Below are 57,671 nucleotides of genomic sequence, written 5' to 3'. Positions count from 1 at the left end.
CGAGATAGCATATCGACAATGGCTAGAAATTAAACAGTAGAAAGTGGTGCTTTATGGATCAAAAAATACAAGACTTATTTGAGCTATCTCAAAATGGAACGAAAGAAGAACGCTACGACGCCCTTTTGGAACTGAATTCAACTTTAGAACAACCCGTTGATTGGTCTTATGACGTTTGGGATGATTTAATTGAATTATTAACGGATAAAGATGGACATCAAAGATCACGAGCTGCCCAATATTTATCACGCTTAGCTGCCTATAGTGACCCTGAAGACCGCATTTTAAAGGATTTTGATGCTTTATGGCAAGTCACTTTTGATGGAAAATTCGTCACTGCACGCCACACCATTCAAACTTTATGGCGGGTCGGTCTAGGAAGCGATGCAGCTAAAGAACTGTTCTTACAACACGTGACAGACCGCTTTAAAGATGGCGACAAAGAGAAAAATTATACACTCATTCGTAATGACTTCTTACAAGGCATGCGTAATTTATATGACGAAACGCATGACGAAGTCATTAAAACTCAAGCACTTGAACTTATCGACTCTGTCGATGACCCCAAGTATCAAAAGAAATACGCTAAAATTTGGAAATAAAAAAAGGAGGGTATGACTACTCTCCTTCTAATTCTTCAAAATAATTGATCCCTTTTAAGTTTTTGACACGCATTATAAAGTCTTGCTTCTGAATTCGGTTATATAAATCGATAGCTACAAAGTAAACAATTTCATTGGAGTCCGTTTCGTAGTCACTCTCAATGACATGCTCACTCTCAATCTGCATATCAATGATATTCACGCGTAAGTCCGCACAAAATTCTAAAAAGTGATTAAAGCTATCTAAAGAATCTGCAATAATATAACAATCAATCTTACTCGACTTCCCTTGGATGACTTTCTTTAAAGGTCTAAGTAAGGTCATAATCAGTAAAATCGCGATACCACCAGCAATCGCTCCTTCATAGAAGCCAATACCTATCGCAAGACCAATACAGGCAGCCGCCCATAAACCAGCAGCAGTTGTTAAGCCTTTCACTCGATTTCGATTGGTAACAAGAATGGTTCCAGCTCCTAAAAAGCCAATCCCACTTATTACTTGAGCACCTAAACGAGTTGGGTCTCCTCCACCGATATTCTCAGTAACGTATTGGTTTGTCATCATGACCATGGTAGAACCAAGACAGACGAGAATATAAGTTCGCAGTCCTGCCGTGTGGTTCTTCATCCCACGTTCCATACCAATTAATCCACCAATGAGAACAGCCAGTAATATTCGAACAAGAATCGTTATTGTATTTAATTCATATAAATCAAACGTTAGATTCATTACATTCCTCCTCTCAGTTTTTTTCAAGTCATCTATTATACATTCTTTGGAAAATCAGTCAATAATTTCTTTAACTCGACCTACAATGCCACTTTCTAACATCACTTTAATTCCGTGATGGTGGTTAGGTGAATTAGTTAAGAGACGTTTTACAACACCTTCAGTCAATTTTCCTGAGCGTTGATCTTGTTTTTGAACAACATTCACTTTTGCTCCGATTTGAATATCGGCACGTTTGGTTCCATCTTTCATTTGTATTCCTCCTTTAAGACATTTATAACGACCTTCTATTATAACACAATTTCTTCTTTAATTTGGTCCATGATTCGAGCCACATTTTCTGAATGCTTTAATGACATGATTGGGCTTTCTGTTTTGTGTTGTTGAATGCATTCAACAACATGGGCAATTTCACTGTAGAAATCATCATGATCATACGGCACTTCATGTAATTGTGCTTCATTGCTGTCAGCTAAAGTGAGTGTGTATGAGGCTGGACGGTGGAAGTTTGGAATGCGAATTTCTCCAATGGTTCCCGTAATAATTGCGACTGTCTCCTTTTCACGGTCAAAGGCTGATTCCACTCGTCCAATCACACCATTCGATTCTAATTTCGCATCGACATAGACTTCAACCCCATTATCTGTCACTTCATAATCTACGTCTTTCACTTGAACCGGTGATGTCATGAAATCTTCAATCAATGAAATATTATACACTCCCATATCCAGTAAACAGCCCCCTTGAACAGGCTCAAAGTGATAACTTGCATCCGCTTCAGTAAATACACGGCACAGAGACGTTGAAACACTTAACACTTCACCGATATCTCCTTTTTCGATGCGCTCTTTAATCTCACGATAAGCCGGGACAAAGCGACTTTTCATTGCTTCCATGAAGAATACATTCGTTTCTTTCACCGTCTCAGTAATCTCTTCCATTTCTTGAAGTGACAGCGTCGCTGGCTTTTCACATAGAACAGCCTTTCCAGTTCGCAATGCTTTCTTAACCCATTCTAGGTGAAATTGGTGTGGTAAAGCAATGTAGACCGCATCAATTTCTGAATCATCTAATAAAGTTTGATAATTATCATAACTGACATCACATGGATGTTCTGCTCTAAAAGCTTCTGCTTTCTCCATTGTACGTCGTGCTACGGCATATAAACGTGCACCTTTCACTTGTTCTAAACTCGCCGCAAAGCGATGTGCAATATTTCCCGCACCAATAATTCCCCATTTAATCATACGTTACCCCTTTTTGTTAAATGTATTTTTTATAAAAGTGTTTTCATTATGTAAATTGTACCTTATTTTTTTCTCGATTCATAATATCTTACGAATAGTTATCTCTATTAATTTTCTCGTTTTTAGCATATAGTTAATAATAACAATATAAAGGGAGGGTTTTCATGCTTACAATTGCATACATTGGCAATGGTAAAAGTACTAATCGCTACCATTTGCCTTTTTCAACCCAATTATCTGACAAAATAAAAATCAAAACCATTTATTCTCGCAGTGGAAAAAGTGACTGGACTCCGATTGAGGGAGTGCAGTATACAACGAATATCGACGATATTTATAATGACCCAGAAATCCAACTTGTAGTAGTAACTACACCAAGTTCAAGTCATTATCCGTTAGCTAAAGAAGGTTTACTGCGTGGGAAAAATATGTTGGTCGAGAAACCTTTCACTGAAACAGTCGAACAAGCTCAGGAATTATTTACCCTAGCTAAAGAAAAGAATCTCTTTGTTCAAAGTTATCAAAACAGACGGTACGATTCAGATTTCTTAACGGTTCAAAAAGTGATTGAATCAAATAAGTTAGGTGATTTATTAGAACTCGAGATGCATTTTGATTACTTCCGACCAGAAGTACCGGAGAATAGTACGTATTCTCGAATTGACAGCTTTTTGTATGGACATGCTTGCCATACTTTAGATCAAGTTATCTCATACTTTGGAGAGCCTGACGAGGTTTATTCAGACGTGCGACAATTATTAGGTAAAGGTCGAATGAACGATTACTTTGATTTAGATCTTTATTACGGCAAATTAAAAGTATCCGTAAAATCTAGTTACTTCCGTTTGACACCGCGTCCTAGCTTTATTCTATATGGTAAGAAAGGCTCGTTTGTTAAAGAGACAACAGACCGTCAAGAAGAGCATTTGAAACAATTTTACATGCCTACTGAAGCGGACTTTGGTGTTGATTTACCCCAACATTACGGCACTTTAACTTATATGGATGATGACAATAACTATCATCAAGAAAAAGTCATCTCTGAAGTGGGCGATTATAGTCGCTTCTATGAAGATGTCTATCAAACAATTATTAACAAACAGGATAAAGTCGTTAAAGACGACCAAACTTTACTACAAATTAAATTACTTGAAGAAGGAACAAAACACTTAAGTTAAACCTTTGAATGGAGGAAGATTTATGAATTTAGCAATCTTTGGCGCAGGTAAGATCGTTCAGGAATTCTTAGATATGGTAAAAGACATCCCAGAAATTAATTTAAAGGCCTTATTATCATCTGAGCGAAGTTTAGATAAAAATAAAGACTTAATTGCCACTTATAATATTGATGGGGTCTATACTGACGAGAATGAGATTCTGAAACTCACTGATGTGGATACCGTCTACGTTGCCCTACCGAATCATCTACATTATGAATTCAGTAAAAAAGCCCTTGAAGCAGGCAAACATGTGATTTGTGAGAAGCCATTCACCTTAACTTTAAAAGAATTAGAAGAATTGGAAGCCATCGCTTTAGAGAAAGATTTAATATTAATTGAAGCCATTACAAATCAATACTTTGCTAATTTTGCCCAGCTTAAAGAGGATTTAAATGCTGTGGGTGATTTAAAAATCATTGAATGTAATTATTCACAGTATTCTTCACGTTATGACGCTTTCAAAGAAGGAACTATTCTGCCGGCTTTTAACCCAAAAATGGGTGGCGGATCGCTGATGGATATTAATATTTATAATATTCACCTCGTTGTTGGCTTATTAGGCAAACCAAACCGGGTTGAATATTATGCTAATATCGAACGAGAGATTGATACATCCGGAATATTAGTCATGGAATATGATCAAACAAAAGTTGTCTGTATTGGATCTAAAGACACGAGTGCACCCATTAAAAGTACTATTCAAGGAACCGATGGCTCGCTCATTATTAATGGTCCGACGAATACATTAGAAAGTTATACAAAAATTATTGGAAAAGACACGGAAGAAGTCATTGATTTAAAAGTACACCCGCACCGTATGTATGAAGAATTTATCGCCTTCAACCGCATCATTAAAGAACATGATATGGATACTGTACGTGAGAAACTCACACATAGTAAAATCGTCATGGAAGTAGCAGAGAAAGCACTTGAAGATGCTGGTATCAAATTAGGATAACAATAACCCCCGAAAGAAATGTCACCGCATTTCTTTCGGGGGTTTCTCATTATAATAATTCTTTTCGTAAATCTGCAGCACTCTTAGGTGATAAATATTTTGGCGCAATATCAAAAACGGTCTCAGCTCCAGAAAGCCCTTCTTGATGCAATTTATAAGCGGCACGTGCATATGCTACATTGACTGCAGCCGTAAATTCAGGGTTACTGCCTAAGTTTAAACCAAATTCATAGACTTGTTGCATGTCAGATGAGGTTTCTCCTGAGCGAATCACTCGTCCACCGTGTGGTAAACCAGCATGATTTGCATGCAATTCTTCCTCAGTAATAAAAGTAACTTCGGTTTGATAACCTTCAAAGTAATCTGGCATCGTTACAATGTCATTTTTTACTTTTTCTGCATCTGCACCTTCTTCCAACACCACATACACATCACGATTATGAGCGGATTTAGATGTATATTCGACGGTTTCTCCTGCATGGATTTGATCAATTAATTCTGTATTTGGAATTGTATATTGAACGCCATCTTTAACCCCTTCAACGCGTCTGACCGCATCTCCGTGCCCTTGGCTCAACCCTTTACCCCAGAAAGTATATGTATCTCCTTTAGGTAAGATAGCCTCTCCAATTAAACGATTTAAAGAAAACAATCCTGGATCCCAACCCGTCGCAATAATTGACACATATTTATGTGCTTTTGCCACACTGTCCATACTTTCAAGATAGTTCGGAATCTGGCTATGATTGTCATAGCTATCTACAGTGTTAAAATGTTCTGCTAAAGCGGGTCCTTGTTCCGGAATATCCGAACGCGACCCACCACATAAGATTAATACATCAATCTCATCTTTAAAATTTAAGATATCATCTATATGATACGCCGTTGCTTCTGTATCTAAAGTATCTGGATTACGGCGAGAGAAAATCCCCACTAAGTTCATATCTGGCGCATTCTTTAAATTAGCCTCTACACCGCGCCCTAAGTTACCGTAACCTACAATTCCAATATTTATCATAATTAAATCCTCCTTACAGGATAGTTAAAAACTAATTATATTTTGCTTCTTTTTACTTAATTTGTCAATTAATTTACTATAATATTATTTCCTTTTTTTGAATTTAGAATATTATTGGTAAGTGTTACACAAGCGATAATACAGCTAAAAGTGACTATTTATAGTATTCTGTACTTAATGTAAAAATATCTGGAGGTAAATATGAAAAACTTAGAAGAACAATTAATCGGAACCACTTGGTCACTTAAATCATTCGAATCAGTCGATCAAAATGACCAAGTTTTTTATCCTTTAGGTGAAGATGCTACAGGATATATAGTCTTTGATCACACGGGCTTATTCTCTGTTCAAATAATGGCAAAAGAAGCTTTATCTAAAGATGCCGTCACTCACTATAGAACGGATGTTGAGAAAGCCATGGGAATGCATGGGTATCATGCATATTCAGGACATTTTAGTTTGGATGAAGAAAAAGCTGTGATGACTACTTCTGTGGAATTAAGCCTTATCCCTGCATATCGAGGATCAAAACAAAAACGTTCAGTTAACATTGAAGGAGACCGCTTATACTTATCAAATATTGAACACCCCGAGCGTAAACTAGTCTGGCAGAAAAAAAGTTAAGCAATCTTACCGCTTACACAATCAAATGCTTATTGTAACGATGGGTGTATATGCTATACTAACACTACGAAATAAAGGAGGCTATTATGCTAGAAATCGAATTTTTCCACGATGTTATCTGTTCTTTTTGCTTTCCGATGTCAAATCGCTTGCGAAAAGTCATGGATAAATATCAAAATTTAGATATACAACACCGCTCATTTGCCCTTGGTTGGGAAGTAGAACACTTTGAGCAAATGTTCGGAAGTCATGAAGCAGTTAAACCAGAAGTATTAAACCATTGGGAAGCCGCAAATCAAAATGATGATGAGCACCGCTTTAATATCGATGGCATGAAACAGACGGACTTCAACTTCCCTCATTCGCAACCCGGTCTAATTGCAGCTAAAGCTGCTGGTTTAATTGGTGGCGATTCAATGTACTGGGAAGTCTTTGATAAACTTCAAGAAGGCTTGTTCGTACGTAATTTAAATATTGCAGATCAACAAGTCATTGATGACTTAGTAAAAGAGACGTCCATCGACTTTGATTCATGGAAGAACCAAGCAAATAATGATGAAACTAAACAGGCTGTCTTAAATGACTTAGCCCTGGTTAACGCTTATGGTATCCAAGGAGCTCCAGCTTTAGTCATTGATAAAAAATACTTAATTAGTGGTGCCCAACCTCAAGAGCTTATTGAACAAGCTTTAGAGCAAGCAGCACAAGAAGCAAATATTAATATCACTAAACCTACGACACCTCAGTTTCAAGTATTAGGTGATAATACTGGCGCATCGTGTCGCGTTGAAAATGGAACTTGGATCTGCGACTAGCTTCAAAAGATAAACAAATAAAAACGTAATGAAGAGGGGAAGCAAATCCACTTTCATTACGTTTTTTTCTTGTTAAAAATAATTATTCAACTTAGTTTGAATCGTCTTAATTTAAACGATGCGTCTCGTTAGTCGTCCCAATCGTCATCATCCCAGTCATCGTCGTCCCAGTCATCGTCATCCCAGTCATCATCGTCCCAGTCGTCATCATCCCAGTCATCATCGTCCCAGTCATCATCGTCCCAGTCATCATCGTCCCAGTCATCATCGTCCCAGTCATCGTCGTCCCAGTCATCATCATAACGGTCATCATCATCCCAATCATCGTCGTCCCAGTCATCGTCATAACGGTCGTCGTCATCCCAATCATCGTCATCGTAACGATTATCATCACGTCCATAGTAATAATTATTATCATAAACTGTTGGGCGGCTTCCACTATAATCATTATAGAATTGACGGTAGTAATGGCGATCATCATCGTCGTTATCGTCATCATTTACATCGTCATTAATGTCATCTCTACCATCATCTTGGTCAAGAATATCCCCTGTTAAGGCATCAATCTCGACTTCGATTTCCCGATTACCATCAATGAGTGTAATCTCCCACTCTAGTTTATCGTCATCACTGATATCATCATCGTCATCACTATCTAAACTCCAATTAACGATATTATTATTTTGAGTGTGATCCATGACTGATTGAGTGATTTCTTCGATGGAAGCCAGCTCATCAACATTTATAGCTAAATTATCATCGTCATCATCTCTAGATTTACTTGCAAAAAAGTTTTCCCCGTTATATCTAATTAATTGATATGCTTCTGTCTCACCACGGCCAAGAACTCTTGTAATAAACTGCCCTGTTTCTTGATGCATGTGAATATCAATATCTGTTAGTTCGGCATTTGGATAGTATGATTGATAAAGTGAAACTGCCTCATCAAAAGCATTTTGTAACTCACTTGTTTGTTCTTGAGAAATCGCAACAGTACCAACATCATTATTTTGCGCATTAATACTTACTACAGGCGTGATGCCACTTAGAGCAAGCATTGATGCACTGAGTAGAAGGAATTTTTTCATCTTCATTTTCTATCTCTCCCTTATTTTTTTACCGTTTGCTCGGCTTATTAAATAATACGAATGTCGATTTGTTTTTAGGTACCTTTTTCAAAAATTAATCATCATCATCGTCTAAATCATCATCCCAGTCATTGTCGTCCCAGTCATCGTCATCAAAATCATCGTCGTCCCAGTCATTGTCGTCCCAGTCATCGTCGTCCCAGTCATCATCCCAATCATCGTCATCCCAGTCATCGTCGTCTTCTATATAAGTATTCACTGAACTATTTACACTGTCATTAGTATTATAAGAATCTTCATCATAAAACGATTCGAACCAATCATCCTCTGAATTAAATTCACTATTATCTGTTGGTTTTGGTGTAACTAATCCTTGGAAGAAGCTTTGTAGTTCTTGAACTTCTGAGCGATTATAAATACTGTCTAACAATTCTCTAAAACGTTCACTACTTTGGTTTAAATTATAATACTCCGCGTTTCCTGATAAGCGGTCACGTTTTTCTTTAGCTGATAATACGCGACTTTCTTCATCTGTCCACAATGAAATATTTGCATTAGCCAATTGATAATCACCAAGTAAGACTTCTTGTTGAGTCGCATTTTCGTAGTCTTCCATTGTTCCTTTAATAACAACAATATTATTGTTTGCCATTGCGTTCCTTAACTCATCTATTACTAGATCCTCAATCGCATTCGTATCATCCGCATTGGCGGCTGAGATAGCAATCAGAACATCTAAGGAATCTGATTCATCAATGAGGCTTACCAGTGAAGGTGTAATTTCGCTTAAGCTTTCCCCTTCAGTTATACTTTCATTCTCCATTTCACCCAGTCGATTAATAACTCTAACGACTTCATAATCATCATTCAGTTCAACTTGAACACCTTCTTGTGTTCCGATTGAAATGGCTGCATATGCAGGTTCTGAAGGACCAAAAATATTTTGAGAAAGATTAAAGAATAAGAACAACACTGCTGCAACCGCTACGAGACTTATTAGTGGCCTAAAATTCACATGTCGAACTTTTTCTTTCGCTTGGTATCGATCAGAATCAAAGTAAAAAATTTGATCGCCTACGGCTAAAGAATCTTTTCTTTTCAACCGATGAATTTCACCACTCGGGTCCATGACGATGACGTAATCTGCTTTGATTTCAATGACAATCGTTTCTTTTACATCATATTTACTCATCTTATCCCCTCTTTATCCAATCTATTAAGCTTGCTAACCCATTTTTAAATATAATAATTGTCGATGTGATAAACACTTTGTTTCCTTTTATAACCTTCACTGAGACATTATTATATGTTGCGGTTAGTTTTATAGGCAGACGCTTCTTTTCAAATAAGGGTATTGTTATCGGCTTATGTTTACTTGATTTCTCCGAGATATGAATCGCTCTTTCGCGACTATCTTTATGTTTTGGAGATTCTTCTATTAACTGCTCCAAACTAATATCAAAGTCTTCAATCGTACTTTTCCACTCTTCAATTTCAATCGCTAATACATTTTCGCTTTGTCTCGATTCGTCTTGAAATTGTACGCCTGATTCTTCCATCGAATCTAAGGATGCCATCTCTTCATTCTTTTTTTCTTTCCTTAGATAATCGATCACACGACTTCGAATAACCACTTTTACAAAATTCAATAAGGATCCTTTTGACTCGTCATATTTTTCAACGGCTTCCTTAAAAGCTAACAAAGCAATTGAAAAAGCATCATCATTTTGAACATTAACATATCGATTGGTAGTCTCACTAACTACTTTTATTATGAAGCCGTAATGTTCTTCAATTAGTTGCTCAATTTGTTTTTCGATTTGAAATGCCTCCTATCTGCTCAATATATAATACGTAACTTTTTAACAATTTAGGGACCTTTTTCTGTAGTTGGTTAAATCATAGCACAAATATTTATTGATTTAATCTAATTATCCTCCAAAAAGGTCCCTAAAATTAATATAGCTTTCGTATTATGTATCGACTGGCAAAGCAAAGTCAAAAATAAGAAAGAAGGTACGAAAATGCGAAACAAGAAATATCTATTAAGAAGAAAAGGTTTTAGTGTTAAAAAGGCTCTATTATCAATTGGTGTTGTTGCTTCCATTGGATTAGCTTTTAGTCATTCGACTGATATCTTAGAAAGTGCTTTAGCTAATTCCGCAACTGAAAATGTAGAAAAAACTCAAACAAATAATGTATTAAGCCATCCGGTAGTGCAAAATGAACAAAATGCTGCTTTAGATGCATTGATTAATCGTTGGCAAGAAAAATCTCCTGAAGAAATAAAAGAGGAATTACTTCGTCAAGAAGAAGCAGGTTCGATTGCTTATGTTGTTCAGTGGGGAGACACTCTTCCAAATATTGCTTCCGCTGCAGGTTTGACCGTTGAGCAATTATTAGACTTGAATGGTCTGAGCGAAGATTATCATATGAATACTGCAGATGTCTTAATCGGACTCATTGATAACCAAGATATCCACGTCGCTGGTGCATATGACGATGACTGGGATGATGATGACTGGGATGACGATGATTGGGATGACGATGACTGGGATGACGATGATTGGGATGACGATGACTGGGACGACGATGACTGGGACGACGATGACTGGGATGACGACGATTGGGACGACGATGACTGGGATGATGACGACTGGGATGATGATGACCGTTATGATGACGACTGGGATGATGACGATTATTGGTTAGAAAGATTCTATAACGACCCAAATAACATTCCAGGACACACTCCGAAAACCGAAGGGGATATCCCTACAACGATTGCCCAGGAGAGTGAAGTAGAAACAACACAATCGCCTGATCAAACAGGAGATAGTCAAGTAGCAGATACAACTTTAGATGAATTACCACCCGTTGATACGACTGTAACTGATACAAATAATGTCAATCTTGATGCCGTTACTCAAGAATTCCATAATTTAGTCAATCAAGAACGTCAAATAATGGGCAGAGCCAGTTGAATTATGGTAATCATTTACAAAATGCTGCCGTAAGTCGAACAGCAGAAATTACAGAACATTTTTCACATACAAGACCGAATGGATTATCTTTCTACACAGCACCCGGCTTTGATCAAGGTGGAACGATTGTCGGAGAGAACCTGCAACAAACATATATCTCACGCAATGCGGCACCAGAAGAAATCGCTCAAAAATTATTTGATAATTGGAAGAAGAGTCCAGGACACTATGAAAACATGATGGATGGTTCGTATTTAGATCATGCAATTCAACTTGATACATACGAAAATGGAGACAACATCATTATCTATTCAACACAAGTATTCAGTAACTAAAGTAAAATAAAAGATACCGAATTTACTGCCATAAATTCGATATCTGATAGGATTTCAATTCTAGTTCACAAAACATTATTAATATTAGGAAGCAAGGACAGTTTACTATTGTTCTTGCTTCTTTTTCTATAAAAATAACAGTTAATGACGTCTGGTCTATAATTATTCTGAAATAAACTACTTGGTCCACGTATTTTATAGCTGAAATAGGATTTGTTCACGATATAAATGAGCATATGCCTGGTTGTCCACGTTCATAGGACCAGTATAATGATTGATTAGCCGGAAACGAGCACTCGAATTTTAATCGAATGACTGATTAGCCGGAAACGAGCACTCGAATTTTAATTGAATGCTTGTTTCTCAATCCTCCTCATAAACAAAAAGAAGGAACTGTACAAAAATGAACAGTTCCTTCTTTTTAATTACATTTATTCCACATTTACTTCTTGAGCATTGACAATTTCCCCGTTTTCTAGGGTAACCATCACGGCTGGTTTCACAGGGTTATGTTCTTCATTAATTGAGAATGTACCAGTCACTCCTTCGAAGTCGACAGTTTCAGCTAAAGCTTGGTTAACTGCGTCAGCCTCTGTTGATCCAGCTCTTTCGATACCGTCAACTAAGAAAGCAATCGCATCATAACCTAAAGCAGCGAATGTATCTGGGGCTTTACCAAATTTTTCTTCATAGTCTGCGACAAAGTTATTAGATTTTTCGTTTTCTAAAGATGTGTCATAGTGAGTTGTATAGTGAACGTCATTTGTGTTTTCAGGTCCAGCTAATTCTACGAATGTATCACTCGCAAATCCATCTGCTCCAACCACTGGTGCTGTTACGCCAACTTCACGGAGTGCTTTGACTAATAAGCCTGTTTCTGTATAGTAACCAGGTACATAAATGGCATCGAATTCATGTCCTAAAACTGCTGTAGACAGTGATGAAAAGTCTGTATCACCTGAAGTATAAGCTTCAGTTGCAACAACAGTTCCTCCTTTAGCTTCATAATCTTCAACGAAAGCGTCCGCTAGACCTAAAGAATAATCTAATGCGTTATCTACGATAAGAAGCGTGTTCTCAGCGCCAAGTGTATTATAAACATATTCAGCTCCGGCACGTCCTTGATATGAATCTTCATAGGCAACTCTAAATAAGTTCTCTACGGCTTCGCCGTTACTATCTAATGTCAGGCCATCTCCTGTCGTCGCTGGAAGGACATTTGGTTTATTATTTTCTTCGATTACAGGTTTTGCTGCATTAACAACTGCAGAAGCGTTTGGTCCAAAGACAGCAACAACGTCTTCATCATTCGCTAAACGTGTTTGTAAAGAAACTCCTTCGGTTGTATCTGTCTTATTATCTAAGACTACAAGTTCTAATGGGCGTCCATCTAATACTCCGCCTTCAGCATTCTTTTGTTCAACAAACAATTCAAAGGCTTCGACAGCGGGTACACTGTATGGCGCTGCGGGTCCTGTCAGTTCTAAGTTTACTCCTAGAACAACTGGTTCACCTGTTGCTTCTTGAGCACTCACACTGTTAGAGAATGGCATCGCTAAGGCACCGACTAAAGTTAAACCTGATAATAATAACTTACTTAATTTATTTAATTTCATTTTATTTTCCTCCGATTTTTATGGTTTGACAGTTAATTGAACGTCACCGACATTTTCATATTCAACGCGATAATTTCCGGCTTCTAATCTCTCTGGGAGCATAAATGTTCCTGATGAGACAAATCGACCAGCAGTTAATTTTTCCCCACGCTCTTCTAAGGCTTTGGCTAGCCATTTCACGGAATTAACTGGATGTCCTAATACTTCTTCAGAATTTCCTCGTTTGACTTCTTGATCGTTTAAATACAGAACTGCTTCGATATTTTTCACATCGTCATAACTGTATTGCTTGGCTTCTCCATAAACGACTGCCCCATTCACTGCACCATCTGCGATAACTTCATAGAAAGTTGTCTTAGGGAACCAGTCATCATAACGGCCATCGGGTACTTCAATCCCTGGGGCAACCAAACATTTTCTCATTACTTCCTCGTCTGTATCGTCGCCGTTAACATCTTCTTGAACTAAGAAGACTAACTCAGTTTCTAGAAGAGGTTCATTGTAATCAGTTAATGAAAGTGAAGCATCTTTTTTCACAGTGACATCGGTCATTTGTCCGAATAAAGGTGAGTCACTATTGAATAAATCTTGCGTTTCTTTACTCGTTAAACTGATTTTGTAACCTTGATGTTTTTCACCATTCTCTTCTTTCAGAGCAAGTACATCATCTTGTACTTGATAGGCTTCTTGAGTCGATTCGAAATTAAACTTCCCTTTTTCCAAAGGTGCGTTATCTCGGTAAGCTTTAAATAGTAATTCTGCTTTGTTTGTCATTTTTTATAATTCCTTTCTTTTAATCCAAGTCATCAACAATTAAAATTCAACTTTTTGAATCCAACCTTCGGGTCCTTCTTTTTCACCAAATTGGATTCCAGTTAATTCATCATAAAGGGCTCTAGTTAGTGGTCCGACTTCAGTTTCTGAATAGAAGACATGTTTCTTGTCGCCTTGAGTAATACTTCCAATCGGTGTAATCACTGCGGCTGTCCCCATAGCCCCTGCTTCTTTGTAGTGATCCAGTTGGTCAATAAAGACGTCACCTTCAAAAGTTTCTAAACCAAGCACATGTTCTGCTAAATGCAATAAAGAGTATTTTGTAATACTTGGTAAAATAGACGGTGATTTAGGTGTGACAAAGACATCATCTTCAGTAATAGCGAAAAAGTTCGCTGCCCCGACCTCTTCAATTTTTGTATGTGTTGCTGGGTCTAAGAAGATTGAATCCGCAAAGTTATGCACCTGAGCTTCTTTTCCTGCTTTAAAACTTGAGGCATAGTTTCCTCCCACTTTAGCTGATCCGGTTCCTCTTGGTGCAGCTCGGTCATATTCACTGACCATGAAAGGTGCGGGTTGTAAACCGCCTTTAAAGTATGCACCGACAGGTGTGACATATATTCCGAATAAGGCTTCTGATGCCGGAGATACGCCGACGATATCACCGACTCCGATTAAGAATGGTCGAATGTAAAGTGTTGCACCTGTTCCATAAGGAGGAATCCATTCTTCGTTTGCACGGACGATTTCTTTCACCGCTTCAACAAACGCTTCTTCTGGATACGGTGGCAACATCACTTGATCAGCTGAACGTGCCAGTCGTTTCGCATTTTCATCTACTCTGAACAAGTTAACTGAACCATCTTTAGTTCTGTAGGCTTTAAGTCCTTCAAAACATTGTTGACCTAGATGAACGGCTGGCGAAGCTTCACTAATTGTGATTGTATTGGCCTCTACTACTTGGCCTTCGCTCCATTTTCCATCTTTGTAGTAAGCTCTAAAACTCTTACCAGTATTAATGTATCCAAAACCTAAGGTTTCCCAATTTAAATCTTGTGGTTTAACTGACATTTCCATTATTAATCTTCATTCCCTTTCCTAAACAAATTTTTATTACAAAAAAAGCCTATTTAGATTAACTAATAATCTAAACAGGGTTTGACTGCTGTATATTAAGAAGCGAGATTTGAATCTGCCACTCGTTTAGATTATTAGTCTATACGAGCAACAAAAATCTTAGCACGCATAGATACAAACTTGAAAGTTTTTTCGTGTTTGTATCTATACTGCGGATACAAACACTATCTAATAATGCTAATAATTGTAGCTAATTTAAATGTGTGTGTGCTAAAAGTTTTCATGTTATCTCTCTCCAAATATCTTTAGTAAATACAATTTATCACCTTTAAATGAGATTGTCAACACTTTTTCTAATTTAAAACTAATAAAAAACACATCTTAGATTAGAAAATCTAAGATGCGCCTCATTAATTAATTAGAATAATTCTTTGTCACTACCAAACGTTTCTCCTAAAGCTTGTTGTGCAAGCACATTTAAGAAATTCCATGGTTTGTCATATTCTGGTTGGAAGAAGAAATCAGCTAAAGCTAATTGTTCTAATGTCCAGCCAGCTGAGATTGCTGTTGAAACTGTGTTAATCGCAAACATAACATCTTTTTTAGACATTAATTGCGCACCAACAATACGATTTGTATCTTTTTCAAAGTGAATTTTCATCTTAACTGTTGTATCGTCACCAATGAATTTAGGACGAAGCGTCTCTTCATAGAATTTGCTATCAACCGTATTTGAATCTGCGTCACAGTCTTTAACTCCTGTACAAGCAAAGTGGTAATCAAATAATGATAATGCAGATGTACCTGATACAGCTGGCATTTCGAATTTGTTATCTGAAAGCATATTTTTAGCTGCGATCACACCTTGGCGACGTGCGTTAGAAGCTAATGCAATGGCACGTTTTTCTCCAGTTGGTGCAAATGGAATTAAGGTTGCATCTCCAGCTACGTAAATATCTGGGTTCGATGTTGATTGCATATGTTCATTCACTTCAACAAAGCCACGTTCATTACGTGCTAAAATACCGTCTAACCATTGTGTGTTTGGACGTACACCAACAGCCATCACAACTGTATCTGCTTCGTATTCGCCTTTATCTGTTACAACTTTTGCAACAGAACCATTCTCACCAATGATTTCTTGAACTTTTTCACCGCCATGGAATTTCATTCCATGCTCAAGTGCGTTCTCTTGTAATACAGAAGTGAATTCTTTATCTAAATACGTTGGTAAGATAGTATTTAATGAATCAATGACCGTTGTATCAATTCCTGCTTTCGCATAAGCTTCTGCAACTTCAATTCCAATATATCCACTACCTACGACAACAGCTTTTTTAGCAGATGACATACGTTCTTTTACTTTATCTGCCCAATTGCGGCCACGTAAGTAATATAAGTTATCTAAATCAGTTCCTGGAATTGGAATTTCAATGGGTACAGCTCCTGGACTAAGGAATAATTTATCATAAGATTCTTCTGATTCTCCATCGGCAGTTTTAACCGTAATAGTTTTAGCTTCAGGATTCACAGATACTACGTCACTATTCATATGAACATTAACGCCTTGATCTTTATAACTTTCTTCATTCGCATAATGTAAACTATCTAATGAAGGTGAGATATCTTCTAAATAACTTTGAATCCCACAAGATAAGAATGATGCTGTTTCCCCGCGTTCATATAAATGAATCTCAGCATTTGAATCTTCTTTTAAGATAGTTTGCACTGCTTCATACCCAGCATGTGAAGTACCTACAACAATAATTTTCATGACAAAACCTCCAATTTTTTTAACAGATTAATTGTATCACATTTTAATACCATTTCAAATATTCAGAACTCAGTCATTTAAAATGCTTATTTAACAGCATTTAACAAGACACCTCATAACAATACCCATTTGAATATTAGTAATAAATTGTTTTTATTTTATATAAAAGTCAAAATTAATCCGGTATATATTACTTCAATATAATATATTGTTATTTAAAATTTAATATATATTGGATAGTTATTCACAAGTAAATTTACAACAAGAATCATTATTTTATTTACAGAATTCGCTATTTAATACTAAACGTGTTATACTAGTTAATACGCGAAAGATATTTTTTATGCAAGAATTTAATTTGTTTTGATGAAATTTAATCAAACTGGCGTAACTAAAGGGTTACAAGGGTATATTAGAGGTTATGGGAATATATCGTTTAAATGAGAAAGAATTAATTTTAAGTAATAGTTACAAGAAAGAACTTTAGAATAATAATATTGAATAGTTAGGTAGCCTTCTCTTTATTGAGAGGGCTATTGTCTATTTAACAGATTGTTTAGACAAAAAAAGCAAAGTGGCTAGTTAGCACACTTTGCTTTTTTTCTTATACTTTTCCTTGCAAAGATTGCAGGCGGTACATATCGTAATATGTTCCTTCTAATTTAATCAGTTCATCATGATGACCTTGTTCGATAACACGGCCTTTGTGCAGAACGTAGATTTTGTCAGCATCTTTGATTGTTGAAAGTCGGTGGGCAATGACAATTAATGTCGCTTGCTCTCGAATCTTTTCAAGACTTTGTTGTATATACTGCTCCGTCTCCGTATCAATATTGGCCGTAGCTTCGTCTAAGATTAAAATTCGCGGATTTCGAATAATCGTACGTGCAATATTAATTAACTGCTTCTGACCAGCTGATAGTGAAGTTCCCCCCTCACTGATGTGAGAACGATAACCATCTTCCATTGATTTAATAAAGTGATCTGCTCCTGTAAATTCTGCAGCTTCTCTCACTTCTTCATCTGAATAGTTTCCATGTAAACGAATATTGTCATAGAAATTACCATAGAACATGAACGCATCTTGTTGGACTAAGCCGATTTGAGAGCGAATACTTCGTTTGGTGTAACCACGAATATCTTCTTTATCAACGGAAATTAATCCTTGTTGGTATTCGTAGAATCGCATTAACAGATTAATGATTGTACTCTTTCCAGATCCGGTATGACCAACAATCGCAATCATTTCTCCCGGAGACACTTCTAAATCGATATCTTTCAATACATCATTTTTACCATCATACGAGAAATACAAATCATCAATGTTAATCTGACCATCAATCAATGAATCCACTGCATTCGCATTTGGTTGAGGTTCTGTATTCTCATTTGCTAGTAAAGCCATCCCGCGAGAGGCTGAAACTAGCCCATCTTGGTAAATACTCAAGCTGTCTAACATCCCTCCAATTGGATGGAAGAATGACTTAGAATAAGACGTAAAAGCGTAAATAATCCCAATATCAACGACTGAACCCGAAAGTAATTGCGCAGCAAAGATCCAGATGACAATGACCAACACAATTTGTTCAATAAGGTTAATGGCAGGCATTAATAGCACAGCATTCATCTTGAACATATTAGTTCTAGCCACTAAGTATTCCTGGTTTACTTCATCGAATTCTTCTTTCATTCGCTGGGTCTGATTGAATTGTTGAATGAGCCACATCCCCATTGTTGACTCACTTAAGCGCGCATTCACCTTACTTAACGCTTGGCGCATACGACGGTAGATGACAGTACTAATCTTTTGGTAGACGTATATCAAGATGAATATGACGGGGATAAAGGCCATGAAGACCCAAGACATCGATACACTAAGTGAAAACATCGCTACCGCAATCATCGTTGCATTAATAAAACCATCGAAAAATGTTAAAAACACATTCCAAAATTCTTTAATTGTCTCGGTATCATTCGTCACACGTGAGACAACTTCACCATTAGGTGTTTTGTTAAAGTAATCTAAACTTAATTTCCCTAATTTGTGGTACAAATTATTTCGCATATTCGCTACCGTATGCTCGGATGCTAATTTAAAAGTGTAATCTTTAACGTAGACAATGACCATTCTTAAAAGTAATAAAACAAGGTACGTTCCAGCTACTTGTAAAGTAATTTGGATTGTTGCTGAACTTGTCGATAAGTACTCATCAATATATTGTTGAATAATAATAGGTAAGTAAGCTGATAAAGCAGAAGCAATAACCATCATAACAATAGATAAGATAAACCATTTAGTTTCAGATTTCGCAAATGAGAATAAATAACGTAATATGTTCCATTGCTCTTTTAGTGAGAAGCTTGTTTTTCTTTGTTTCGTATTACTCATTGTCTTCCCCACTTTCTGAAATTTTCTGATCTAATTGTTGTTGACGGAACATATTGTCATACCAACCTTCTAACGAGAGTAACCGCTCATGAGTTCCTCGTTCGCTAATATGCCCATTATCTAAGACTAGGATCTCATCTGCACGCATAATTGAACTTAATCGATGAGTCGCTATGATTGTGATCCCTTTTTGACAGAATTCACGTAAGTTCGTTAATATCCTTTGTTCTGTCTTAGCATCCACAGCGGAAAGCGCATCATCCATAATTAATATTTCTGGATTCATCGCTAATGTTCGAGCGATTGAAATCCGTTGCTTCTGCCCACCAGATAAACTCACACCGCGTTCTCCAACCAAGGTATCGTAACCATCTGAGAAAGTTAGGATGTCTTCATGAACATCTGCAACCTTTGCATAATATTCGACTTCTTCTTGTGTCATATTTGGACGACCGAAGCGAATGTTCTCTCGGATTGTCGTTGAGAAAAGTAAGTTGTTCTGTGAAATATACCCAACTCGATCATTTAATTCTGTCATATCAATCTTATTCAGTGGTGTGTTATCAATAAGGATTTCTCCAGATTCAACATCAAAATTTCGCACTAATAAGTTAAACAAGGAACTCTTTCCAGACCCTGTTCGGCCAACAATGCCTAAAGTATCCCCTTCTTCCAGTTTAAAGTGAATATCACTTAAAATTTCTACTTCTGAATCTGGATAACTAAAGGTATTAATATTTACTTTTAAATCATTATATTCTAAGTTTTTAACAGGATTGGGATCATTGACGACACTTGCTTTTTCAGATAGCAAATCAGTTACTCGATCATAACTCGCATTCCCGCGCTCCATTGTATTCACTAATCTTCCAACAGCTAATAATGGCCAAGTCATATTTCCTAAATAACTTAGGTAAGCGATTAAGTCTCCTAAAGTAATACGACCATTTTGGATAAAGTATGTCCCAAAAAAGATCGTTAATACATAAGTTAAACCAGTAATCACATCGATGACAGGCGTATAAGCCGAATCAATTCGGAATACTTTCTTGTTCTTTTCAACGACATTGTCCGTTTCTTTAACAAAATCTAGGTAATCCTCTTCCTCTTCCTCTTCACCGAAAGCTTTAATCACTTTCATTCCGGAGACACTCTCTTGTACATGATCATTCATATCAGAGAAAGCTTTTAATGACCCTCTAAAATACTTATTAATTAATTTTCCTAAATATTGGGCAACAAAAATCAATAATGGGAAAGGTAAAATAGTAAACAAGGTCAATTGCCAGTCAATAATAAAAATCATTGAAAACAAAGTCACGACAGTGATTGATAAGGAATCAGTTAAAGTAATAATTCCCCCACCAGCAACAAAGCGTAAAGCAGCTAAGTCATTCGTCGCATGTGCCATTAAATCACCAGTACGATATTGCCCGTATAACTTCTGATCCATCTTAGTAAAATGATCAAACAAACGGTTACGCATAATCGCTTCTAACAATGTTGAATTCCCAAACAAATTACTGCGCCACATGTATCTTAATCCATACATAAGTAAGCCAATACCAAGGAGTAATCCAGTCTGTTGTATTAAGTGGTCCCAAGTAATAGTCCCGGTTGCCATTGAATCGACTAATCCTCCGATAATTAATGGGATAATCGCTGATAAGATGGCACAGGTAGTTAAGCCACCTATGGCAAGTGCATAGGTTTTCCATCTCAGTTTAAAGAACCATGCTAATTTTTTGAATATTGCAAACATATTAACCTCACTTCAATCTATGAAAATTCTTAAAAAGCAGTATATTAATTATAGTCAAAATAGTGTTTTAATGTCAATGATGGCTCCTTTTTTCATCAGATTTGTTCTTCCAATTATATATAGAAAACGCAATTCAAAAACTTGTATTTATTAAAATCTAGTGATAACATACTTATTGTTTATATTTTTTCAAAGGAGAGGATCAGTGACTAAAATTATTTTATCAGATATCAGATGGGATTATATTTTTAATCCCCAACTTGCGCTTGAAAGTATCCCTTTTGTACTCGAAGGGCTTAGTTATACGATTGCTATCTCACTGTTAAGTTTCATCCTGAGTCTTATCGGAGGAACAATCCTTGCCCTTATGCGAATCTCAAGATCAAGGCTACTTAGAATCCTCGCTCGGTTCTATGTTTCTTTCTTCAGAGGTGTGCCAGTACTCGTGACCTTATTCTTTTTATACTTTGGTCTCCCTTTAGCCAATCTTATGCTGACAGCTATTCAAGCTTCGGTCCTTGGCTTTGGACTAACAAGCAGTGCTTACAGTTCTGAGATTATTCGCTCAGCTATTGAAAGCATCGACAAGGGTCAGTGGGAAGCTGCTCAGTCTTTGGGATTGAATCGACGAAAAGTTTTGAGAAAAATTATTTTCCCTCAAGCCACTCGTATTGCGATTCCTGCCTTGAGTAACGTCTTATTGGACTTGGTAAAAGGAAGCTCACTGACAGCCATGATTACTGTTCCAGAAATCTTCCAAAAAGCTAAAATTGTCGGTGGAGCTAATAATGACTATATGACCATGTACTTTCTTATCGCAATTATTTATTGGATTATCTGTGTTATTTATGGTTTCTTACAAGATTACTTAGAGCGACTATATAAGCCAGATCAGATAACTCCCCCTAGCAAACGCATGTCTCCTTAGAATTAAAAATGATTGGAGTAAAAAATGTTCAAAAAATTCTTTAGTGCATTAGTTATCGTTTCACTTTTCTTCACACAATTCACGGCTGTCTCAGCTCAAGAAGATGATTCCTTAAGTCGCGTAGAAGAAAGAGGTCATCTCATCGCAGCCATATCAGGTACGCTCTACCCTAGTGGTTATTATAATGAGGACAACGAATTAGTTGGATATAATATTGATATAATTCGTGAGGTAGCTGATCGCCTAGGTCTTGAAGTTGAGTTCATGGAGATGGGTGTTGACGGAATGTTAACATCTGTGAAGTCAGGTCAAGTTGACTTGGTCGCTGAAGGAGTTCAACCCACTGCTGAACGTGAGAAAGATTTCTTAATCGGTGAACCTATTAAATACAGTTTCACTTCGATCGTTGTCCGTTTATCTGATAATTCAGGTATTGAATCGATTGAAGACTTTGCTGGTAAAAAAGCTGCTGGTGGAGCGACAACCAACTATATGCAAGTAGCCGCTCAATTAGGAGCTGAACTTGTGACTTATGACAACGCAACAAACGATCAATATTTCCTAGATGTTGCGAATGGACGTACTGACTTCATCCCTAATGACTACTACTTACAAAAGACTTCTATTGATTTCTTTAGCGACTTAGGTGTTAAACTTGGGAATGTATTCTACAACCCTTCATTCAGTGCCTTCGTCTATAATAATGAATCAAACGCGCTTCAAGAAGCTATTGATGCTGTCTTAGTTGAGATGAAAGAAGATGGCACTTTAGCAGAGATCTCCGCTCAATACTTTAATGGTGATGATGTGTCCGTTGAACAAGAAGAAATCAACGGCATCAAAATTAGTGACCTTCCAGTAATTGAGTTAGAAGACTAATCTACGAATGAAAACACCTGAGACAATGATGTTCTTAGGTGTTTTTCTTTCTAACTATCTTATAAAAATTTTGATATAATTAATCTATCAAGATGATAGGAGGATCACTATGAGCTCACTATGGAAGAAAACATTAGGTATCGCGGGTGTAGTAATTCCAACTTGGTTAGCAATCTATGCATGGCCACCTAAAGAAAAAACGACACCCTTTAATTATGAGAAACAAGACAGACCCTTAAATATAGCCCACCGCGGAGGTTGTGCCCTGGCACCTGAGGAAACCTTAGAAGCATTCGCTAGGTCTGCACAAGCCGGAGCAGACATGTTCGAGTATGATGTTCATATTACCAAAGATGGATATCTCATTGCCAGTCATGACCCTACTGTCGATAGAATTACAGATGGGAGTGGCTATATTAACCAACTCACTTTAACTGAGATTAAATCGTTCGATGCGGGTGTAACATTCCAAGATTTAGAAGGTAATTATCCTTATCAAGATCAAGGTGTTCAACTAGCAACTGTCGAAGAGATATTCTTATTATTCCCTCACACACCTGCTGTCATTGAATTAAAAGATACTAATGACCCAGCGCTTTACGAAGACTTAATTCAAGAGATGTGGCGTCTAATTCAAAAGTACCATATGGAAGATAAAGTCGTTATAGGCAGTTTCGACCATAAGATTAACAGACGCTTCAAAGAAGTATCTCAAGGTCAAGTAGCTATTGGTGCCGGTGTCAGTGAAGCAACCTCTTATTTAACAAAGATGATTTTAAGACTGAATGGGCTTGCACATACAGATGCGCAAGCTTTCCAACTACCAACGACCCAACATGGGTTAGACTTGACGCAGAAAAATATCATTAACGGCTCACGTCAACGCGGACTAGATGTTTATTACTGGACGATTAATGACGAAGGAACTATGCATGATTTGATTGCTAAAGGCGTTGATGGGATTATGACAGATAATCCTGAGTTGTTGGAGAAAGTGTTGAATGAGGGTTAGAATCACAAAAAATAGGCTGGATGACAAATTTCATGTCATCCAGCCTATTTCATTTAATATTTCTTATTCCCAGCAGTAAGGTCCTGACTTTTCCCGGCGTCTTCGACTTGGAAAAAGCCTAGTACTCTTTGCAGGTATAACACCAACATTTTCTCTTAAAGAAAATTGGTGTTACTCCCACTCAATTGTTGAAGGTGGTTTACCTGTCACATCATACACTACGCGGTTAACGTGAGGGATTTCATTGACAATTCGTTTACTAATTTCATGTAATACATCCCATGAAATGCGAGCGAACTCACTAGTCATTCCGTCAATCGACGTTACTGCACGAATTCCGACCATATGATCGTATGTACGGCCATCTCCCATAACCCCAACACTTCTTACGTTTGGTAAAGTCGTAAAGTATTGCCAGATATCACGGTCTAAACCATGTTTAGCAATTTCTTCACGTAAGATTGCGTCAGATTCACGAACGATTTCAACTTTTTCTTCAGTAATTTCACCTAACACACGAATTCCTAATCCTGGTCCAGGGAATGGTTGACGCCAAACGATTGAATCTGGCATACCTAAAGCCGTTCCTAATGCACGGACTTCATCTTTGAATAATGTGTTTAGCGGTTCAATTAATTCAAACTGCATATCTTCTGGTAAACCTCCCACATTGTGGTGAGATTTAATTGTTTGAGCCGTTTTCGTTCCAGATTCAATAATATCTGTATAAAGTGTTCCTTGAGCTAAGAAGTCAATTCCTTCTAACTTAGTCGCTTCATCATCGAAGACATAAATAAATTCATTCCCGATGATTTTACGTTTTTCTTCTGGATCGCTTACTCCTTCTAATTTAGAAAAGAATCTCTCTTTAGCATCAATACGGATAATGTTTAAGCCGAATTCTTCTAAAGCTGCCATCACGTGGTCACCTTCGTTTTTACGAAGTAATCCATGATCGACAAAGATACAGACTAATTGCTCGCCAATTGCTTTTTGTAAAAGCACACCAACGACACTTGAATCAACTCCACCTGATAAAGCTAATAATACTTTACGGTCGCCAACAAGTTCACGCACTTTCGCAATCTCAATATCAATAAAGTTCTCCATTGACCATTCTCCAGAAACGTTACAAATATTGAAGATGAAGTTACGTAACATGTCATTTCCATGAACACTTGCACGAACTTCTGGGTGGAATTGAACACCATAAATTTGACGTTCTGTATTCTCAAACGCAGCAATCGGTGTACTTTCATTACTTGCTGTAACAGTGAAGCCTTCGGGTACTTTTGTAATTAAATCCGAATGACTCATTAAAACTGTTTCAGTTTCTTCTAAATCTTCAAAGATTCCCGCTTCATTATTACTGATGTTAATTGGCATTTGGCCATATTCACGTTTGTTTGAACCTTCAACTTCTCCGCCAAATAATTTAGTTGTTAATTGCATTCCGTAACAAATTCCAAATACTGGAAGACCTAAATCATAAATAGCTGGATCAATATCAAATGAGCCTGGAGCATAGACACTATGAGGCCCTCCTGAAAGGATAATCCCTTTAACGCCAGTCATTTCTTTTATTTCTTCAGCCGTTGTGTCATTGGGTAATAATTCACTGAATACTCCAAATTCACGGATACGTCTTGTAATTAATTGATTGTATTGACTTCCGAAGTCTAATACAACGATTTTCTCAATATCTAATAAATTTGTTTCCATGCAATTCTCCTTTTTTAATCAATATTTACGTACGTAAACATTGTCAATCGAATGATTTTTTCCTTTATATAAGATTACATCAGCCCGACCTCTTGTTGGTTGAATATGTTGAACAAGGTTGGTTAAGTTAATTGTATACCAAATTTCATTCCCGTAGTCTTCCACTTTTTCAGATGGCCATTTGGTAATTTCATAGAAATAGTTCGTTGGATCATCTTTCGCTGATTCCATGTGCATCTTGAACCGGTCCATAAACCAGGTTTTAATATGAAGTGGATCGGCATCTATATAGATTGAAAAATCAAAAAACTCATTCATATACGTTTGTTGGTTTTCCGGTAGTTGAAAGGCATTAATTCCTTCAACAATTAAGATATCAGGTTTCTTCATAACTTGAACTTCTCCTGGTACTATATCATAGATTTCATGTGAATATGTCGGATATTCAACATCCTCTACCCCAATTTTTACCTTACTCATAAACTCTAGTAAACGAGGCATGTCATAACTTTCCGGGAATCCTTTCCGTTTCATTATTCCACGTCGTTCTAGTTCTTCATTTGGGTATAGAAATCCATCGGTTGTCACTAATTCAATCCGCTTCTCAGGATAGTATTTCTGAAGCAAGCGCTGAAGTACTCTCGCTGAAGTACTCTTTCCTACTGCGACACTTCCGGATACACCAATCATGAATGTATTATTCTCAAATGAACTTTTCTCACCGATAATATCAAAGAATTTATCACGTTCTACTTCATATTCATCTTTGTTCTTAAGCATTACATCAATATAATGAACTAGTGGGACGTAGACTTCTTTCACATCTTGTTGTGATAATCGGTCGTTTAAGGAAACCAATTCTTCCAATCCTACAATTGGTTTTAGGTTTCCTTTCATTTGGTTAAATCGTTCCCATTCTTTTCTAGAATAATGTGTAAATAATTCGCTAGTCAAATGACCACTCCTTAGACTTTACTTTAATTATAAGTATTTTAGCACTCTCCAGGAATAGTTTAAAGGCTTGAAAGAAACCATTTTCATAAATTTTACTAACAACGACTATAACTTCTAATTATCCACTCAAAAAAAGCGTGATGATTAAAGCTTCGGGACGATTTATTGCAAAAACTGTTGAATATTATATAATTAAACTATCAATTCGATTGAATTTCTTAGTGTATTAATTTTAGAATTTTACCACGGTTAAAAGTAATACACAATAAAACTCCGATAAATAAACTAGAAATTCGAGTGAATGTTCGGGTTTTAGCTTATCTCATTCGATATTTTTATAGATACATTTAATTAAAATATATAGAAATAGTCACTTTTTTTAACACTATTCCTTATGGAAATGCTTACTAAAGGTTGTATTCTAATAGTATTTATGTAAAATAATAATGTGATATAATAATAATATTTTATATAAATAAAAAAAGTGATGGGAGGTAGAAAATGGACATATCAAAGCGACATAATTATCAATCTAAATTAATGACTTCAAATGCGAAACAACTTATTGGTATAGGTAAGGCTCATAGTAAGATTATATTGATGGGAGAGCATGCGGTTGTCTACGACTACCCTGCGATTGCATTACCTTTTAATTCGGCCAATGTGACTGTGACGATCACTCCTTCTAAATCTAATCATACTTACATTCATAGTTCATATTATGATGGCATTATAGAAGATGCGCCGGAATCTTTAGATAACCTTAAGCAAGCTATTGAAGTGACTCTGAGTAGCTTTAAATTAGCGAATACGCCTATGGATATTACTATCGATAGTTCGATTCCTTCAGGGCGAGGTATGGGTTCGTCAGCTGCGGTTAGTGTCGCGCTAGTTCGTGCTTTGTGTGATTTTTACAAGCAAGAAATATCTAATTATCAGTTGAATTTCATTGTGAATCAAGCCGAGGTTATCGCCCATGAATCAACAAGTGGTTTAGATACTCTTTTAGCTAGTACAAATTCACCGGTTATTTATCGTAAAAGTCAAACAGCAAAAACGATTAAAATTAACCTAGATGCTTACTTAGTTGTAGCTGACAGTGATATGCCAGGTCAGACGAAGACAGCCGTGAGTAAGGTGAGACAATTAAAAGAATCGAAACCAGATTTTATTAGAACGGTGATGAGGGCCATTGGTGGCTTTGTCCAACAATCTGTTGATGCGATTCAAGGGAAAGATATCAATGAATTAGGTCGCTTGATGACATATAACCATTACTATCTCAATCAATTAGAGATTTCAAATGCCCATATTGACCGTATCGTTAACGCTGCTTGGATAGCCGGTGCTTTAGGTGCTAAACTTACAGGCGGAGGCTTCGGTGGCTGTGTAATCGCACTAGCTCAAACTAAAGTCGAAGCCGATTTGATTCAACAAGCAATGATGGATGCGGGCGCAACAAAAACTTGGTCATTAGATTTAAAAACAATATAAGGTGAGGTTTATAATGCAACATAAACAAATGGATACAACAACGTATCGTGCTTATACTAACATTGCTTTAATTAAGTATTGGGGAAAACGAAACAAAGAATTGTTCCTTCCCGTTACAAGTAGTCTTTCTTTGACGCTTGATCAATTTTATACAGAAACAACTTTAGAATGGAATTCTCAATCCAATGAGGATACCTTTACCTTAGATGGTCAAATACAAGACATTAACGCGATCGAGAAAGTATCGCGTTTTATTAATATGTTCAGAGATTTATCTGGTATACATCGACCAGTACACGTAAACAGTACCAATCATGTTCCAACTGCAGCCGGTCTTGCCTCTTCGGCATCGGCTTTTGCAGCTTTAGCTAGTGCCTGTAATGATTTATTTGAGACAAATCTATCGAATAAAGAACTGTCTACCTACGCTCGTCGTGGTTCTGGAAGTGCTACTCGTAGTTTATTTGGTGGCTTTACCGTTTGGCATAAAGGAATTGGGAACGAATCGGATTCAAGTTTTGCTGAGATGATTGATGAGGCTGATTGGGATATTGGTATGCTTGTTGTTATGATTAATAAAGAACAAAAGAAAATTAGTAGTCGTGTCGGAATGGAACATACTATCGAAACTTCTCCTTTCTACAAACTTTGGCCGGAAACAGTGGCTGAAGATTTGGAAGCAATCATTCCTGCCATTGAGAATAGAGATTTTCCGACGATTGGACAAATCGCAGAACATAATGCGATGAAGATGCATGCGACGATTATTGCTGCTGATCCAAGTATGACTTATTGGGAACCTGAATCTCTGACTGCAATGAACATCGTCAGAGAACTTCGTGAGGCTGGCATTCCTTGTTACTTTACAATGGATGCTGGACCAAACGTGAAAGTTCTTTGCCGTTTAAGCCAGGCCGAAGAAATTAAGAAAGCCTTTGAAAAACATTTTTCAAGTGATCGTCTAGTTATAACTGGACCTGGAAAAGGACCGCATAAGATTAGTTAGGAGTGTAGATATTGTCAACACAAACATCGATACAGGATCTTTTCAATCGAACGTCCTTCAATGAATCTAGTACCGTTAAAGTACCAGGGAAATTATTTATAACGGGTGAATATGCGATTTTATTCCCGAAACAACCGGCTATTATTATAGCGGTCGATCAATTCTTAACTGCTCGAGTTACTGCGAGTGAGCATACTGAAGGTGGAGTAATAACGACTAATTTGTCTGAATTAGGTCCTTTGAATTATGATCGAAAAGATAATCATTTCCAAGTTGCACCAAATACTGCAACTGGTTGGCACTATTGTATTAATGCGATTCGTGTCACTGAATCACTTTTACGAAGCTTAAATGTCTCTATTTTAAATTATAATATTCAATTTAATTCAGACTTAATTAATAAAGATGGGTTAAAATTCGGTTTAGGCTCAAGTGGTGCAATTGTCGTAGCGACGATTAAAGGGATATTAGCTTATCATGGAGTACAAGCATTAGACCATGTGACTATCTTTAAACTGGCTGCGATTGCGTTGGCTTTATCGAAATCAAATGGGAGTTTGGCTGATATCGCGACAATTACGACTGGTGGCTGGGTTTATTATCAATCTTTTGACCGTGAGTGGTTGAAAGAGATGGTTCATGCTAATACACCGTTGGCTTCATTGCTTCTAAAGAATTGGCCAGACCTTGTCATTGAATCACTGAATGTTCCTGAAGAATTGTCCTTACTTATTGGTTGGACTCAATCACCTGCTTCAACTGAGAACTTAGTCGGGCAATTACTTGAACGATCAAATCCATCAGATGACGTCTTCAAATCATTCTTAAAGAGCGCAATGACATCGGTTGAACGCATGCGTAGTGGCTTTCAAGCTAAGAACTTAGCAAGCATTCAAGATGAAATTCAAGTATATCGTCAATTATTATTAGAATTGAGCCGGACTTATCAACTAAACATTGAAACAAAAGAACTGACTCAATTTATTGAAACAGCCCTTCCACACTCTTACATTGCTAAATCCTCGGGAGCTGGCGGCGGAGATTGTGGCATTGCTATCGGCCATCAAGATATCGAAACAGAGACTTTAATTAAAGAATGGGAATCGGAAGATATTGTAGCTTTACCACTGCAAGTGACTCCACCCTTCTCTACGGAAACAACATAGTATCGGAGGCAATTATGACAAAAGAAAATCAACCTTCACTTGCTCAACAACGAAAAGATGATCATGTGAACTTGGCTTTAGAACAACAAAGTAAATTACAAACATCGGCGTTTGATGATATCCGCTTTATGCATCATTCATTCAGCGATGTGAAATTTGACCAAATAGATACGTCAACTCAATGGGCAAATACGACTCACCGTTTTCCTTTCTATATCAATGGGATGACAGGTGGTTCAACCTATACGAAACAATTCAATGATTCGCTATCAAAACTTGCGCATGAGACAGGCTTAGCGATGGCATCTGGTTCCGTCAGTGTTGCTTTGAAAGAACCTGAAGTCAGAGATTCGTTTACGATTATTAGAAAAAATAATCCAAACGGCTTCGTTATGGCAAACTTAGGTGCGCACCATGACTTAGAAAACGCTAAACGCGCCGTTGACCTGTTAGATGCTAATGCCTTACAAATTCACTTGAATACCCCCCAAGAAGTTGTGATGCCTGAAGGTGACCGTGATTTCTCAACCTGGAAAGAAAATATTCAACAAATTGTTGAAGGCTTAGATGTTTCAGTCATTGTTAAAGAAGTCGGTTTTGGTATGAGCAAAGAAACGATGGAAGAACTAATTTCACTAGGTGTTAAAAACATTGATGTCAGCGGACGAGGTGGGACAAACTTCGTTAATATCGAAAATGATCGTCGTGACACCATTGATTTCAGTTTACTTGGTGAATGGGGTCAAACAACTCCAGAATCATTGTTAGAATCACTTTCTTTACAAAAAGAAGTAAATATTCTAGCCAGTGGTGGAGTCAGAAGCTTTTACGATATCGTTAAAGCATTGGCTCTTGGTGCCAAAGCGACTGGCCTATCAGGTAAATTACTTCAGACAGTCCACTTAGAAGGCGTCGATGCTGCTACTCAAATCGTCCTAGATTGGGAGAAAGCTATCAAACATATGCTTCTATTACTAAACTGTCATAACATCCAAGAACTACAAGAAACTCAATTATTACTACGTGGTCCACTGCGTGAATACGCTGAATTACGTAAGATTGATTATAAATACCTTGCAAGACGTTAAAAAAATCCCATTGCCTCTTCAATGAGACAATGGGATTTTTAGTATTTTCTATGCATGGTTAATTGTATCAACAATTAATTGAATTGGTTCACTATGGTCACTAATCTTAAAGGCTTTTGTTAATTTATCTTTAACTTCAGAAATATCTTCTGTATTCGAGTGAATAACAACAATCGGATCGCCTTTTTTAACTGAATCTCCAACTTTCGCTTTAAGAACTACACCAACCGCTGGATCGATATCATCTGTATATTTCTCGCGACCTGCTCCAAGTAGACTACAAGCTACTCCGACTTCATGTGCTGTCCAATCACTAAGCACACCATCACGGTCTGCTTTAATTTCAGTTTGATATTTCGCTTGCGGCAGTAAACTTGGATCATCAACAACCGCTGGGTTACCACCTTGATGTTTAATAAATTGACGGAGTGTTTCTAATGCTTCTCCATTGTCGATTTTTTCTTGTAATAAGGCTTTACCTTCTTCTAAGCTTTCAACTTTATTCGCAGCCATTAACATTTGGCTTCCTAAGACTAGACATAACTCAGTTAAGTCGCTAGGTCCTTCGCCTCTTAAAGTATCAATTGCTTCTTGAATTTCTAAAGCATTCCCAACAGCAAAACCAAGAGGTTGACTCATATCAGAGATAACCGCTAAAGTCTTACGGTTCACTTGTTCACCGATTTGGACCATTGTTTTAGCTAATTGACGTGCATCATCAACAGTCTTCATGAACGCACCGTCACCCACTTTAACATCCAATACAATCGCATCGGCACCTGAGGCAATTTTCTTACTCATAATGGAACTCGCAATTAATGGAATCGATTGAACAGTACTTGTCACATCACGTAATGAGTACATCTTCTTATCTGCGGGTGCTAAGTTACCAGTTTGTCCAACAACCGCCACTTTATTCTTATTCACTAGTTCGATAAATTTCTCAATTGGTACTTCAATCTTAAAGCCTTCAATGGCTTCAAATTTATCTAAGGTTCCACCGGTATGGCCTAGACCCCGTCCACTCATCTTAGCAACGGGAACACCTGCACTCGCAACTAATGGCGCAAGGACAATCGTTGTTGTGTCTCCTACTCCACCCGTTGAATGCTTATCAACTTTAACGCCATCAATTCCAGATAAATCAATCTGATCTCCACTTTCAACCATAGCCATAGTTAAATGACTGGCTTCTTTTTCATTCATACCTTGGAAGTATATTGCCATCATCCAAGCACTCAATTGATAATCCGGGATAGACTCATAAGTCAAACCTTCCACCATAAAGCGAATTTCTGCTTCGCTTAACTCTTCACCCATTTGTTTTTTCTCAATGATATCAACAACTCTCATAACTTGCCTCCACTTCCAATATTATTTACTTCGTGTAATTTCTTGTACATTTCCTTCAGCATCACTTGATAAGATGACATCAGGATAATTTAAAAATAAACCATGTTCGACAACCCCAACCATATTACTTAGCTCAAATGCTAATTGATGAGGGTTTTGAATCACATCTAAATTTAAATCAATAATATAATTACCAGAATCTGTAATAAATAAAGTATCTTGGCCTGATTTTCTAAATGTTGGATTCATACCTGATTGATCGAAAGTACGGAATAATTTCCAACTTCCAAATTGAACAATTTCGACAGGAAGTGGGAATTTACCTAAAGTATCGACCAATTTATCTTCCGTCACAATCCAAATGATCCGACGGCTGTTTTGAGCAACGATTTTCTCGTATAATAAAGCGCCCCCGCCACCTTTAATACCGTTAAAATCATGGGTCGTCTCATCGGCCCCATCAACAAGTAAATCAATAAAGTTTACATCATCTAGCGAACGACTCTCAATGCCTAAAGACTGCATTTGCGTTAAAGTACGACGAGACGTCGCAACTCCAACAATATGTTTCAGTTCGCCAGCTTGTATTCTTTTTCCAACTTCATCTATAAAGAAATATGCAGTTGAGCCCGTACCAAAGCCAACTACCATCCCATCTTCAACATAATCTGCTGCTTTCCGTCCAACAGCTTCTTTCCCTAAAGACATTTGTCATCCACCTTATCTTCTCTCATATTTGAGCTCCATTCACTTTGGTAGCCCTATCAATTAAATTATAGCATACTCATGAATACTTGTTACCTTTGATATCGTATAAATTATCTATTTTTGTTATAATGAATGTATTGACTATATCAATAGAACAGCTTCTAGGAGGATTCAATGAAACAAGTAGTTAAAATTAAATGCCCTGTGTGTGAAACGCCCGCTTCACAAGAAGTAGAAACACGTGTAAATTCTAAATTTCAGCCAAACTTGAAAAAAGACTTATTAAATGGCCAACTACAATATTTTGAATGTAGTAATTGTGGTGCACGCAGACAAATCGAAACAGAATTCTTATATCATGATCCCATTAAAAAGTTTATGGTCTTTTTAGTACCAAACTTAAAAAACAAACAAAATCAATTGAGTACACTTTTAGAAAATGTGACTCGCGATGAGAAAGTGGATCTTTCTGATTACGAATTGCGTATTGTAACACACCATGCTGATTTAATTGAAAAAATTCAATTATTTGAACATCACTATAATGACCGCGAAGTCGAAATTGTTAAATTATTGACAGATGGGTTATTTGCTAAAGAAAGACCTAATGAAGAGGTTAAATCACGCTTCTTCTATATGAAAGATGGCGTACCAAAAATTATGTACATTACGGCTAATGAACAACTTTTAGTTGATTTTAGTGATAATTTACTTAAATTCGCCAAAGACAAATATAAGAAGATAGTGAATACAACAGAAACTGGCCAATTTCATTTAATCAATGCAGAATGGGCTGCACATGCTTTAAGTAGTAGCTAAATAAATACTAAAACCGTCTAAATCTCTACGCTATTTACGCTTGAGACTTAGACGGTTTTTATTATTTTTCAATTTCTTCGCGTGAATGAGCTTCTTTCACAATGTAGAGTGGGCGACGCTTTGTTTCGTTGAAGATTTTAGCGACGTACTTACCAACAATGCCTAAACAGAACAATTGCAGACCACCCATACCAACGATGAGAACCGCTAGACTAGGCCAACCTGGTGTTGTTGCTCCGAGAAGAACTGTCTTAACAATAATGTAGATCCCATAAATACTTGATAGAATAAAGATGATCAAACCAAGCATACTTGCAAAAGTTAATGGCGCATCTGAGAAACTGATGATGCCATCGAAGGCATATCGAATGAGTTGGGTAAAGGACCAAGAAGAATCTCCGGCACTTCGCTCAACGTTATAGTAATCTAAATACTTCACTTTATAACCGACCCAACTAAAGATTCCTTTAGAGAATCGATTTCTCTCAGGCAAGCTTAAAACAGCATCAACAACTTCGCGCTTCATTAAACGATAGTCTCGAACACCTTCTTCTAATTTGACATCAGAGATGACATTGTTCAACTTATAGTATAAATTGGCGAAGAATGACCTCACTGGTGGCTCACCTTCGCGGTTCACCCGCTTCGTTCCTACAACATCATAATCTTCTTCTGTAATTAATCGATGCATCTCAACGAGCATCTCAGGGGGATCTTGTAAGTCCGCATCCATTAAAGCAACCCACTCACCTTGAGCATACTCAAGCCCTGCCATAATTCCCGCTTCTTTACCAAAATTTCTTGAGAAAGAGATGTAGCTAACTCTATCTGGATATTTTGCAGCTAATTGCTTAATAACTGCAAGTGTATTGTCACGAGATCCATCATTTACAAATAATGTCTCAATAAAAACAGATGGCAATTTCTTTTGAGTTTCTAAAATCGCATCCATAAAAATTTCCAGCGTATCCTCTTCATTATAAGAAGGAACGACAATCGTCATAATATTACTTGTCAAAATGATTTGCCTCCTTAACAGCAACTTTTTCAGTTTGTACCGCATCGATTGATTCATCCGAACTCGAATCATCTAAAAGAATTTTTCGCGATACAAAGTTAAACACCATCACAAAACCTGTGACGAAAATCTTACTTATCATGACTGCCACACCAAACCATTCTACAAATACGAACATCAAAATCTGTGTCAAGATAAGTCCGACGATACTCAGTGATAAGAAGATTGTAATTTCTTTATAGCGTTGGTCTTTTCCAAACTTACTAACAAAAATAAATCGCATACTTGCCCAGTAATTAAATACGGTAGCAATAATGAACGCGATGGCTGTGCCGATTAAGTAATTCATGCCTAGTACTTCATAGCTAATATATAGCACAATAAAATCAATCAATGTTGAGATCCCACCGACAACAGCAAAGTTAAAAAACTGTTGTATCAAACGTTTCATTCATTATCCTTCTTTCTATACTTTATTAAATCATTCATAGATTGAGAGACAAAAAATGATTCTCTTTCTATTTATGCTTACAATCAAACTACTTTATATGTGTGTTTCATTATACACACTGATTATGTTCAAAATTACTACCTTTAATAGTAACGGATTTTAAGACAATATAAAAGCATTACATGCCGACCGTTGTTTTATTTTAAGTTTAAAAAATGAGGTTTGTTTCCAATCCTCATTCTACACTTTAGTTGTTATTTATTTATGAATATTTTTAGATTTTCATTATTTTAAGAATATTAATGACTTGTCACTTCAATCATGCATAAAGATTCAACGTCAGGCAACTCCTCATTATTGATTTCAAAAGCAATAATCCACTCACCCTCAGGAATTAACCCTGCCTTAGCTTCATTGCTTGTGTAGAGGTCCTGCTCGTGAATTTTAATGACACGCCTCTCGTGTATTTGAGTTGTTTCTGCTCTCAAATTATAATTGCTATCATACACTAGAATTAAGTTAATGTAATCATAGGCCATCTGGAATGACAACATAAGCCCATCCTGATTTTCCGGTACGACAAATCGTTCAATAATAAAGGATGAAGCTTTGGCGAATTTTTTCTGTGATATGTCAATAATTAGCTTTTCCAATAGCACCATTATCCATCCTCCTCTTTTGTTACTACTATCATACCAAGCTAATATAAATTTAATGAAAGTTTCTTGTAAATTTTATGTAAAGATTCTTCTTAAAGATTACAATTATATTAAATAACAGCAAAAGAGGATTGATTAAATGGAGAAGTCTATGAACTCACCATCTATCAATCCTCTGTTTTTTATTGGAAAACCGTTTAGTCTCTTGGTTCGATCTTCACTTCTAAGAATAAATCATTATATTCAATTAATTTCTCTTGCCCTAATCCGCGGTATACTTCCAATTTATCTAAAGCATCTTCACTTGGATAAAAGGCTTCATCGGAAATGACTTCTGGATCCATTAAAGCCATCGCCGCTTCATTCGGTGTTGAATAACCGACGTAATCAGCATTTTGCGCTGCTACTTCAGGTCGAAGTAAGAAATCAATTAAAGCATGTGCCCCTTCAACGTTTTGTGCATTATGAGGAATCACAATATTATCAAACCAAAGGTTTGATCCTTCTTCTGGTAAGACATATGCAAGTTCTGGATTTTCCCATATTGCCATGGACGCTTCCCCGGAGAACGTCACCCCAATCATCGCTTTTTCGTTACCAAGATGCATCTTCATCTCATCTGCAACAAGAGCTAATATATTTGGCATCAAAGTTTTCATCTTGTTCGTTGCTTCTCTTAATCTTGTACTATCTGTTTCATTTAATGAATATCCAAGTGATTGTAAACCAACGCCTAAGACTTCTCTCGCTCCATCGTAAATCATAATATTATTACGGAATTTCGGATTCCACAAATCATTCCATTGTTGAACTTCACTTTCATCAACATAATTTGTATTGTAGATAATACCTAATGTTCCCCAGAAATATGGAATAGAAAAACGATTATTCGAATCAAACTCTAAATCTAAGAATCGCGGATTAATGTTCTCTAAGTTAGGTAACAATGAATGATCAATCTCTTGTAACAAATCTGCTTCAATCATTTGTTCAATCATATACTCACTAGGAACTGCTACATCATAACGTGTCCCGCCTTGTTCAATCTTCGTCATCATCGCTTCATTCGAATCAAAGGTTTCATAGATAACTGAATACCCTGTCTCTTCCTCAAACTGAGTCAGTAATTCTGGATCAATGTAATCTCCCCAGTTATAAAAGACAATCGTATTACCATCTGTCAGTCCTAAACTACTTTCTAACTGATGTCTAAAACCAAATAACACAGCAACAATTAGTAAAATCCCTAATAACATGGTCATTAATTGTTTCATCGCAGACCACCTACTTTCTTATTAGCTTGTTTACGAATACGTCTTTGATCGCTCGTTTGGATTTGATAATAACCAAAGACTAAAGCTAAAGCGAGTACAAACATTAATGTACTTAAAGCATTAATTTCTAAACTAATACCTGTTCGCGCTCTTGAATACACTTCGATCGAAACAGTACTAAAGCCGTTCCCAGTAACGAAGAATGTTACCGCGAAATCATCGAGTGAATAGGTAAAAGCCATAAAGAAACCAGATACAATACCACGAACAATACTTGGTATAACGACACGTGATAATATTTGCCAATGCGTCGCCCCTAAATCTTGGGCCGCAGTAATCATGTTCGGATTCATCTCATATAAACGAGGTAAAATCATTAACACAACAATTGGAATACTAAAAGCTACGTGAGCCAAAAGGACACTCCAAAAACCTAAACGAAGTGGCAATATACTAGAGAATAATATTAAGAAACTTGCCCCCATCATAACATCTGGTGTGACCATCAAGACATTATTCGTATTCAATAAAAATTGCCGCTGACTATTCAAGCGCGCATAATAAATGGCAATCGCCCCAAAAGTTCCAATCGCTGTCGCAATCGTCGCTGACAGTAAGGCAATGATAAACGTATTCATGATAAATGATAATAACCGCTGATCAGCAAATAATGTCTGATAATGTTCTAAAGTAAAGCCTGTAAAATCAGACATATTCCCACCACTATTGAAAGAATACGCAATTAAATACCCAATTGGTAAGTACAAAATAATAAATACTAAGATAATATATAAGTTAGACCATTTAAACTTCCCTTTAGTCATTACTTGCACCCCCTTGATCGTTACGGCTACGAGTAAGGAACATAACTAATACCATTGAAACCATTAAGACAACACCAATCGTGGCACCCATTCCCCAGTTTTGGGTCACTAAGAAATGCTGTTCCACTGCTGTTCCTAAGGTAATGACTCGGTTCCCACCGATTAAACGCGTTAACATGAATAAAGATAGAGAAGGGATAAATACTGCTTGAACACCACTTCTCACTCCACGCATCGATAATGGCATCACTACTCGTCTCACTGTCACCCATTCACTTGATCCTAAGTCCGTACTTGCTTCAATCAGTGAATGTAGTATCTCATCAATCGAATTAAAGATTGGCAACAACATAAACGGTAATTCAATATAGGCCGCCACTAATAAAAAGGCAATATTCGTAAATAATAACTGTTGTGATTCAAAACCTAAATTCGTTAAAAATGAATTAATTGGTCCTGTTTGACTTAAAATCCCAATAAAGGCATAGATTTTAAGTAATAAGTTTATCCACGTAGGTAAGATAATCAACAATAGCCACAAATCTTTACGCTTTGTCTTTGTTAAAAAATACGCCATTGGATACGCAATAACCAGTGTGACCAATGTGACTAAAAAAGCATATAAAAATGAGCTAGCAGTCATAACCAAATAATTTCGATTCGTAAAATAATGAATATAATTATCAAAAGTAAACTGACCGGCGATATTAAAGAATGACCGATACAATAATAAAAGAATCGGTGCAATGACAAACAATATAATCCATAAGTAATACGGTATCGCTAATAAATGATGTTTTTTCGTATTCATTGCCCACCTCTAGTCTTCATACTGTTCTAAACGGGCATCAAAATCTTCTTCAGATTCGTTGAAACGCATCACATGAATATCGCTTGGACCGAATCGCAATCCGATTCGAGAACCAGTTTCAACTTTTTTAGTTGTATGAATCATCCATTCATTATGATCTTCGTCGTAAGCAATGACTTCGTTAAAGACACCACGGAATAATTGAGTATCTACTTTAGCAATCAATTGACCTGCTTCAGGTGACGTAATTTCAACGTCTTCGGGGCGAATAACAACCTCTACCGCTTCACCACTTGGTATCCCACCATCTTCACAGTCAAACGTATGACCGACAAATTCAACCCGATAATCTTCGATCATCTTCGCCGCTACAATATTACTCTCACCAATAAAGTCTGCGACATAACGGTTGATCGGCTCATCATAAATATCGACGGGCGTTCCTGATTGAACAATTTCACCGTTATTTAAGACATAAATCCAATCCGACATAGCTAAAGCTTCTTCTTGATCATGAGTAACAAAGACAAAAGTAATTCCTAAACGTCTTTGTAATTCACGCAATTCATATTGCATGTCTGTTCGAAGTTTTAAATCTAGCGCAGACAAAGGCTCATCTAATAAAAGAACATCCGGTTCATTGATTAATGCTCTCGCAATCGCTACACGTTGCTTTTGTCCACCGGACAACGCATCAATGTAACGCTCTTCGAACCCTTCTAAGCGCACTAAACGTAACATTTCCGAAACTTTCTCCTTAATCGTCGCTTTATCGACTCCTTTGACAGACAAGCCAAAAGCGATGTTATCAAAGATATTCATATGCGGGAAAAGTGCATAATCTTGAAAAACAGTGTTAACCTTCCGCTGATTTGCTGCAACTCTCGTAACTTCAGTACCATCGATTAAGACTTGGCCTGATGATGCTTTTGTAAACCCAGCAATAATACGTAGAATCGTTGTTTTACCACACCCTGACGGGCCTAATAAAGTATAAAATTTACCTTTCTCTAATTCCATATCAATGGATTTTAACACTTGTGTATCGTCGAAGGATTTTGTTACCCCATGCAACTCCACACTATAACCTTGTTTTACCATATGCACATTCTCCTCTGCATAAATTTTTGTCATTATTGACTCCTTTGAAACCGATTTGAAAGAAAATTAGTCTTTCGAGATGAAATTATAGCACACGGTGTTTAAGTAAGACACAATTATTTTTCCGAATATTCCACTTTTTTTAATTTGCTATAAAGCTTGATATATTAGCGTTTATTATCATTTACAAAAAAACTCAACAACTCTAGGTAAATGTTTACTAGAATTGTTGAGTTTCTCAGATGTTGTACATAATATGGTCCATTTTTTGGTCTGTTTACACATTTTTAACTGCCATACTAATTCCCATGCCGCCCCCGATACATAAAGATGCCAGTCCATATTCGGAATCATTGCGTTTCATTTCGTGAATCAAGGTGGCACTTATTCGAGCCCCTGAAGCTCCAATCGGATGTCCAATGGCAATCGCACCACCATTCGGATTTACTTTAGCCGCGAGCGCTTCATAAGTTAAGCTCGTATCTTTAGTCAATTCTCTCATGACACCGATCGATTGCGATGCAAAAGCTTCATTCAATTCAATAACATCAAATTGTTCTAAGCTTAAACCAGTTTTCTTCATGACGCTATTAATTGCTTTGACTGGTCCAATTCCCATAATTTTTGGATCAACCCCACTTTGGCCAAAGCCTAACACTTCAACTAATGGTTCTAAGTTGTGTTCTTTAACGAATGCATCTGAGACAACAAAAGCAAAAGCTGCCCCGTCATTGATTCCTGATGCGTTCCCTGCAGTGACTGAACCTTCATTATCAAAAGCCGGACGCAAGTTATTTAACTTTTCTAAATTTGTTGAATCATTGATGTATTCATCTTCTTCAAATACGACCGCTTGACGACGTTGTTGAACTGTTATTGGTACAATTTCATCTTTGAATTTCCCCTCTTTTTGTGCGAGTCTTGCTTTCTCTTGCGTATTCATGGCAAATTCATCTTGTTCTTCACGAGTGATTTTAAATTTACTTGCAATATTCTCAGCTGTTATTCCCATATGAATTCCTGAAAAGGCATCTGTTAACCCATCTGTTAACATTGTATCTTCTAAAGAAAATGCGCCCATTTTATTTCCTTTTCGAATGTTGCCTGTCGTTGCGAATTTAGCTTGGCTCATCGACTCCACTCCGCCAGCAATAATACAGTCCGCATCACCTAGTTTAACATGGTTATATGCTTCATTAATGGCTTTTAGACCACTCCCACATAACATATTCACCCCATAAGCAGGGACATTGATTGAAATGCCTGCGTTAACAGAAACTTGTCGCGCAATATTTTGGCCATGACCTGCACTTAAGACATTCCCGATAATCACTTCATCCACATTGTCTTTAACGATCGTGTATTCTTCTAACATCTTTTCTAATAATTTTGACCCAATCTCAGCGGGTGATAAGTCAGATAAACTCCCTAGAAAACTTCCTACTGCGGTTCTTTTAATTGATAATACATAAACTTTTCTCTCTTGCATAACGATTAACCCCCATCTATCTTTTTATATTATTTACAAAAAACCAACCTAAGCAATTCTTTTACAGAATGTGTTAGGTTGGTTTTAATATATCTCATTCAATTATTCTGCTTCCCGTCCAATAATTCGAACTTCGGTTTCAAGTCTAACTGAATTTAAATTCCAGATTGTCTCTTGGATGTATTCAATCATCTCAACATAATCTGTTGCTGTGGCTCCACCAACATTAATGATGAATCCAGCATGCTTACGAGATATCTCAGCACCACCAATTCGATGTCCTTGTAAACCAGCATCTTGAATTAACTTTCCTGTATAGTAACCTACGGGACGTTTAAATACACTTCCACATGATGGATACTCTAAAGGTTGCTTCGATTCACGTAATTCAGTTAAATGATCCATTTTTCCTTTGATAGCCTCTTGATCTCCGGGTTGAAGTTCAAAGGATACGCCTAAGATAATGTTATCATTCTCTTGAAAAATACTATGACGATAGGCAAATTCTGCATCTTCATTCGTATAAGTTAAAAATTGTCCTTCGCGATTGATTGCCTCAATCTTTACATTAATATCCGTTATCTCACCTTCGTAAGCACCCGCGTTCATAAATACCGCGCCTCCAACACTACCTGGAATTCCACAAGCGAATTCTAAGCCAGTTAATGAATGGCGATAGGCCTCACGACTTACTTCAATAATACCTGCGCCACTCTCTGCATAAATATAATGACCATCGACTGAGATTGCATTCATATCTGTTAAAATCATGACAATACCGCGTATGCCGCCGTCTTTAACGATTAAATTACTGAGGTTACCTAGAATTGTTAACGGGGCATCAAATTCCTTTGCCCAATCAATAATTTGTTTCACTTCATCTTTTGATTTCGGAAATGCAATAACATCCGCTTCGCCGCCAGTTTTAGTATAACTGTAATCTGACAGTGCGTGGTTAAATTTTATATTTAAATTAGGGTGAGCTTCTTTTAATAGCTTATAGTTCATAACTCGACCTTTCTTTCATAATCAATACTTATCTATTCTAAGTAATTATATAAAAAAAGTAAAGTAAATCTATGATGAGAAATTATTTGAATATTAATCAATCAACCGTTCCATGACATAAGTATCATAATAGTGAAAATCATTTCTTAAACGCTTCGATAGTGTTCCAACTATTTCAAAACCATATTTCTCATACAATTTGATTGCTCGGATATTTTTTGTTACAACTTCCAAGGTTAGCACTTTAATATCTGCGTAGCTTGCAAATTGAATCATTTCTTCAGTGAGAATTGAGCCTATGCCGTAGCCCCAATATTCTTTAATAATACTGACACCCACTTCAGCCACATGGCTTTGACGATTATTATCGATGACAGCAACTGTTGCCATACCAACTATCTGATCATCTGATTCTGCTACTAACATAATGTTATTATCTGATTCATTGTATCTCGTAATTAATTCTACTTGCTGATCCACGGTCATATTCGCCCCTTCAGGACCAACTGACAAATACGGGGTATCTTTCCCTACATGTCTTAATAAGCCTAGTATTGCCTTTGCATCGATTGGCTCTGCTACTCTAATGATTGTTTCGATTGGCTCGTCCTCTGCTTCATGTACGTATTTGTTGTAATTACTCACACAATCACAATCCTTTCCAGTTCTGAGTCCATTCTTTCCTTAATTGGTCGTAGTCATCACTTTGACCTACTGTTCGTACTTGAATTTTACGTTCATCATTGTCAACTGCCTCTAATTCAATCTCCAAATAAGTTTCTGGCATATAATCAATGACAAATTCTGCCCACTCTATTAATGTAATCGTATCATCGTTTATAAAACTTTCCAAGTCAATCGATTCAGCTCCACCCTCTTCGAGGCGATAGGCATCAATATGATTAAAAAGCTTCCCTTGTTCACCGAGTGGATAGTGCTTCACTATAGTATATGTTGGACTTTTCACCGCTCTTTTAATTCCTAAAGCTTTCGCAAATCCTTGAGAAAATGTAGTTTTACCACTTCCTAGATTTCCCTTTAAGCTAATGACTTTACCAGGTTCTATCAATTGCGCTAATTCTGCTGCGATTTGTTTCGTTTCCTCAGCAGAATGTGTAATTTTGTATGACATTATATATAATCTCCTTGTACTTCTAAAAAAATTCACGCTTTATTCTTAATAAGCCAATTATAAACAAAGTGTGTTGAAACTGCGAATCATTTGACTTTATGCCGTTTTACTGATAATTTATACCTATAACATATTAACGTAAGGAGGCAGTTTTATGAAAAAATTTATCAAATTAATTACTCTACCGACTTTAGCATTGCTACTAGTAGCTTGTCAAAGTTCGACTGAAGAACAGCCAGCAGAGAGTGCTCCAGCTGAGTCAACTGAACAAGTATCAACAGAATCTACAGAGTCAACTGAAAGTACTTCTGGAGACGCAGAAAGCGAAGCAACCGAGGAATCAGGCGCAGAACAAGGTTCTGAAGAATCAGACGCAGCAGCATCTGACAATGGTGAAGGTACAACTGAAGAAGGCGAATCTGCAACTGAAGATACAGAAGAAGCTAGCGAAACAGCAGCAACATTCGCATTCTATGTATCAGGTGAAGAAGCGCCAATCGCTGAATTCTCAGTTGAAGATGCTGAAGGTCTTAGCGTTTTAGAAGCTCTAGAATCAAACGAAGAATTAACATTTAACTTCAACGAAACTGAAGGTGTTGTTGATTCAATTGAAGGCTACGAAAATGACTATACTGTAGGTAATACATGGACTTACGTATACAATGGTGAATACGCACAACTAGGTGTTGTTTCTCAAACATTAGAAGCAGGAGATGAAATTGATTGGTACTACGGTACTATCGATGAAATCCCAATTAACGTAGTTCCTGAATAAGCAATACTTTACAATTTAAAAGAGCGTCTGACTTAAATCAGACGCTCTTTTTGTATACTACTCATTTATATTTACGCGTTTAATCCACTCGTGATTATTTCTCGTCAATAATCGATCCGCGCTACTTGGTCCAAAGGACGTCGCTTGATAATTTGGAAACGCAGGATCTGACATATCATCCCATGCCACTTTAATCGCATCAGTAATGCGCCACTGTTCTTGCACTTCTTCCCAAGAACTAAACAACGTATTATCCCCTTCTAATGCATCATGTAATAAATTTTCATAAGGCGTTGGAACGTACTCTTTCCCGAATGTATTTTGGTCTGGACCAATAAATGTCGTGATTGGTTCCATATTCGATTCAATATCTTTCTGGTTTAAAACCATTGCCAAACCTTTACCAGGTTCAATATAAAAAGTGAGCCTACTTGGTGTATCGTTTGAATCACCATTTCTCTCTTTCAATATAATATCAACCGAAGAAAATTGTTCAACTAACGCTTTTCCTGTACGAACGTAAATAGGAACACCCTCCCAACGCTCATTATCGACAGATAATTGAATCGCAATGTATGTTTCCGTACTACTATCTTCCGCTACATCTGGTTCATCGCGGTAATGGTTATACTCCCCTTCAGCATCTGCTGAGTATTGACCTCTAACAACAAACTCTTTCACTTCCTCTTTCGAATATGTTGGTATTTGACTTAAGGCTGCGTGCTTCTCACTATGTATCGCATCTTTTTCTAACTTCTCAGGCAAATCCATAATAATGAATGAAAGTATTTGCAGTATATGGTTTTGGAACATATCTAACAATGCACCATTCTCATCATAGAATGCACCACGGTCCCCTACTTTTAGACGTTCAGGTAAGTTAATTTGAATGTTCTCGATAAATTTATTATTCCAAATACCTTCAATAAAGGGATTGTAGAATCGAGTTGCCAATATATTTTGGACAAAATCCATCCCAGGAAAATGATCAATTAAAAAAATCTCTTCATCATTAAATGATTTTTTTAATATTTGATAATATTCTTTAGCTGATTCTAAACTATAGCCAAATGGCTTCTCAACAACGACACGATGCTCTCCAGTTAAACCAGTAATACCTGACTCTTTTAAATTTACTGTCGTCTCATCGTAAATACTTGGAGCGATAGAATAGTAATATAAAAATCGATCGGATGTATTATGCGTCGTTGAAACTTCTTTTATTTTCGTCATGAGTTTTTCAAAATCTTGTACTTTTGTATTGTCAGCTGGTTGGTAATAAATGTGTTCTAAAAATGATTCTTCGAACTCAGTAAAATTACTCCCTGCTTCAACAGCTTTTCTTACATGTTCCTTAAATTCATTCTCAGTGAATTGAGTGCGGGCCGCTCCGATAATCGCAAATTCCTCCGTTAACTGGCCACGTTGATATAGTTGGTGAAAAGCTGGGTACAATTGTCGCTCAGCTAAGTCACCCGTTGCCCCAAACAAGACAATTAGCCCACCTACTTCAACTTTAGACATAGTATCTCCTCCATTTATATATTCTGTTTAATGCGTGCCTCTATTAAATTCTATAACAAAATATTCATCTTTCACAATAATACAACTTAGAGTACATATACTTAAGCCATTGACAGCATTAGGAATAACATGAACGTCACGGAATTATGCAAAATTTAAGTTCAGCACCATAATCACATAAATATAGAAAACTCTGTTTAATACACAGCTATCGTTGCTTATTGAAGGGAGAATGGTGAGGTACCGTAGTACCAGGACGATTGGGCATACATGAAGCCGTAGGAGCGGTAGCGACGTAAGGATTTAGTAGCACAACGAGACGGAAGCTCAATCAGCTAGCAACGCTAGATGATTAGCTGAAGCCGGTCCACTACGGTCTACGGTCACCGAGCCGTTCTCCCTGAAATAAGCTCTACAGTTCCCCCTCCACAACAAAAAGAGCTAGAAACACTACCGTTCGGTAGTATTTCTAGCTCTCGCTTATTTATGAGTGAAAAGACTCAATTACATGATTGCTTGGTTAGCAGTAATAATTGAAACTTTATAAACATCTTCTTCGACACATCCACGAGATAAATCAGAAACAGGTTTGTTTAAACCTTGTAAGATTGGACCAACTGCTTGGTAGTTACCTAAACGTTGAGCAATCTTGTAACCAATGTTACCTGATTGGATTTCTGGGAATACGAATACGTTCGCTTTACCAGCAACTTCTGATTCAGGTGCTTTTTTATCAGCAACTGATTCAATATAAGCTGCGTCAAATTGTAATTCTCCATCGATAGCTAAGTCAGGAGCCAATTCTTTCGCAATACGAGTAGCTTCAGCGACTTTGTCAACTTCTGGTGAAGCTGCAGAACCTTTAGTTGAGAAACTTAATAAACCAACTTTAGGATCGATATCGAACATTTTAGCTGTTTGAGCACTTTCTACAGCAATTTCAGCTAATGATTGTGCATCTGGGTTAATGTTAATCGCACAGTCAGCAAAGATTAAACGTTCACCATCATTGTTAGGTGGAACCATAACAAACGCACCACTTGTTAATTTAACACCTGGGCGAGTTTTGATGATTTGTAGTGCTGGACGAACAGTATCACCTGTTGAGTATTGAGCTCCACACACTAATCCATCTGCTAAGTCCATGTAAACTAACATTGTTCCGAAGTAAGCATTGTCACGTAACATTTCACGTGCTTGCTCTTCAGTGTTTTTACCTTTACGACGTTCTACGAAAGATGCGATCATTGCATCGAATTCGTCATAGTTGTTAGGATCGATGATTGTTAAATCACCAGTGTTCCAGTTACGTTCTGTAGCAATTGCTTCAACTTCAGCAGGATTTCCTAATAAAATTGGTTCTACTAATTTATCTGAATGTAGACGAACAGCTGCTCCTAAAACACGTGGATCAGTAGCTTCAGGGTAAACAATTTTAACCTTTTTTCCTTCAATCTTCTGTGATAACGATTTAAACATATCCATTCTAGATATTCCTCCCATAATTTAACTTTATAATAAACGCTTACTACTTAATATTACACGTTTTTTACAATTTTTGAAACTGTTTTACTCAATCTTCTGTATTAAAGTTGTTCTTTTCTCTATTAGCCTCACTTATAGCTTTCTTTTTCCTCTTTGGTAAGACATCTTTAATTTTTCTAAACAATGGACGCAAGACATATCGTATGATTAATATTATGATAATAATCACGATGATGTAAGGGATTAAGAATATAATTGTTAAAATCCCCCATTGGAAAGCTTCAATTGAATTTTCCCAAGTATCGTTAAAGGCTGCGACAATTTGATCCCAGAAAGTCAATTGACTTTCACTTCCATCAGATAACTCAACAACTTCTTGTAAATTCAAGTGTATCGTTGCATTTTCAACTTCTGCGGAGACAGAAGATTGTTCTGCTAATAAACTATCCCGACTCGCAATTGCTTCTTCTAAAGCGCCTTGGATTTCAATTAAATCCGTAACGGACTCTGCTTGATCATTAAGTTCATTCAGTCGGTCAATTCTAGAATCAATCGCTTCGATACGAATTTCAATATCTTGAACTTGTTGGGTTACATCTTGAGAACCGCGTGATAGTTGAATAAGTTGAGCTTGGTCATTGTTTTCAAACTGTGTAAGCGTCTCTTCATAATTGTCTCGAGGAACTCTGATCGTCAAACTTAATGATGTGAGCGACTGAGAACTTTCTGCATAACTGTATTCATTCATTGATTCATCTTGATATTGAATATAAGCATTATTGGCCTCAATAATTTCTTCAATACTTTGCTTCGCTTCATCATAACGAATCGTTTGATAAATCACATTGGCCGTGTAGATAATATCTCGATCTTCATTTGTTTGTTGGCGACTGACATTTTCGTCAGTTTCTTGGGCCATTTCGGTTGTGTAGTTGGCGTCAGGATACGTAGTAGTTGACTGTTCTTGAGATTCACATGCATATAGGAAAAATACAGTTAGAAACAATATTCCCCATTTCCATTTCTTCACGCTATCACACCTCTCTTATACTTCATTATAAAGGGTTTTCATGCCTAAAACCACTAATTACATGTTGACTGGCTTTTTGAACATAAAAAACTCAATGAAGAATCACTTTTGTGATCCCTCATTGAGTTTATAAGTTTAATCTGTTGCTTTTGCTGACGCTTGAGCGTTTTTCGCTTCTTCACGGCGACGTTTCTTCTCTTGACGGTATTGCATACGTTGTTTGCGACGGTCATTAATTGCCCATTGCTTGTAGTCATTATCTTCCATAGCCTGAACTTCTCCAAGTAGGTAACCATTCCCAACTTGTGAGAAGAAGTCATGGTTACTTGTTCCTGTTGAGATACCATTCATAACAATCGGATTCACATCTTCAGCTGTATCAGGGAATAAAGGTTCGAAGCCCATATTTTGTAAAGCTTTATTCGCATTGTAGCGAACAAATGTGTTTACGTCTTCTGTCCAACCTAATTCATCATATAAATGAGACGTGTATTTTTCTTCATTTGAATATAATTCAAATAGTAAGTTAAAGACCCAGTTTTTTAATTCTTCTTGTTCTGCTTCGCCTAACTCATTGTAGCCTAATTGGAATTTATAACCAATATAAGTTCCGTGAACAGATTCATCACGTAGGATAAGTTTAATGATTTCAGCTACGTTAGGTATTTTGTTGTTTCCTAAATACCATAATGGTGCGTAGAAACCTGAATAGAATAAGAATGATTCAAGTAGGACACTTGCCGCTTTCTTTTGTAGCGGTGTACCATTTTGGTACGCATCATTAATTTTATCCGATTTGAATTGGATTAATTCGTTCGTATTCGTCCAATCAAAGATTGAGTCAATTTCTGAGTTTGTATTCAATGTAATAAAAATCGTTGAATACGATTTAGCATGTACTGCTTCCATAAAGTGGATATTACTTAAAACAGATTTTTCATGTGGTGTTCTTGCATCATCTAATAAGACAACAGCCCCTTCTTCAGATTGCAGTGTATCTAAAAGTGTTAACCCACCAAAGACTTTCCCTAACATATCTTGTTCTGCTTTTGAAAGACGACGCCAATCATCTAAATCATTCGATACTGGAATACGTGTATCTAACCAAAATTGCTCAGTCAGCTTTTCCCAAGTTAATTTATCAACGGTATCTTCGATATCATTCCAATTTATCGCTATGTAATTTGGTTCTACCATGCATTTATTCTCCTTTATAAAACTTATTAAATTGAACAGCTCTCGCAATAATTACTTCCAATTTCATCGCCATCATCCGTAAATGTACGAACATAGTAAATTGATTTAATGCCTTGGTTCCAAGCATAGTTACGTAGGATATTTAAATCTCTCGTGTTCATCTTTCTTTCACCAGGACGTTTCCAAGGATAAAGCCCTTCAGGTAATTCTGAACGCATGAACAACGTTAAAGACATTCCTTGATCGATATGTCTTTGAGCCGCTGCATACACATCGATGACTTTACGCATATCAATATCGTAAGCTGACTCATAGTAGTCAATCGTATCATTTGATAATTGTGGCGCTGGGTAATATGTTTTACCCGTTTTCTTCTCTTGACGCTCTTCAATTAGACGTGTAATTGGGTGTAAGCTCGCACTTGTCTCGTTTACATATGAGATACTTCCAGTTGGTGCAATCGCATGACGGTAAGCATGATATAGTCCATCTTTTTGAACCATATCTCTTAACGCTTCCCAATCTTCTGCAGTTGGAAGTGGCACATTTTTCATGATTTCTTTTACTTTTTCATCTTCAATAACAAATGGTTCTTCAATATAACGATCAAAGTATGAACCATTAGCATAATCAGAATTTTCAAAATTATAGAAAGTTTCACCACGTTCGCGTGCAATTTGATTACTTGATACTAATGACCAGTAGTTTAACGCATAGAAATATGCTTCTGTTAATTCTAATGACTCATCAGATCCGTAATAGATTTGATTAATTGCGAATAACGTATGAAGTCCCATGCCACCTAAACCGATGGTATGATTTAATTCATTCCCTCTACGCACACTTGGTACAGCATCGATACTGGTATGATCTGTAATGAATGTTAAACCACGGACAGCTGTATCCACTGATTTAGCAAAGTCAGGTGAATCGACCATATTCACAATATTTGTAGAACCTAAGTTACAACTAATATCAATTCCTTCATCTTCAAAGGTTTGGTCATCATTAATAATTGATGGTTGTTGAATTTGTAAAATTTCTGAACATAAGTTAGACATTACAATGCGCCCATCAATTGGGTTCGCATCATTGGCTGTATCAATATTAATAATATATGGATAGCCTGATTCTTGTTGTAATTTACTTATTTCGTTCTCTAATTCACGTGCTTTGACTTTGTATTTACGGATTTCTTTATTTTGAACCATGTTCTCATACTCTTCCGTAATATCCACATAAGCAAAAGGCTCGCCATAAACACGTTCAACATCATAAGGACTGAATAAGAACATATCAGCATCTTCTGCAACTAATTCATAAAATTTATCCGGAACCGTTACTCCAAGCGATAAAGTTTTCACACGGATTTTCTCATCCGCATTTTCTTTCTTAGTTGATAAGAAGCGGACAATGTCTGGATGGAAGATTGATAAATAAACCGCTCCAGCACCATTTCTTTGTCCTAATTGATTGGCGTAGCTGAATGAATCTTCAAATAATTTCATAACTGGTACAACACCTGAAGCCGCGTTTTCGATTTTCTTAATCGGTGCGCCTTCTTCACGTAAGTTTGATAAGTTTAGACCTACGCCTCCACCACGCTTACTTAATTGTAAGGCAGAGTTGATGCTACGTCCGATTGAGTTCATATCATCACTAATCTCAATTAAGAAACAAGATACCATCTCACCACGACGTTTACGTCCAGCATTTAAAAATGTTGGTGTTGCAGGTTGGAAGCGTTGAGCGATTAATTCATCACGTAAATTTGTTGCAAGAACTTCGTCCCCGTCCGCTAAGAATAAGGCATTAAACACAATACGATCTTCGAAACGTTCTAAGTATCTTTCCCCATCATTCGTCTTTAAAGCGTACTGGTTATAAAACTTATGTGCGCCCATAAATGATTTGAAACGGAATTTCTTCTCATAAGTTGTTTGCATTAATTTCTTAATGAATTCACGGTCATACTTATTTAAGAAACCTACTTCTAAGTAGTCATGTTCAATTAAATAATCTAATTTTTCATCTAATGTATAGAAAAACACAGTATTAGGGTTCACATGCTCTAAGAAGAATGCACGCACCGCCTCTTTATCTTTCTCTAATGGGATTTTATTGTCTACTGGAATATTTAATTCGTTATTTAATTTGAAATATGTAATTTCATTGGGTGCTTTAGACATAGTTGGTGTTTTCAATTTCAGTCACAATCTCCTTCACTTTTTTTACATCATTATCCGAGCCTTGAAACTCAAATCGATACAATAATGGAACATCATAATCGAGTGCAATATCTTCTGCTGTAAAGCAGTAAAGCTCATTAAAATTTCGGTTTCCTGCGCCGATGACGCCCTGACAATATGATAAATTATCGCCAGTCTCTAGGAAATCATTCAAAATATCAGTCATTTCAATTGCATATGTTGGTGCGATCATAATAAAGTTTTCGTCTATTTCAGAAAATGCATTCACTTCAGACAACTCCAAAGAGTCCATTTCTAACTTTTCAACAAAACGTCGTGTATTGCCTATGACAGACATATATATAATTTTCATCACTACACCGTCCTCTTTAATACTATATATTAGCATGGTTACCTTCAAAATTAAACCTTGAATAAAACTAAATATTGTGCTTCAAGATTCGACCCAATACTATATATTGTGTCTATGCGTTTTATAATCCATAGTTCTAGTATATTTAAATAAATTTAAAAAGCTTGTAATTTGCTCTTGCTTTATTCAGGTTACACGTGTAAACTGAAGTTAGGTTACAAATGCAACCCCGTGTTAGGAGGGAAATTATGACTGAACAATTAAGTATTCAAGATTTAAACATTTCCGATTCAGAATGGGAAGTGATGCGCGTGTTATGGGCAGATGCTCCTTTAACAAGTCGAGAAATCATTGACCGGGTGTTAGACATTCTCGATTGGAAAGAAGGAACGGTAAAATCACTCATAAACCGTTTAGTAAACAAAGAAAATATTCAAAAAATAAAAACCGATACGGTTTTAAAATACAAACCAGGTATTTCAGAACTCGAGGCCAATCGTTTAAAAGCCGATAAAGTCTTCGACTCGATATGTACGAAAGAACGCGGCAGCCTCATTAGTCACCTTGTTGACACAAATCAATTATCGCAAGATGAAATTCAGGAGCTAATATCAAAACTCCAAACAAAAGCACTCACAGCACCAGAAGAAGTAGCTTGTGAATGTGCTGTTGGACAATGCCACTGTCATTTACATTAATAAATAATAAATTAAATAAAAGGAGACATTAATATGAAAAAAGAACAATTTGAAGTCGCAGGTATGGGATGTATGAATTGCAGTAAAACAATCCAAAACACTTTATCAAATCTTGATGGTGTATCTGAAGCCACGGTCGATTTTGCCAATAAAACAGCAGATGTTACATATGATGATACTGTTGTTTCAAAAGTTGGCATGCAAACAGCTGTAACTGACGCTGGTTACCAATTACTTTAATTAAGAATAGGAGGTTTATTTATTGAAAACTTATGCCATTGAAGGCATGCACTGTGCTGCATGCGCGACTTCTGTTGAAAAAGCTGTGAATAAATTGGATGGTATCAATGAAGCCTCAGTGAATCAATTAACAGAAAAAGTAAGTGTCGACTTTGATGAGTCAAAACTATCACTCGATGATATTTCTAAAGCGGTATCCGACGCAGGCTATACGTTGGTTACTCAAACTGAACCTGCTCGTTCAGATGATACTTTTCAAAACTTTTCTGTGACTGGAATGACTTGTGCGAGCTGTGCACAAACTGTTGAAAAAGCAGTGGCGAAACTCCCACAAGTTCACTCTGCTTCCGTTAACTTAGCTACTGAAAAATTATCTGTAACTTGGGAAGAGACTGCAGACGCTCAATTAATCCAAGAAACCGTGGCTGATGCAGGTTATCAAGCTGAGCTAGCATTAACTGCCAAAGAGCAGTACGAAGTAGATCAAGCACGTAAAGAAACTAAGTTAAACTCGATGAAACAAACATTAATTAAGATGGCTATCTTTACCATCCCCCTTTTCATACTCACTATGGGTCCAATGGTTGGAATGCCTTTACCGCAAGTGATTGATCCAAGTATTCATCCGGGGGCCAATGCGGTATTACAATTAATATTAACGACTCCCGTCTTATATTTTGGTTTCGATATATTTAAACGGGGGTTCAAAACATTATTTAATGGACATCCAAATATGGATTCTTTAGTTGCTGTTGGTACGGGTGCGGCATACTTACAAGGAATCGTGATGACTGCTTTAATCCTTTTTGGACAAGTGAATACGCATGATCATTTAGAATTATACTTTGAATCGGCCGCAGTCATCTTAACTTTAATGACCTTAGGTAAATATATGGAAGAACTGGCTAAAGGACGAACATCCTCAGCGATTAAAAGCTTAATGGAATTAGCTCCCGATACAGCTCGTGTCGTACGTGAGAACGGAGAAGTTGAGACGATTCCTGTTGAAATGTTGAATATTGGAGATATTATCCAAGTTCGACCTGGTGAAAGCTTACCTGTCGATGGTGAAATGGTTGAAGGTCATTCGAGCATTGATGAGTCCATGTTAACAGGTGAAAGTCTACCTGTTGAAAAAACAGTTGGTGACTTAGTCACTGGCGCAAGTATCAATAAGATGGGAGCTTTTAAATATAAAGCTACTCGTATTGGACAAGATACGATGATTTCTCAAATCGTTCGTATGGTTCAAGATGCTCAAGGTTCTAAAGCACCAATTGCGAAATTAGCCGATGTTATCTCAGGATACTTTGTACCTATCGTTATTATTATTGCGATTCTATCTGGTTTATTCTGGTTCTTTGTGATGGGTGAACCACTGAATTTCGCTTTAAATATCTTTATTAGTGTTTTAATTATTGCTTGTCCTTGCGCCCTAGGTTTAGCGACTCCCACAGCCATCATGGTTGGGACTGGAAATGGCGCGAGCCAAGGTATCTTAATTAAAAACGGACAAACGCTTGAGAACATACATAACGCAACGACTGTTCTATTAGATAAGACCGGAACGATTACAGAAGGTGAACCAACTGTTACAGATTTCATCATTAACGAAGGCTTTGATAAAGATGACATCTTACAACTGGTTGCTTCAGCAGAATCGGTTTCTGAACATCCACTAGGATCAGCCATTGTGAAGTATAGTGAAGAGAAAGAAATTAACTTACTGCCAACCGATCACTTTGAAAGCATAACTGCACGCGGAATTAAAGCAGACATAGCAGGCAGAGAAATTGCGATTGGGAATAAAAAATTAATGGACTCTCTAAGTGAAGTACCTAGTTCATTAGAGGCACAAGTCAAACAATTAGCCAATGAAGCTAAAACACCGATGTATATTGCTTTAGATAATGAAGTGATTGGAATTGTTGCTGTTATGGACCCTATTAAGGAAACATCGAGCCAAGCAATTAAAGAGATGAAAAACTTAGGTCTTGAAGTTATTATGGCCTCTGGTGACAACCAATACACAGCCAATATTGTTGGGGAAGAACTTGGTATTGACCGCATTCTAAGTGAAGTCATGCCAGAAGATAAATCTGCTATTGTGCAAGAGTTACAAAATGCAGGTAAGAAAGTGATTATGGTTGGGGATGGTATTAATGATGCGCCTGCTTTAGCTCAAGCAGATATCGGGATGGCAGTTGGTTCTGGTACCGATGTAGCTATGGATTCGGCTGATACCGTCTTAATGCATGATGATTTACGTGATGTCCCAAAAGCTATCAGCTTAAGTCATGCAACCATTCGTAACATTAAGCAAAACTTATTCTGGGCCTTTGGATACAATACGATTGGGATTCCAATCGCGATGGGATTACTTTACCTCTTCTTCGATGGACCTTTATTAAGTCCAATGTTTGCTGCGGCTGCGATGAGTTTAAGTTCAATTTCCGTATTACTCAATGCCTTACGTTTGAGAAATAAATAATTATTTACATATAAAAGGCTACTGACCGGATTACTCGTCAGTAGCCTTTTATGCACTTGTTTAATATTTTGCGTCTGCAAAGGTTCTCATCATTTTTGGTAATTCTCGAATCACTTGCGTTGGTAATGTGACATAATGAGTTTCTGCTAATTGATCCGCAATGTAGCTATGAATGAACACAGCTGAAAGAATTGCTTGTTTGACATTCGGTATTTGTCCAATGAAACCAGCTAGAATCCCAGTCAACGAATCTCCCATCCCGCCGGTCGCTTGCGAGGGATTACCTGTTGTGTTTTCAAAGACACCTGAGTCTAAATACACTTGTGTAGGCGATCCTTTTAATACAACTATGCTTTGTAAATCTTTCTGAGCTTGTTGGTTACTTTCTACTGTTAATTTATTTTTATCTAGACCTATGAGTCTCTGCCACTCACCAAGATGAGGCGTGAAGATACAATGGCCATTGGTTTCTCGCTTGACTTTCCCTTCACCAAGTAGCGTAATCGCATCGGCATCGATGATCAGATATTGCTCACCTGAAGCAGATTGAAGGACTGTTTTAAGTACTTCTCGACTTTTCTCAGTCAAGCCCAAACCTGGTCCAATCACTATTACATCTTTTTCTTTTACTGCTTCAATTAAATTTTCAGATTCATACATATCAATAAACATAATTTCTGGCGCATGAGTATGTAAGCTAGTCCGGTTCACTTGATCCGTCGCGACAGTCACTAATCCTGCGCCAGAATACAAAGCAGCCAGACCACTCATGATAATGGCACCACCCTTTTCATGATTGCCTCCAACACATAATATGCGCCCCATTTTATTTTTATACGTATCTTTATCTCTGATAGGTATTGTGTCTATGACTATTTCTTTATTAATTTTCTTCATGTTTAAGCCCCCTTTGCCTTCTCATTATACAAAGAAGAGAGTGTTAACACTCTCTTTTCAAATTTATTATTATATGATGAATTGTAAAATTAAGTGCGACAAATAAAGAAACCCATAACAGGTTCGTGTAAAATGTTAGTAACGACAAAAACATAAACACGGAGGTCTGTTATGAGCTACACACATCTTACCATAGAGGAACGTTCAAAAATAGAAATACTCTATCAAGAAGGCTATAAAATTAATCGCATTGCTCAATTAATCGGGCGCCATCGGTCAACGATTTATCGAGAACTTAAACGATGCCCTTCAGATCAATACCAAGCTCAGGATACCCAAGAAGTTGCCAACCAACGCGCGCGTCATAAGGGGAGAAAGCCTAAGCATACAACCAAGCTACTTGAAGACATTCAAGATAAACTGGAACGTACATGGTCACCTGAACAAATTGTTGGACGAGATTATCAGGGAAAACTTTCCTTTAAATCCATCTATAACTGGATTTACCAAGATATCTTAAAGGTGCCCCTAACTGTCTTAAGACACAAAGGAAAAAGTCGAGAGCCTCAAGAAACGCGAGGAAAGTTTAATATCGGCACTCCCATCTCAAAACGCCCCAAATCTGTGAAGAATCGAAAAGAGTTCGGGCATTGGGAACTCGACACAGTTGTTTCTTCTCGAGGCAAGAGTAAAGGTTGTTTTGCGAGCTTTGCAGAACGAAAAAGCCGTATATATATCAATGTCATTAAGTTAAGGGGAAATGAATTCCTATCGTTATATAAAGACGCCTCTTCTTCACATGAAATAGTGTGAAGAAGAGGCGTCTTTGGCTTTTTTTATTCTAAACAAGTTATTTTTCTATT

Annotated in this window: 54 protein-coding genes and 1 pseudogene; 20 read left to right on the top strand and 35 right to left on the bottom strand. The window is 37.0% G+C overall.

Annotated elements, in window-relative coordinates; all coding sequences use genetic code 11:
- The first annotated feature begins 53 nt into the window (after positions 1-53).
- Positions 54-602, top strand: a complete 549-nt coding sequence (locus FEZ33_RS04175; RefSeq protein ID WP_138404141.1) for a hypothetical protein — start codon at positions 54-56, stop codon at positions 600-602.
- A 16-nt stretch (positions 603-618) separates the two neighbouring features.
- Here the strand turns inward: FEZ33_RS04175 and FEZ33_RS04170 are convergent, their stop codons facing one another.
- From FEZ33_RS04170 to FEZ33_RS04160, 3 genes are read right to left on the bottom strand one after another with little or no spacing between them, the layout of a single operon-like run.
- Complete coding sequence (locus FEZ33_RS04170; protein WP_138404140.1) at positions 619-1,332, bottom strand: MgtC/SapB family protein; 714 nt, start codon at positions 1,330-1,332, stop codon at positions 619-621.
- Between the two features lie 54 nt (positions 1,333-1,386).
- Positions 1,387-1,584: a YwbE family protein gene (locus tag FEZ33_RS04165; RefSeq protein WP_138404139.1), complete on the bottom strand. Its 198-nt coding sequence runs from the start codon at positions 1,582-1,584 to the stop codon at positions 1,387-1,389.
- A 38-nt stretch (positions 1,585-1,622) separates the two neighbouring features.
- Positions 1,623-2,579: a Gfo/Idh/MocA family protein gene (locus FEZ33_RS04160; RefSeq protein WP_138404138.1), complete on the bottom strand. Its 957-nt coding sequence runs from the start codon at positions 2,577-2,579 to the stop codon at positions 1,623-1,625.
- 164 nt (positions 2,580-2,743) lie between these two features.
- Here FEZ33_RS04160 and FEZ33_RS04155 point away from each other — a divergent pair, with 164 nt between their 5' ends.
- Both FEZ33_RS04155 and FEZ33_RS04150 read left to right on the top strand, forming a co-directional pair.
- Entirely contained in the window at positions 2,744-3,757 is a 1,014-nt protein-coding gene (locus FEZ33_RS04155) for a Gfo/Idh/MocA family oxidoreductase (protein ID WP_138404137.1), read from the top strand.
- 22 nt (positions 3,758-3,779) lie between these two features.
- Positions 3,780-4,757, top strand: a complete 978-nt coding sequence (locus FEZ33_RS04150; RefSeq protein WP_138404136.1) for a Gfo/Idh/MocA family protein — start codon at positions 3,780-3,782, stop codon at positions 4,755-4,757.
- A 49-nt stretch (positions 4,758-4,806) separates the two neighbouring features.
- Here the strand turns inward: FEZ33_RS04150 and FEZ33_RS04145 are convergent, their stop codons facing one another.
- On the bottom strand, positions 4,807-5,775 hold the full coding sequence (locus FEZ33_RS04145) for a diaminopimelate dehydrogenase (protein ID WP_138404135.1): 969 nt from the start codon (positions 5,773-5,775) through the stop codon (positions 4,807-4,809).
- A gap of 201 nt (positions 5,776-5,976) precedes the next feature.
- Here FEZ33_RS04145 and FEZ33_RS04140 point away from each other — a divergent pair, with 201 nt between their 5' ends.
- Positions 5,977-6,399, top strand: coding sequence for a lipocalin-like domain-containing protein (locus FEZ33_RS04140; protein WP_138404134.1), 423 nt, complete (start codon positions 5,977-5,979; stop codon positions 6,397-6,399).
- A gap of 86 nt (positions 6,400-6,485) precedes the next feature.
- Positions 6,486-7,214 (top strand): DsbA family oxidoreductase, encoded by a 729-nt coding sequence (locus FEZ33_RS04135; RefSeq protein WP_138404133.1) that lies wholly within the window; start codon positions 6,486-6,488, stop codon positions 7,212-7,214.
- Positions 7,215-7,342: 128 nt separating this feature from the next.
- Here FEZ33_RS04135 and FEZ33_RS04130 read toward each other — a convergent pair whose 3' ends face one another.
- From FEZ33_RS04130 to FEZ33_RS04120, 3 genes are all read right to left on the bottom strand, one after another.
- Entirely contained in the window at positions 7,343-8,308 is a 966-nt protein-coding gene (locus tag FEZ33_RS04130; RefSeq protein WP_138404132.1) for a PepSY domain-containing protein, read from the bottom strand.
- A gap of 88 nt (positions 8,309-8,396) precedes the next feature.
- Positions 8,397-9,494 carry an anti-sigma factor domain-containing protein gene (locus FEZ33_RS04125; protein ID WP_138404131.1) on the bottom strand — a complete coding sequence of 366 codons (1,098 nt, stop codon included), beginning with the start codon at positions 9,492-9,494 and terminating at the stop codon, positions 8,397-8,399.
- Between the two features lies 1 nt (position 9,495).
- Positions 9,496-10,110, bottom strand: a complete 615-nt coding sequence (locus FEZ33_RS04120; RefSeq protein ID WP_268951497.1) for a sigma-70 family RNA polymerase sigma factor — start codon at positions 10,108-10,110, stop codon at positions 9,496-9,498.
- A 216-nt stretch (positions 10,111-10,326) separates the two neighbouring features.
- Here FEZ33_RS04120 and FEZ33_RS04115 point away from each other — a divergent pair, with 216 nt between their 5' ends.
- Positions 10,327-11,286: a LysM peptidoglycan-binding domain-containing protein gene (locus tag FEZ33_RS04115; RefSeq protein ID WP_138404129.1), complete on the top strand. Its 960-nt coding sequence runs from the start codon at positions 10,327-10,329 to the stop codon at positions 11,284-11,286.
- Positions 11,283-11,621 (top strand): CAP domain-containing protein, encoded by a 339-nt coding sequence (locus tag FEZ33_RS04110; RefSeq protein WP_138404128.1) that lies wholly within the window; start codon positions 11,283-11,285, stop codon positions 11,619-11,621. Before FEZ33_RS04115 ends, FEZ33_RS04110 begins: the two co-directional genes overlap by 4 nt.
- A gap of 431 nt (positions 11,622-12,052) precedes the next feature.
- Here the strand turns inward: FEZ33_RS04110 and FEZ33_RS04105 are convergent, their stop codons facing one another.
- From FEZ33_RS04105 to FEZ33_RS04080, 6 genes are all read right to left on the bottom strand, one after another.
- Positions 12,053-13,237, bottom strand: a complete 1,185-nt coding sequence (locus FEZ33_RS04105; protein ID WP_138404127.1) for an ABC transporter substrate-binding protein — start codon at positions 13,235-13,237, stop codon at positions 12,053-12,055.
- A gap of 18 nt (positions 13,238-13,255) precedes the next feature.
- Positions 13,256-14,011, bottom strand: a complete 756-nt coding sequence (locus FEZ33_RS04100; protein ID WP_138404126.1) for a 2-keto-4-pentenoate hydratase — start codon at positions 14,009-14,011, stop codon at positions 13,256-13,258.
- 39 nt (positions 14,012-14,050) lie between these two features.
- Entirely contained in the window at positions 14,051-15,082 is a 1,032-nt protein-coding gene (locus FEZ33_RS04095; RefSeq protein WP_138404148.1) for a branched-chain amino acid aminotransferase, read from the bottom strand.
- Between the two features lie 424 nt (positions 15,083-15,506).
- Positions 15,507-16,862 (bottom strand): FAD-dependent oxidoreductase, encoded by a 1,356-nt coding sequence (locus tag FEZ33_RS04090; protein ID WP_138404125.1) that lies wholly within the window; start codon positions 16,860-16,862, stop codon positions 15,507-15,509.
- 604 nt (positions 16,863-17,466) lie between these two features.
- Positions 17,467-19,251 carry an ABC transporter ATP-binding protein gene (locus FEZ33_RS04085; protein WP_138404124.1) on the bottom strand — a complete coding sequence of 595 codons (1,785 nt, stop codon included), beginning with the start codon at positions 19,249-19,251 and terminating at the stop codon, positions 17,467-17,469.
- A complete protein-coding gene (locus FEZ33_RS04080; protein ID WP_138404123.1) occupies positions 19,244-21,013 on the bottom strand; it encodes an ABC transporter ATP-binding protein in 1,770 nt (589 codons plus the stop codon). Before FEZ33_RS04080 ends, FEZ33_RS04085 begins: the two co-directional genes overlap by 8 nt.
- A 214-nt stretch (positions 21,014-21,227) precedes the next feature.
- Here FEZ33_RS04080 and FEZ33_RS04075 point away from each other — a divergent pair, with 214 nt between their 5' ends.
- The 3 genes from FEZ33_RS04075 to FEZ33_RS04065 all read left to right on the top strand — a co-directional run bounded on the left by FEZ33_RS04075 (position 21,228) and on the right by FEZ33_RS04065 (position 23,832).
- Positions 21,228-21,941 (top strand): amino acid ABC transporter permease, encoded by a 714-nt coding sequence (locus FEZ33_RS04075; protein WP_235888765.1) that lies wholly within the window; start codon positions 21,228-21,230, stop codon positions 21,939-21,941.
- Positions 21,942-21,965: 24 nt separating this feature from the next.
- Positions 21,966-22,820: a transporter substrate-binding domain-containing protein gene (locus FEZ33_RS04070; RefSeq protein ID WP_138404122.1), complete on the top strand. Its 855-nt coding sequence runs from the start codon at positions 21,966-21,968 to the stop codon at positions 22,818-22,820.
- A gap of 109 nt (positions 22,821-22,929) precedes the next feature.
- Complete coding sequence (locus FEZ33_RS04065) at positions 22,930-23,832, top strand: glycerophosphodiester phosphodiesterase family protein (protein ID WP_138404121.1); 903 nt, start codon at positions 22,930-22,932, stop codon at positions 23,830-23,832.
- Positions 23,833-24,003: 171 nt separating this feature from the next.
- Here the strand turns inward: FEZ33_RS04065 and guaA are convergent, their stop codons facing one another.
- Positions 24,004-25,554 carry a glutamine-hydrolyzing GMP synthase gene (gene guaA, locus FEZ33_RS04060; protein ID WP_138404120.1) on the bottom strand — a complete coding sequence of 517 codons (1,551 nt, stop codon included), beginning with the start codon at positions 25,552-25,554 and terminating at the stop codon, positions 24,004-24,006.
- Between the two features lie 18 nt (positions 25,555-25,572).
- The gene (coaA, locus tag FEZ33_RS04055) at positions 25,573-26,508 is read right to left on the bottom strand and encodes a type I pantothenate kinase (protein ID WP_138404119.1); all 936 of its coding nucleotides are present in this window, start codon (positions 26,506-26,508) and stop codon (positions 25,573-25,575) included.
- Between the two features lie 501 nt (positions 26,509-27,009).
- Between coaA and mvk the strand changes: the two genes are divergently transcribed.
- From mvk to fni, 4 genes are read left to right on the top strand one after another with little or no spacing between them, the layout of a single operon-like run.
- Complete coding sequence (mvk, locus tag FEZ33_RS04050) at positions 27,010-28,002, top strand: mevalonate kinase (protein ID WP_138404118.1); 993 nt, start codon at positions 27,010-27,012, stop codon at positions 28,000-28,002.
- 13 nt (positions 28,003-28,015) lie between these two features.
- Positions 28,016-29,008: a diphosphomevalonate decarboxylase gene (gene mvaD / locus FEZ33_RS04045; RefSeq protein WP_235888763.1), complete on the top strand. Its 993-nt coding sequence runs from the start codon at positions 28,016-28,018 to the stop codon at positions 29,006-29,008.
- Positions 29,009-29,019: 11 nt separating this feature from the next.
- A complete protein-coding gene (locus tag FEZ33_RS04040; RefSeq protein WP_171031277.1) occupies positions 29,020-30,174 on the top strand; it encodes a phosphomevalonate kinase in 1,155 nt (384 codons plus the stop codon).
- A 14-nt stretch (positions 30,175-30,188) separates the two neighbouring features.
- On the top strand, positions 30,189-31,262 hold the full coding sequence (gene fni / locus FEZ33_RS04035) for a type 2 isopentenyl-diphosphate Delta-isomerase (protein ID WP_138404116.1): 1,074 nt from the start codon (positions 30,189-30,191) through the stop codon (positions 31,260-31,262).
- A 48-nt stretch (positions 31,263-31,310) separates the two neighbouring features.
- On the opposite strand, the gene FEZ33_RS04030 is transcribed toward fni, so the two are convergent.
- Entirely contained in the window at positions 31,311-32,615 is a 1,305-nt protein-coding gene (locus FEZ33_RS04030; protein WP_138404115.1) for a pyrimidine-nucleoside phosphorylase, read from the bottom strand.
- A gap of 21 nt (positions 32,616-32,636) precedes the next feature.
- Positions 32,637-33,323 carry a ribose-5-phosphate isomerase RpiA gene (gene rpiA / locus FEZ33_RS04025; protein WP_138404114.1) on the bottom strand — a complete coding sequence of 229 codons (687 nt, stop codon included), beginning with the start codon at positions 33,321-33,323 and terminating at the stop codon, positions 32,637-32,639.
- Positions 33,324-33,497: 174 nt separating this feature from the next.
- Here rpiA and FEZ33_RS04020 point away from each other — a divergent pair, with 174 nt between their 5' ends.
- Positions 33,498-34,142, top strand: a complete 645-nt coding sequence (locus FEZ33_RS04020) for a CpXC domain-containing protein (protein ID WP_138404113.1) — start codon at positions 33,498-33,500, stop codon at positions 34,140-34,142.
- 61 nt (positions 34,143-34,203) lie between these two features.
- On the opposite strand, the gene FEZ33_RS04015 is transcribed toward FEZ33_RS04020, so the two are convergent.
- From FEZ33_RS04015 to tsaE, 11 genes are all read right to left on the bottom strand, one after another.
- Entirely contained in the window at positions 34,204-35,160 is a 957-nt protein-coding gene (locus tag FEZ33_RS04015; protein WP_138404112.1) for a glycosyltransferase family 2 protein, read from the bottom strand.
- A complete protein-coding gene (locus FEZ33_RS04010; protein ID WP_138404111.1) occupies positions 35,150-35,611 on the bottom strand; it encodes a GtrA family protein in 462 nt (153 codons plus the stop codon). Before FEZ33_RS04010 ends, FEZ33_RS04015 begins: the two co-directional genes overlap by 11 nt.
- Before the next feature lie 299 nt (positions 35,612-35,910).
- Entirely contained in the window at positions 35,911-36,273 is a 363-nt protein-coding gene (locus FEZ33_RS04005) for a hypothetical protein (protein ID WP_138404110.1), read from the bottom strand.
- A gap of 194 nt (positions 36,274-36,467) precedes the next feature.
- A complete protein-coding gene (locus tag FEZ33_RS04000) occupies positions 36,468-37,544 on the bottom strand; it encodes an ABC transporter substrate-binding protein (RefSeq protein ID WP_138404109.1) in 1,077 nt (358 codons plus the stop codon).
- A complete protein-coding gene (locus tag FEZ33_RS03995; RefSeq protein WP_138404108.1) occupies positions 37,541-38,368 on the bottom strand; it encodes an ABC transporter permease in 828 nt (275 codons plus the stop codon). Before FEZ33_RS03995 ends, FEZ33_RS04000 begins: the two co-directional genes overlap by 4 nt.
- Positions 38,361-39,179 (bottom strand): ABC transporter permease, encoded by an 819-nt coding sequence (locus FEZ33_RS03990; protein ID WP_138404107.1) that lies wholly within the window; start codon positions 39,177-39,179, stop codon positions 38,361-38,363. The genes FEZ33_RS03995 and FEZ33_RS03990 overlap by 8 nt, the downstream gene beginning before the upstream one ends.
- A 9-nt stretch (positions 39,180-39,188) precedes the next feature.
- Positions 39,189-40,280: an ABC transporter ATP-binding protein gene (locus FEZ33_RS03985; RefSeq protein ID WP_138404145.1), complete on the bottom strand. Its 1,092-nt coding sequence runs from the start codon at positions 40,278-40,280 to the stop codon at positions 39,189-39,191.
- 277 nt (positions 40,281-40,557) lie between these two features.
- Complete coding sequence (locus FEZ33_RS03980) at positions 40,558-41,769, bottom strand: acetyl-CoA C-acetyltransferase (protein ID WP_138404106.1); 1,212 nt, start codon at positions 41,767-41,769, stop codon at positions 40,558-40,560.
- A gap of 102 nt (positions 41,770-41,871) precedes the next feature.
- Positions 41,872-42,777, bottom strand: a complete 906-nt coding sequence (gene murB / locus FEZ33_RS03975; protein WP_138404105.1) for a UDP-N-acetylmuramate dehydrogenase — start codon at positions 42,775-42,777, stop codon at positions 41,872-41,874.
- 93 nt (positions 42,778-42,870) lie between these two features.
- A complete protein-coding gene (locus FEZ33_RS03970) occupies positions 42,871-43,422 on the bottom strand; it encodes a GNAT family N-acetyltransferase (RefSeq protein WP_138404104.1) in 552 nt (183 codons plus the stop codon).
- A 4-nt stretch (positions 43,423-43,426) separates the two neighbouring features.
- Positions 43,427-43,909 carry a tRNA (adenosine(37)-N6)-threonylcarbamoyltransferase complex ATPase subunit type 1 TsaE gene (gene tsaE, locus FEZ33_RS03965; RefSeq protein ID WP_138404103.1) on the bottom strand — a complete coding sequence of 161 codons (483 nt, stop codon included), beginning with the start codon at positions 43,907-43,909 and terminating at the stop codon, positions 43,427-43,429.
- A gap of 154 nt (positions 43,910-44,063) precedes the next feature.
- Between tsaE and FEZ33_RS03960 the strand changes: the two genes are divergently transcribed.
- Entirely contained in the window at positions 44,064-44,684 is a 621-nt protein-coding gene (locus tag FEZ33_RS03960; protein WP_138404102.1) for a DUF4430 domain-containing protein, read from the top strand.
- 57 nt (positions 44,685-44,741) lie between these two features.
- Here the strand turns inward: FEZ33_RS03960 and zwf are convergent, their stop codons facing one another.
- The 6 genes from zwf to nrdI all read right to left on the bottom strand — a co-directional run bounded on the left by zwf (position 44,742) and on the right by nrdI (position 52,482).
- Positions 44,742-46,208 carry a glucose-6-phosphate dehydrogenase gene (zwf, locus tag FEZ33_RS03955; RefSeq protein WP_138404101.1) on the bottom strand — a complete coding sequence of 489 codons (1,467 nt, stop codon included), beginning with the start codon at positions 46,206-46,208 and terminating at the stop codon, positions 44,742-44,744.
- A gap of 504 nt (positions 46,209-46,712) precedes the next feature.
- On the bottom strand, positions 46,713-47,693 hold the full coding sequence (gene pta / locus FEZ33_RS03950; protein ID WP_171031275.1) for a phosphate acetyltransferase: 981 nt from the start codon (positions 47,691-47,693) through the stop codon (positions 46,713-46,715).
- An 88-nt stretch (positions 47,694-47,781) separates the two neighbouring features.
- A complete protein-coding gene (locus tag FEZ33_RS03945; protein WP_138404100.1) occupies positions 47,782-48,723 on the bottom strand; it encodes a DUF4349 domain-containing protein in 942 nt (313 codons plus the stop codon).
- Positions 48,724-48,858: 135 nt separating this feature from the next.
- Positions 48,859-49,920: a class 1b ribonucleoside-diphosphate reductase subunit beta gene (gene nrdF, locus FEZ33_RS03940; RefSeq protein WP_138404099.1), complete on the bottom strand. Its 1,062-nt coding sequence runs from the start codon at positions 49,918-49,920 to the stop codon at positions 48,859-48,861.
- Between the two features lie 26 nt (positions 49,921-49,946).
- The gene (nrdE, locus tag FEZ33_RS03935) at positions 49,947-52,109 is read right to left on the bottom strand and encodes a class 1b ribonucleoside-diphosphate reductase subunit alpha (protein ID WP_138404143.1); all 2,163 of its coding nucleotides are present in this window, start codon (positions 52,107-52,109) and stop codon (positions 49,947-49,949) included.
- Positions 52,102-52,482: a class Ib ribonucleoside-diphosphate reductase assembly flavoprotein NrdI gene (gene nrdI / locus FEZ33_RS03930; RefSeq protein ID WP_138404098.1), complete on the bottom strand. Its 381-nt coding sequence runs from the start codon at positions 52,480-52,482 to the stop codon at positions 52,102-52,104. The genes nrdE and nrdI overlap by 8 nt, the downstream gene beginning before the upstream one ends.
- A 248-nt stretch (positions 52,483-52,730) precedes the next feature.
- Here nrdI and FEZ33_RS03925 point away from each other — a divergent pair, with 248 nt between their 5' ends.
- From FEZ33_RS03925 to FEZ33_RS03915, 3 genes are read left to right on the top strand one after another with little or no spacing between them, the layout of a single operon-like run.
- Positions 52,731-53,180, top strand: coding sequence for a BlaI/MecI/CopY family transcriptional regulator (locus FEZ33_RS03925; RefSeq protein ID WP_171031274.1), 450 nt, complete (start codon positions 52,731-52,733; stop codon positions 53,178-53,180).
- A gap of 33 nt (positions 53,181-53,213) precedes the next feature.
- Entirely contained in the window at positions 53,214-53,420 is a 207-nt protein-coding gene (locus FEZ33_RS03920) for a heavy-metal-associated domain-containing protein (RefSeq protein WP_138404096.1), read from the top strand.
- Positions 53,421-53,442: 22 nt separating this feature from the next.
- The gene (locus FEZ33_RS03915; RefSeq protein WP_138404095.1) at positions 53,443-55,911 is read left to right on the top strand and encodes a heavy metal translocating P-type ATPase; all 2,469 of its coding nucleotides are present in this window, start codon (positions 53,443-53,445) and stop codon (positions 55,909-55,911) included.
- Positions 55,912-55,971: 60 nt separating this feature from the next.
- On the opposite strand, the gene FEZ33_RS03910 is transcribed toward FEZ33_RS03915, so the two are convergent.
- Positions 55,972-56,808 (bottom strand): NAD(P)H-hydrate dehydratase, encoded by an 837-nt coding sequence (locus FEZ33_RS03910; protein WP_138404094.1) that lies wholly within the window; start codon positions 56,806-56,808, stop codon positions 55,972-55,974.
- 171 nt (positions 56,809-56,979) lie between these two features.
- On the opposite strand from FEZ33_RS03910, the pseudogene FEZ33_RS03905 reads away from it, so the two are divergent.
- Positions 56,980-57,546: pseudogene (locus tag FEZ33_RS03905) on the top strand (IS30 family transposase); the annotation flags it as partial.
- Between the last annotated feature and the right edge of the window lie 125 nt (positions 57,547-57,671).

Origin of the sequence: Ruoffia tabacinasalis (assembly GCF_005864045.1) — a bacterium.
Classification (GTDB): Bacteria; Bacillota; Bacilli; order Lactobacillales; family Aerococcaceae; genus Ruoffia; species Ruoffia tabacinasalis.
Note: the sequence above shows the minus strand (reverse complement) of the source record. Positions and strands in the feature narration are given on the sequence as shown.

Bases quoted from the DNA above. Each gene is read 5' to 3' on its own strand.
- FEZ33_RS04010 (WP_138404111.1), bottom strand. From the start codon at position 35,611: ATGAAACGTTTGATACAACAGTTTTTTAACTTTGCTGTTGTCGGTGGG.
- FEZ33_RS03995 (WP_138404108.1), bottom strand. From the start codon at position 38,368: ATGACTAAAGGGAAGTTTAAATGGTCTAACTTATATATTATCTTAGTA.
- murB (WP_138404105.1), bottom strand. From the start codon at position 42,777: ATGAACTATAAGCTATTAAAAGAAGCTCACCCTAATTTAAATATAAAA.
- FEZ33_RS04070 (WP_138404122.1), top strand. From the start codon at position 21,966: ATGTTCAAAAAATTCTTTAGTGCATTAGTTATCGTTTCACTTTTCTTC.
- pta (WP_171031275.1), bottom strand. From the start codon at position 47,693: ATGGATATGTTTAAATCGTTATCACAGAAGATTGAAGGAAAAAAGGTT.
- FEZ33_RS03920 (WP_138404096.1), top strand. From the start codon at position 53,214: ATGAAAAAAGAACAATTTGAAGTCGCAGGTATGGGATGTATGAATTGC.
- FEZ33_RS04080 (WP_138404123.1), bottom strand. From the start codon at position 21,013: ATGTTTGCAATATTCAAAAAATTAGCATGGTTCTTTAAACTGAGATGG.
- FEZ33_RS04145 (WP_138404135.1), bottom strand. From the start codon at position 5,775: ATGATAAATATTGGAATTGTAGGTTACGGTAACTTAGGGCGCGGTGTA.
- FEZ33_RS03980 (WP_138404106.1), bottom strand. From the start codon at position 41,769: ATGCAAGAGAGAAAAGTTTATGTATTATCAATTAAAAGAACCGCAGTA.
- rpiA (WP_138404114.1), bottom strand. From the start codon at position 33,323: ATGTCTTTAGGGAAAGAAGCTGTTGGACGGAAAGCAGCAGATTATGTT.
- FEZ33_RS04030 (WP_138404115.1), bottom strand. From the start codon at position 32,615: ATGAGAGTTGTTGATATCATTGAGAAAAAACAAATGGGTGAAGAGTTA.
- FEZ33_RS04085 (WP_138404124.1), bottom strand. From the start codon at position 19,251: ATGAGTAATACGAAACAAAGAAAAACAAGCTTCTCACTAAAAGAGCAA.
- FEZ33_RS03990 (WP_138404107.1), bottom strand. From the start codon at position 39,179: ATGAATACGAAAAAACATCATTTATTAGCGATACCGTATTACTTATGG.
- FEZ33_RS04125 (WP_138404131.1), bottom strand. From the start codon at position 9,494: ATGAGTAAATATGATGTAAAAGAAACGATTGTCATTGAAATCAAAGCA.
- mvaD (WP_235888763.1), top strand. From the start codon at position 28,016: ATGCAACATAAACAAATGGATACAACAACGTATCGTGCTTATACTAAC.
- FEZ33_RS03985 (WP_138404145.1), bottom strand. From the start codon at position 40,280: ATGGTAAAACAAGGTTATAGTGTGGAGTTGCATGGGGTAACAAAATCC.
- FEZ33_RS04140 (WP_138404134.1), top strand. From the start codon at position 5,977: ATGAAAAACTTAGAAGAACAATTAATCGGAACCACTTGGTCACTTAAA.
- zwf (WP_138404101.1), bottom strand. From the start codon at position 46,208: ATGTCTAAAGTTGAAGTAGGTGGGCTAATTGTCTTGTTTGGGGCAACG.
- FEZ33_RS04115 (WP_138404129.1), top strand. From the start codon at position 10,327: ATGCGAAACAAGAAATATCTATTAAGAAGAAAAGGTTTTAGTGTTAAA.
- FEZ33_RS04165 (WP_138404139.1), bottom strand. From the start codon at position 1,584: ATGAAAGATGGAACCAAACGTGCCGATATTCAAATCGGAGCAAAAGTG.
- FEZ33_RS04160 (WP_138404138.1), bottom strand. From the start codon at position 2,579: ATGATTAAATGGGGAATTATTGGTGCGGGAAATATTGCACATCGCTTT.
- FEZ33_RS04005 (WP_138404110.1), bottom strand. From the start codon at position 36,273: ATGGTGCTATTGGAAAAGCTAATTATTGACATATCACAGAAAAAATTC.
- FEZ33_RS04095 (WP_138404148.1), bottom strand. From the start codon at position 15,082: ATGTCAGTTAAACCACAAGATTTAAATTGGGAAACCTTAGGTTTTGGA.
- FEZ33_RS04020 (WP_138404113.1), top strand. From the start codon at position 33,498: ATGAAACAAGTAGTTAAAATTAAATGCCCTGTGTGTGAAACGCCCGCT.
- FEZ33_RS04100 (WP_138404126.1), bottom strand. From the start codon at position 14,011: ATGACAAACAAAGCAGAATTACTATTTAAAGCTTACCGAGATAACGCA.
- FEZ33_RS04155 (WP_138404137.1), top strand. From the start codon at position 2,744: ATGCTTACAATTGCATACATTGGCAATGGTAAAAGTACTAATCGCTAC.
- mvk (WP_138404118.1), top strand. From the start codon at position 27,010: ATGGACATATCAAAGCGACATAATTATCAATCTAAATTAATGACTTCA.
- FEZ33_RS04105 (WP_138404127.1), bottom strand. From the start codon at position 13,237: ATGAAATTAAATAAATTAAGTAAGTTATTATTATCAGGTTTAACTTTA.
- FEZ33_RS04090 (WP_138404125.1), bottom strand. From the start codon at position 16,862: ATGAAAATTATTGTTGTAGGTACTTCACATGCTGGGTATGAAGCAGTG.
- FEZ33_RS04175 (WP_138404141.1), top strand. From the start codon at position 54: ATGGATCAAAAAATACAAGACTTATTTGAGCTATCTCAAAATGGAACG.
- nrdE (WP_138404143.1), bottom strand. From the start codon at position 52,109: ATGTCTAAAGCACCCAATGAAATTACATATTTCAAATTAAATAACGAA.
- guaA (WP_138404120.1), bottom strand. From the start codon at position 25,554: ATGGAAACAAATTTATTAGATATTGAGAAAATCGTTGTATTAGACTTC.
- nrdF (WP_138404099.1), bottom strand. From the start codon at position 49,920: ATGGTAGAACCAAATTACATAGCGATAAATTGGAATGATATCGAAGAT.
- FEZ33_RS04170 (WP_138404140.1), bottom strand. From the start codon at position 1,332: ATGAATCTAACGTTTGATTTATATGAATTAAATACAATAACGATTCTT.
- nrdI (WP_138404098.1), bottom strand. From the start codon at position 52,482: ATGAAAATTATATATATGTCTGTCATAGGCAATACACGACGTTTTGTT.
- FEZ33_RS03925 (WP_171031274.1), top strand. From the start codon at position 52,731: ATGACTGAACAATTAAGTATTCAAGATTTAAACATTTCCGATTCAGAA.
- FEZ33_RS03910 (WP_138404094.1), bottom strand. From the start codon at position 56,808: ATGAAGAAAATTAATAAAGAAATAGTCATAGACACAATACCTATCAGA.
- FEZ33_RS04000 (WP_138404109.1), bottom strand. From the start codon at position 37,544: ATGAAACAATTAATGACCATGTTATTAGGGATTTTACTAATTGTTGCT.
- FEZ33_RS04150 (WP_138404136.1), top strand. From the start codon at position 3,780: ATGAATTTAGCAATCTTTGGCGCAGGTAAGATCGTTCAGGAATTCTTA.
- FEZ33_RS04130 (WP_138404132.1), bottom strand. From the start codon at position 8,308: ATGAAGATGAAAAAATTCCTTCTACTCAGTGCATCAATGCTTGCTCTA.
- FEZ33_RS04135 (WP_138404133.1), top strand. From the start codon at position 6,486: ATGCTAGAAATCGAATTTTTCCACGATGTTATCTGTTCTTTTTGCTTT.
- FEZ33_RS04065 (WP_138404121.1), top strand. From the start codon at position 22,930: ATGAGCTCACTATGGAAGAAAACATTAGGTATCGCGGGTGTAGTAATT.
- FEZ33_RS03960 (WP_138404102.1), top strand. From the start codon at position 44,064: ATGAAAAAATTTATCAAATTAATTACTCTACCGACTTTAGCATTGCTA.
- fni (WP_138404116.1), top strand. From the start codon at position 30,189: ATGACAAAAGAAAATCAACCTTCACTTGCTCAACAACGAAAAGATGAT.
- tsaE (WP_138404103.1), bottom strand. From the start codon at position 43,909: ATGTCATACAAAATTACACATTCTGCTGAGGAAACGAAACAAATCGCA.